Source organism: Streptomyces sp. NPDC012474 (genome assembly GCF_042955185.1).
Taxonomy (GTDB): Bacteria; Actinomycetota; Actinomycetes; order Streptomycetales; family Streptomycetaceae; genus Streptomyces; species Streptomyces cahuitamycinicus.
The window spans coordinates 52,586-109,383 of the sequence record NZ_JBIBEP010000011.1 but is presented as its reverse complement, the minus strand read 5'-3'; the positions used below and the strand labels follow the sequence as shown (position 1 = coordinate 109,383).

50 protein-coding genes and 5 tRNA genes (1 of these 55 cut by a window edge) are annotated in these 56,798 nt (G+C 71.1%); 20 read left to right on the top strand and 35 right to left on the bottom strand.

The annotated features are described in order from the left end of the window. From mutM to ACFY9S_RS23885, 8 genes are all read right to left on the bottom strand, one after another. A protein-coding gene (gene mutM, locus ACFY9S_RS23920; RefSeq protein WP_391131768.1) for a bifunctional DNA-formamidopyrimidine glycosylase/DNA-(apurinic or apyrimidinic site) lyase crosses the window boundary here: on the bottom strand, positions 1–131 show its start. Its footprint begins 730 nt before the window's first position; the window shows 131 of its 861 coding nt (coding positions 1–131); the start codon lies at positions 129–131; its stop codon lies beyond the left edge, outside the window. Positions 132–235: 104 nt separating this feature from the next. Beyond that, a complete protein-coding gene (gene rnc / locus ACFY9S_RS23915; RefSeq protein ID WP_391131766.1) occupies positions 236–1,087 on the bottom strand; it encodes a ribonuclease III in 852 nt (283 codons plus the stop codon). 7 nt (positions 1,088–1,094) lie between these two features. Continuing rightward, positions 1,095–1,268 carry a 50S ribosomal protein L32 gene (gene rpmF, locus ACFY9S_RS23910; protein WP_003951102.1) on the bottom strand — a complete coding sequence of 58 codons (174 nt, stop codon included), beginning with the start codon at positions 1,266–1,268 and terminating at the stop codon, positions 1,095–1,097. Positions 1,269–1,270: 2 nt separating this feature from the next. Next, positions 1,271–1,924 (bottom strand): YceD family protein, encoded by a 654-nt coding sequence (locus ACFY9S_RS23905; protein ID WP_391131764.1) that lies wholly within the window; start codon positions 1,922–1,924, stop codon positions 1,271–1,273. 125 nt (positions 1,925–2,049) lie between these two features. Beyond that, the gene (locus tag ACFY9S_RS23900; RefSeq protein ID WP_391131762.1) at positions 2,050–3,156 is read right to left on the bottom strand and encodes a cell division initiation protein; all 1,107 of its coding nucleotides are present in this window, start codon (positions 3,154–3,156) and stop codon (positions 2,050–2,052) included. Between the two features lie 121 nt (positions 3,157–3,277). Then, entirely contained in the window at positions 3,278–3,757 is a 480-nt protein-coding gene (gene coaD / locus ACFY9S_RS23895) for a pantetheine-phosphate adenylyltransferase (RefSeq protein ID WP_033313182.1), read from the bottom strand. 26 nt (positions 3,758–3,783) lie between these two features. Further along, entirely contained in the window at positions 3,784–4,371 is a 588-nt protein-coding gene (rsmD, locus tag ACFY9S_RS23890; RefSeq protein WP_391131760.1) for a 16S rRNA (guanine(966)-N(2))-methyltransferase RsmD, read from the bottom strand. 108 nt (positions 4,372–4,479) lie between these two features. Continuing rightward, a complete protein-coding gene (locus tag ACFY9S_RS23885) occupies positions 4,480–7,722 on the bottom strand; it encodes a helicase-related protein (protein ID WP_391131758.1) in 3,243 nt (1,080 codons plus the stop codon). Positions 7,723–7,909: 187 nt separating this feature from the next. Here ACFY9S_RS23885 and ACFY9S_RS23880 point away from each other — a divergent pair, with 187 nt between their 5' ends. Together ACFY9S_RS23880 and ACFY9S_RS23875 are read left to right on the top strand one after the other, a co-directional pair. Next, positions 7,910–9,748 (top strand): HSP90 family protein, encoded by a 1,839-nt coding sequence (locus ACFY9S_RS23880; RefSeq protein WP_391131757.1) that lies wholly within the window; start codon positions 7,910–7,912, stop codon positions 9,746–9,748. Beyond that, positions 9,745–12,675, top strand: a complete 2,931-nt coding sequence (locus ACFY9S_RS23875; protein ID WP_391131755.1) for a tetratricopeptide repeat protein — start codon at positions 9,745–9,747, stop codon at positions 12,673–12,675. The genes ACFY9S_RS23880 and ACFY9S_RS23875 overlap by 4 nt, the downstream gene beginning before the upstream one ends. Before the next feature lie 712 nt (positions 12,676–13,387). Here the strand turns inward: ACFY9S_RS23875 and ACFY9S_RS23870 are convergent. After that, positions 13,388–15,115 carry a DAK2 domain-containing protein gene (locus ACFY9S_RS23870; protein ID WP_391131753.1) on the bottom strand — a complete coding sequence of 576 codons (1,728 nt, stop codon included), beginning with the start codon at positions 15,113–15,115 and terminating at the stop codon, positions 13,388–13,390. A gap of 268 nt (positions 15,116–15,383) precedes the next feature. Here ACFY9S_RS23870 and rpmB point away from each other — a divergent pair, with 268 nt between their 5' ends. Next, complete coding sequence (rpmB, locus tag ACFY9S_RS23865; RefSeq protein ID WP_102913572.1) at positions 15,384–15,569, top strand: 50S ribosomal protein L28; 186 nt, start codon at positions 15,384–15,386, stop codon at positions 15,567–15,569. A gap of 166 nt (positions 15,570–15,735) precedes the next feature. Here the strand turns inward: rpmB and thiD are convergent, their stop codons facing one another. After that, entirely contained in the window at positions 15,736–16,533 is a 798-nt protein-coding gene (thiD, locus tag ACFY9S_RS23860) for a bifunctional hydroxymethylpyrimidine kinase/phosphomethylpyrimidine kinase (protein WP_391131751.1), read from the bottom strand. Beyond that, complete coding sequence (locus ACFY9S_RS23855; protein WP_033313188.1) at positions 16,530–17,495, bottom strand: thiamine-phosphate kinase; 966 nt, start codon at positions 17,493–17,495, stop codon at positions 16,530–16,532. Before ACFY9S_RS23855 ends, thiD begins: the two co-directional genes overlap by 4 nt. A gap of 206 nt (positions 17,496–17,701) precedes the next feature. Here ACFY9S_RS23855 and ACFY9S_RS23850 point away from each other — a divergent pair, with 206 nt between their 5' ends. Both ACFY9S_RS23850 and ACFY9S_RS23845 read left to right on the top strand, forming a co-directional pair. Continuing rightward, positions 17,702–17,935, top strand: coding sequence for an Lrp/AsnC family transcriptional regulator (locus ACFY9S_RS23850; protein ID WP_037677600.1), 234 nt, complete (start codon positions 17,702–17,704; stop codon positions 17,933–17,935). A gap of 20 nt (positions 17,936–17,955) precedes the next feature. Next, positions 17,956–18,474, top strand: coding sequence for a DUF3515 family protein (locus ACFY9S_RS23845; RefSeq protein ID WP_391131749.1), 519 nt, complete (start codon positions 17,956–17,958; stop codon positions 18,472–18,474). A gap of 83 nt (positions 18,475–18,557) precedes the next feature. Here the strand turns inward: ACFY9S_RS23845 and ACFY9S_RS23840 are convergent, their stop codons facing one another. The 3 genes from ACFY9S_RS23840 to ACFY9S_RS23830 are packed head-to-tail and all read right to left on the bottom strand — an operon-like array spanning position 18,558 to position 21,591. After that, entirely contained in the window at positions 18,558–19,715 is a 1,158-nt protein-coding gene (locus tag ACFY9S_RS23840; protein ID WP_355831928.1) for a D-alanine--D-alanine ligase family protein, read from the bottom strand. A 59-nt stretch (positions 19,716–19,774) separates the two neighbouring features. Further along, complete coding sequence (locus ACFY9S_RS23835; protein ID WP_102910821.1) at positions 19,775–20,785, bottom strand: NAD(P)H-dependent glycerol-3-phosphate dehydrogenase; 1,011 nt, start codon at positions 20,783–20,785, stop codon at positions 19,775–19,777. Continuing rightward, entirely contained in the window at positions 20,782–21,591 is an 810-nt protein-coding gene (locus ACFY9S_RS23830; RefSeq protein WP_391131746.1) for a 1-acyl-sn-glycerol-3-phosphate acyltransferase, read from the bottom strand. The genes ACFY9S_RS23835 and ACFY9S_RS23830 overlap by 4 nt, the downstream gene beginning before the upstream one ends. A gap of 157 nt (positions 21,592–21,748) precedes the next feature. Here ACFY9S_RS23830 and cofC point away from each other — a divergent pair, with 157 nt between their 5' ends. Together cofC and ACFY9S_RS23820 are read left to right on the top strand one after the other, a co-directional pair. Further along, positions 21,749–22,387 (top strand): 2-phospho-L-lactate guanylyltransferase, encoded by a 639-nt coding sequence (gene cofC / locus ACFY9S_RS23825; RefSeq protein ID WP_391131744.1) that lies wholly within the window; start codon positions 21,749–21,751, stop codon positions 22,385–22,387. A gap of 9 nt (positions 22,388–22,396) precedes the next feature. Then, entirely contained in the window at positions 22,397–22,600 is a 204-nt protein-coding gene (locus ACFY9S_RS23820) for a hypothetical protein (RefSeq protein WP_102910824.1), read from the top strand. 71 nt (positions 22,601–22,671) lie between these two features. On the opposite strand, the gene ACFY9S_RS23815 is transcribed toward ACFY9S_RS23820, so the two are convergent. From ACFY9S_RS23815 to leuC, 4 genes are all read right to left on the bottom strand, one after another. Next, positions 22,672–23,313, bottom strand: coding sequence for an HU family DNA-binding protein (locus tag ACFY9S_RS23815; protein WP_030851950.1), 642 nt, complete (start codon positions 23,311–23,313; stop codon positions 22,672–22,674). A 136-nt stretch (positions 23,314–23,449) separates the two neighbouring features. After that, positions 23,450–23,680 carry a hypothetical protein gene (locus ACFY9S_RS23810; RefSeq protein WP_391131742.1) on the bottom strand — a complete coding sequence of 77 codons (231 nt, stop codon included), beginning with the start codon at positions 23,678–23,680 and terminating at the stop codon, positions 23,450–23,452. A gap of 277 nt (positions 23,681–23,957) precedes the next feature. Further along, complete coding sequence (leuD, locus tag ACFY9S_RS23805; protein WP_391131740.1) at positions 23,958–24,551, bottom strand: 3-isopropylmalate dehydratase small subunit; 594 nt, start codon at positions 24,549–24,551, stop codon at positions 23,958–23,960. A 6-nt stretch (positions 24,552–24,557) separates the two neighbouring features. Next, complete coding sequence (gene leuC / locus ACFY9S_RS23800) at positions 24,558–25,985, bottom strand: 3-isopropylmalate dehydratase large subunit (RefSeq protein ID WP_391131738.1); 1,428 nt, start codon at positions 25,983–25,985, stop codon at positions 24,558–24,560. 195 nt (positions 25,986–26,180) lie between these two features. On the opposite strand from leuC, the gene ndgR reads away from it, so the two are divergent. Continuing rightward, the gene (gene ndgR, locus ACFY9S_RS23795) at positions 26,181–26,897 is read left to right on the top strand and encodes an IclR family transcriptional regulator NdgR (protein WP_102910828.1); all 717 of its coding nucleotides are present in this window, start codon (positions 26,181–26,183) and stop codon (positions 26,895–26,897) included. 185 nt (positions 26,898–27,082) lie between these two features. Here the strand turns inward: ndgR and ACFY9S_RS23790 are convergent. The 9 genes from ACFY9S_RS23790 to ACFY9S_RS23750 form a co-directional block, all read right to left on the bottom strand. Beyond that, positions 27,083–27,155 (bottom strand) — tRNA-Glu (locus ACFY9S_RS23790). Positions 27,156–27,183: 28 nt separating this feature from the next. Continuing rightward, positions 27,184–27,255: transfer RNA gene (locus tag ACFY9S_RS23785), tRNA-Gln, on the bottom strand. Between the two features lie 20 nt (positions 27,256–27,275). Then, positions 27,276–27,348, bottom strand: a tRNA-Glu gene (locus tag ACFY9S_RS23780). 40 nt (positions 27,349–27,388) lie between these two features. Continuing rightward, positions 27,389–27,461, bottom strand: a tRNA-Glu gene (locus tag ACFY9S_RS23775). A 21-nt stretch (positions 27,462–27,482) separates the two neighbouring features. After that, a tRNA-Gln gene (locus ACFY9S_RS23770) sits at positions 27,483–27,554 on the bottom strand. Positions 27,555–27,643: 89 nt separating this feature from the next. After that, complete coding sequence (locus ACFY9S_RS23765) at positions 27,644–28,366, bottom strand: HAD-IA family hydrolase (RefSeq protein WP_391131736.1); 723 nt, start codon at positions 28,364–28,366, stop codon at positions 27,644–27,646. Positions 28,367–28,444: 78 nt separating this feature from the next. Further along, positions 28,445–29,929, bottom strand: coding sequence for a glutamate--tRNA ligase (gene gltX, locus ACFY9S_RS23760; protein ID WP_391131734.1), 1,485 nt, complete (start codon positions 29,927–29,929; stop codon positions 28,445–28,447). Beyond that, positions 29,922–30,698, bottom strand: coding sequence for a fumarylacetoacetate hydrolase family protein (locus ACFY9S_RS23755; protein ID WP_391131732.1), 777 nt, complete (start codon positions 30,696–30,698; stop codon positions 29,922–29,924). Before ACFY9S_RS23755 ends, gltX begins: the two co-directional genes overlap by 8 nt. Before the next feature lie 173 nt (positions 30,699–30,871). After that, on the bottom strand, positions 30,872–31,045 hold the full coding sequence (locus ACFY9S_RS23750; RefSeq protein WP_102910832.1) for a hypothetical protein: 174 nt from the start codon (positions 31,043–31,045) through the stop codon (positions 30,872–30,874). Positions 31,046–31,660: 615 nt separating this feature from the next. Here ACFY9S_RS23750 and ACFY9S_RS23745 point away from each other — a divergent pair. From ACFY9S_RS23745 to ACFY9S_RS23710, 8 genes are all read left to right on the top strand, one after another. Then, positions 31,661–35,506: a nitrate- and nitrite sensing domain-containing protein gene (locus ACFY9S_RS23745; RefSeq protein ID WP_391131730.1), complete on the top strand. Its 3,846-nt coding sequence runs from the start codon at positions 31,661–31,663 to the stop codon at positions 35,504–35,506. A 9-nt stretch (positions 35,507–35,515) separates the two neighbouring features. Continuing rightward, entirely contained in the window at positions 35,516–35,929 is a 414-nt protein-coding gene (locus ACFY9S_RS23740; RefSeq protein ID WP_031138073.1) for a roadblock/LC7 domain-containing protein, read from the top strand. Positions 35,930–36,038: 109 nt separating this feature from the next. Beyond that, on the top strand, positions 36,039–36,434 hold the full coding sequence (locus ACFY9S_RS23735) for a DUF742 domain-containing protein (RefSeq protein ID WP_030851927.1): 396 nt from the start codon (positions 36,039–36,041) through the stop codon (positions 36,432–36,434). Next, complete coding sequence (locus ACFY9S_RS23730; RefSeq protein WP_102911445.1) at positions 36,415–36,990, top strand: ATP/GTP-binding protein; 576 nt, start codon at positions 36,415–36,417, stop codon at positions 36,988–36,990. Before ACFY9S_RS23735 ends, ACFY9S_RS23730 begins: the two co-directional genes overlap by 20 nt. A 375-nt stretch (positions 36,991–37,365) precedes the next feature. Continuing rightward, positions 37,366–40,686 carry a nitrate- and nitrite sensing domain-containing protein gene (locus tag ACFY9S_RS23725; protein WP_391131728.1) on the top strand — a complete coding sequence of 1,107 codons (3,321 nt, stop codon included), beginning with the start codon at positions 37,366–37,368 and terminating at the stop codon, positions 40,684–40,686. Between the two features lie 10 nt (positions 40,687–40,696). Then, a complete protein-coding gene (locus ACFY9S_RS23720) occupies positions 40,697–41,110 on the top strand; it encodes a roadblock/LC7 domain-containing protein (protein ID WP_003993185.1) in 414 nt (137 codons plus the stop codon). 94 nt (positions 41,111–41,204) lie between these two features. Beyond that, a complete protein-coding gene (locus tag ACFY9S_RS23715; RefSeq protein WP_102911447.1) occupies positions 41,205–41,789 on the top strand; it encodes a DUF742 domain-containing protein in 585 nt (194 codons plus the stop codon). Next, positions 41,770–42,351 (top strand): ATP/GTP-binding protein, encoded by a 582-nt coding sequence (locus ACFY9S_RS23710; RefSeq protein ID WP_014675207.1) that lies wholly within the window; start codon positions 41,770–41,772, stop codon positions 42,349–42,351. The genes ACFY9S_RS23715 and ACFY9S_RS23710 overlap by 20 nt, the downstream gene beginning before the upstream one ends. A gap of 161 nt (positions 42,352–42,512) precedes the next feature. Here ACFY9S_RS23710 and ACFY9S_RS23705 read toward each other — a convergent pair whose 3' ends face one another. The 4 genes from ACFY9S_RS23705 to ACFY9S_RS23690 all read right to left on the bottom strand — a co-directional run bounded on the left by ACFY9S_RS23705 (position 42,513) and on the right by ACFY9S_RS23690 (position 47,991). Then, complete coding sequence (locus ACFY9S_RS23705) at positions 42,513–42,707, bottom strand: acyl-CoA carboxylase subunit epsilon (protein WP_030851540.1); 195 nt, start codon at positions 42,705–42,707, stop codon at positions 42,513–42,515. A gap of 34 nt (positions 42,708–42,741) precedes the next feature. Next, the gene (locus ACFY9S_RS23700) at positions 42,742–44,325 is read right to left on the bottom strand and encodes a carboxyl transferase domain-containing protein (protein ID WP_391131725.1); all 1,584 of its coding nucleotides are present in this window, start codon (positions 44,323–44,325) and stop codon (positions 42,742–42,744) included. A gap of 154 nt (positions 44,326–44,479) precedes the next feature. Then, positions 44,480–46,849 (bottom strand): polysaccharide lyase family 8 super-sandwich domain-containing protein, encoded by a 2,370-nt coding sequence (locus ACFY9S_RS23695; protein ID WP_391131723.1) that lies wholly within the window; start codon positions 46,847–46,849, stop codon positions 44,480–44,482. A 284-nt stretch (positions 46,850–47,133) separates the two neighbouring features. Next, the gene (locus ACFY9S_RS23690; protein WP_391131979.1) at positions 47,134–47,991 is read right to left on the bottom strand and encodes an SDR family NAD(P)-dependent oxidoreductase; all 858 of its coding nucleotides are present in this window, start codon (positions 47,989–47,991) and stop codon (positions 47,134–47,136) included. A 357-nt stretch (positions 47,992–48,348) separates the two neighbouring features. On the opposite strand from ACFY9S_RS23690, the gene ACFY9S_RS23685 reads away from it, so the two are divergent. After that, positions 48,349–48,954: a YceI family protein gene (locus ACFY9S_RS23685; protein ID WP_391131721.1), complete on the top strand. Its 606-nt coding sequence runs from the start codon at positions 48,349–48,351 to the stop codon at positions 48,952–48,954. Positions 48,955–49,171: 217 nt separating this feature from the next. Further along, positions 49,172–49,957 (top strand): trypsin-like serine protease, encoded by a 786-nt coding sequence (locus ACFY9S_RS23680; protein ID WP_391131719.1) that lies wholly within the window; start codon positions 49,172–49,174, stop codon positions 49,955–49,957. Between the two features lie 284 nt (positions 49,958–50,241). Here ACFY9S_RS23680 and ACFY9S_RS23675 read toward each other — a convergent pair whose 3' ends face one another. Together ACFY9S_RS23675 and ACFY9S_RS23670 are read right to left on the bottom strand one after the other, a co-directional pair. Beyond that, the gene (locus ACFY9S_RS23675; protein WP_391131717.1) at positions 50,242–50,820 is read right to left on the bottom strand and encodes a YdeI/OmpD-associated family protein; all 579 of its coding nucleotides are present in this window, start codon (positions 50,818–50,820) and stop codon (positions 50,242–50,244) included. Positions 50,821–50,859: 39 nt separating this feature from the next. Further along, the gene (locus tag ACFY9S_RS23670; RefSeq protein WP_391131716.1) at positions 50,860–51,444 is read right to left on the bottom strand and encodes a TetR family transcriptional regulator; all 585 of its coding nucleotides are present in this window, start codon (positions 51,442–51,444) and stop codon (positions 50,860–50,862) included. 72 nt (positions 51,445–51,516) lie between these two features. On the opposite strand from ACFY9S_RS23670, the gene ACFY9S_RS23665 reads away from it, so the two are divergent. After that, a complete protein-coding gene (locus ACFY9S_RS23665; protein ID WP_391131714.1) occupies positions 51,517–52,458 on the top strand; it encodes an EamA family transporter in 942 nt (313 codons plus the stop codon). A 5-nt stretch (positions 52,459–52,463) separates the two neighbouring features. Here ACFY9S_RS23665 and ACFY9S_RS23660 read toward each other — a convergent pair whose 3' ends face one another. Next, on the bottom strand, positions 52,464–53,819 hold the full coding sequence (locus tag ACFY9S_RS23660) for a hypothetical protein (protein ID WP_391131712.1): 1,356 nt from the start codon (positions 53,817–53,819) through the stop codon (positions 52,464–52,466). 149 nt (positions 53,820–53,968) lie between these two features. On the opposite strand from ACFY9S_RS23660, the gene ACFY9S_RS23655 reads away from it, so the two are divergent. Then, positions 53,969–54,628, top strand: coding sequence for an SLATT domain-containing protein (locus ACFY9S_RS23655; RefSeq protein WP_391131710.1), 660 nt, complete (start codon positions 53,969–53,971; stop codon positions 54,626–54,628). 31 nt (positions 54,629–54,659) lie between these two features. On the opposite strand, the gene cimA is transcribed toward ACFY9S_RS23655, so the two are convergent. Continuing rightward, positions 54,660–56,264 carry a citramalate synthase gene (cimA, locus tag ACFY9S_RS23650; RefSeq protein ID WP_391131709.1) on the bottom strand — a complete coding sequence of 535 codons (1,605 nt, stop codon included), beginning with the start codon at positions 56,262–56,264 and terminating at the stop codon, positions 54,660–54,662. Positions 56,265–56,798: the final 534 nt, after the last annotated feature.

Below are 56,798 nucleotides of genomic sequence, written 5' to 3'. Positions count from 1 at the left end.
AAGTCGTCGCCGCCCGCGAGGTGGCGGCGAACGGCGCGCGGGTGCCGTACCTCGGTCTCGGCGACGGTCCGGTGGGCGATCCACCGCTCGAGACCGCGCCGTACGACCTCGACCTCGGGCAGCTCGGGCATGGGGTCCCCCGTCACAAACCTGTGGATGACGCGAGCGCCCGCCCCGGGCAGGGGCGGGCGCTCGGGTGCGCTGTGCTTGCCGCCCTTGGAGAGGGCGGCGGCGGTCAGACGTCGGCGGAGCCGTCGGTGACCGTCTGGGCGGCGGCGTGAGCAGCTGCCGTCTGCGTCGCCTCGGCGGCCTTCGCCGCCTTGGCGCGCTCGTCCGCCGCGGCCCGGATGGACCGCCATGCGGACTCGGCGGCCTGCTGCTCCGCCTCCTTCTTGCTGCGGCCGGTGCCGGTGCCGTACGAGACGCCTCCGACGCGGGCGGCAGCAGTGAAGGTCTTCTCATGATCGGGGCCGGTCTCCGTGACCAGGTACTCGGGGACACCGAGCCCCTCGGTCGCGGTGAGCTCCTGGAGACTGGTCTTCCAGTCCAGGCCGGCTCCGAGGTTCGAAGACTTTTCGATCAAGGGGTCGAACAGGCGGTGCACCAGCTCCGCCGCCGAGTCCAGTCCCTGGTCGAGATAGACGGCGCCGATCACCGCTTCCAGGGTGTCGGCGAGGATGGATGCCTTGTCCCGGCCGCCCGTGCCCTCTTCACCGCGGCCGAGCCGGATGAAGGAGCCCAGGTCGAGCCCGCGGCCCACCTCGGCCAGCGCACGCGAGTTCACCACCGCGGCCCGCAGCTTGGCCAGCTGGCCTTCTGGGAGATCGGGGTGGGTGCGGTACAGCGTGTCCGTGACCACGAGGCCGAGTACGGAGTCCCCGAGGAACTCCAGACGCTCGTTGGTCGGCAGACCGCCGTTCTCGTATGCGTACGACCGGTGGGTCAGTGCGCGTACCAGAAGGGCGGACTCGAGCTTGTAGCCGAGCCGCCCTTCCAGAAGCGTGGGGGACGAGGCCTGGTTGTCCGCCGGAGCACTCCCGCTCACACGGGAAGACTTGTTCTTAGGCGTGGACACAGTGCCTCTCACCAGCCGCTCAGACCTCGAGGACCTGGCGCTTGTTGTAGGTGCCGCACGACGGGCACGCGATGTGCTGCTGCTTGGGCTCGTGGCAGCGCTCGCACGCAACCAGGGTGGGGACCGCAGCCTTCCACTGCGACCGGCGGTGGCGCGTGTTGCTGCGCGACATCTTCCGCTTCGGAACAGCCACGGCTACTTCTCCTGCTTCTCGTCGGCGCGTGCTGACTGAGGCGCGCCGCCGCTCATCTCGTCCTTCTCGCCGTCCTTCATGGTGCCGGCGAGTCCCTGCAATGCCGCCCAACGGATGTCGACGGCGTCGTGGTGGTGGTCCGGGTCGTCCGCCAGCCGTGCGCCGCACTCGGCACACAGACCGGGGCAGTCTTCCCGGCACACCGGCTGCAGCGGCAGTGCGAGCACCACCGCATCACGCAGCACGGGCTCGAGGTCGAACAAGCCGTCCTCGAGGAAGAGCCTGTCCTCGTCGTCCTCGGCGTCGTCGCCCGGTTCCGCGATCACGCGGCCCCGGTCGTCGGCGTCAGGGTACGAGAACATCTCCTGGAACTCCGCTTCGAGCGCCTGCTCGAGCGGCTCCAGACACCTTACGCACTCCCCCTCGGCCGTGGCACGGGCGGTGCCCGTGACGAGCACCCCTTCCATGACCGACTCCAGGCGGAGTTCGAGCTCCACCGGGGCGCCTTCCGGCACTCCGATGACTCCCTTGATACCGAGGTCCGTGGGAGCGTCGACCGTGCGGGTCAAGCGCTGCTGCGCACCAGGCCGCCGACCCAGCTCGTGTGTGTCGAACACGAGGGGGTTGCGGTGGTCGAGGCGGGCGTTCAGGGCCATTCCTGCTTTCGGTGAGAGCTCGGGTGACGCCGCCCTTCGGTGTTCCCGGGCAGCGTGGATCGCGGACGTACACGCGACCGAAGAGCCAGGATACTGGACCTTTCGCTCACGGCCCAATCCGGTCCTCAGCCCTGGCCGCGACCCTGCTCGTAGGCCCGCAACTGCTCGGCGCTGATCATGCCGGTGTCGAAGAGGCTGGTCTCGTCGAGGGCGTAGTCCTGGTGGCCCTGTTGCGCCTGGGAGGCCTGCTGCGGTTGCTGCTGGACCTGGTTCGGGTCGTAGGCGGCCTGCTGGGGGTCGTAGCCCTGGAAGGGGGTGCCTCCCGCCGGAGCGTAGCCGGAGGTGGTGGAGTAGGGATCGGCCTGCTGGTAGCCGTAGGGGTCCTGCTGAGCGGCGTAGGCCTGCTGCGGGTAGCCGTAGGGGTCGGGCTGCTGTTGGTAGCCGTACGCGGGCTCCGGCTGCGGCGGCGCGTAGTCCTGCTGCTGGGCGGGCCGCTCGGCCGGGGGCTTCTGGTCGGTGAGGGCGGCCAGGTCGGCGAGGTAGTCGGCGTCGCTGGAGTGCTGGACGGTGCTCGCGTCGTCGGCGAGGGCTCCGAGGTCGTCGCTGGCGATCCGGCCGTGCAGCTTCTGCCGGCCGCGGCCGACGGCCTCCAGGGTCTTGGCGAGGACCGCCTCGAAGGCGCCCAGCTTGACGTCGACGTACTCGTCGGCGCTGCGACGCTGGGTCTCGGGGTCGTGGCTGCGCTCCGGGGCGTCCTCGTCCTCGTAGCCCCGCTCGTCGGTGCCGGGGCCGGTGCCCAGGAGTTTCTCGCGGCCGCGCCCGACGGAGCCCAGGGTCTTGGTGAGGACGACCTCGAAGTTGGCGAGCTTGGAGTCGACGTACTCGTCGGCCTCGGCGCGGATCTCCTCGGCCTCCTGGCGGGCCTCGGCGAGGATCCGGTCGGCCTCCGCCTGGGAGCGGCGGGCGACCTCGGTGCCGGAGATCAGCGAACCGCGCTCGGCGTGCGCGCCCTCGATGATCCGCTGGGCCTCCTGACGGGCCTGCTCGACCATCTGCTCGCGGCCGCCGATCAGCTCCTGGGCCTGGGCCAGGGAGTCGGGCAGCGCCGCGCGCACCTCTTCCAGCATCGCGAGCAGGTCGGCGCGGTTGACCACGCACGAGGCCGACATGGGCATGGACCGGGCGCCGGAGACCGCGGAGACGATCTCGTCGAGCTTCTTCTGCACGTCCACCGTGTGCTCGCCACTCTCTACAGATGCGTTGGAGACGGACGGGACGACTGTACGGCCACGGGGTCGCCCCGGAACACCGGGTGACGGGCAGTCAGGCCCAGGGGGGACGTCCGGGGCCGGTTCAGTCCTTCCTCAGGCGCTCGGTGAGGACGCCGAGGACCTCCGCCGGCACCAGGTGGGAGACGTCGCCGCCCCAGGTCGCGACCTCCTTGACCAGGGAGGACGACAGGAAGCTGTAGGTGGGGTTGGTGGGGATGAAGAGGGTCTCCACGCCAGAGAGGCCGTTGTTCATCTGGGCCATCTGCAGCTCGTAGTCGAAGTCGCTGACCGCGCGCAGGCCCTTGACGATGGCGGGGATCTCGCGCTGCTTGCAGAAGTCGACGAGCAGGCCGTGGAAGGCCTCGACGCGGACGTTGCCGTATTCGGCGGTGACGCGGCGGATCAGGTCGATCCGCTCCTCGATCTCGAACAGGCCCTTCTTGGCCTGGTTGATCATCACCGCGACATAGACCTCGTCGTACAGCCTGGAGGCGCGGGAGATGATGTCGAGGTGTCCGTTGGTGATCGGGTCGAACGACCCGGGACAGACGGCGCGGCGCACTTGTGTTCCCTCGCTCTCCGGTCCGGTCATCGTGCGTCTTCGCACGTAGAGGCGGCGCGACCGTACCAAAACGTTCCCTCGCCGTAGCGACGGGCCCGGAGGGGTTCGAAACCCTCGGGCCACCGGAATTCACCGCCTCTGGTGCTGCGCTCCACGGTGACGAGGGCTTCCTCGGCGAGCCAGCCTTCTGTACGGAGTGTGAGGAGGATCTCCCGAAGATCGTCGTCCGTGACGGCGTACGGGGGGTCGAGGAAGACGAGGTCGTACGGGGCGCCGGGGGGTGGCGTACGGATGATCTGTTCCGCTTTGCCGGATCTGGCCTCGGCGCCGGGGAGGCCGAGGTTCTTCACGTTCTCGCGGACCGTGCGGGCCGCTCGTGCGTCGGCCTCGACGAGGAGGGCGTGGCCCGCGCCTCGGGAGAGGGCCTCCAGGCCAACGGCTCCTGACCCCGCGTAGAGGTCGAGGACGCGTTCGCCTTCCAGGGGGCCGCCGAGGAGGCTTTGCCAGGTGGAGAAGAGGCCCTCCCGGGCGCGGTCCGACGTGGGGCGGGTTCCTGTACCTGGCGGGACGGCCAGGCGGCGTCCGCCGGCTGTGCCGGCGATCACGCGGGTCATCTGTGGTCCTTGCGTGTGGGCGGCTTCAGGTTCATTGTGGCTGGTCGCGCCCCCGCGGCGGTAGCCGCATATGGATTACGCCCCGCGCCTCTTGGGGGGCAACACCTGTCACCCCTTTTCCAGGTACTGCTCCCTTTCCTCGTCCAAGAGGGCGTCCAGTGCTGTCCGCAGCCCGGGAAGATGGGCCAGTTCCGGGTCGGCGGCCACTACCGCTGCTGCCTCTTCCCTGGCCTGCGCGATGATCTCCTCGTCCTCGATGACCGCGAGCATCCTGAGGCTGGTCCGGGCGCCCGACTGGGCCTGGCCGAGGACGTCGCCCTCGCGGCGTTGTTCCAGGTCGATGCGGGAGAGTTCGAAACCGTCGAGCGTGGAGGCGACCGCACCCAGGCGCTGGCGGGCCGGGCTCGCCTCGGGCATCTCGGTGACCAGGAGGCAGAGGCCGGGGGCGGAACCACGGCCCACACGGCCGCGCAGCTGGTGGAGCTGGGAGACGCCGAAGCGGTCGGCGTCCATGATCACCATGGCGGTCGCGTTCGGGACGTTGACGCCGACCTCGATGACCGTCGTGGCGACCAGGACATGGGTCTCACCGGCGGCGAAGCGGCGCATCACGGCGTCCTTGTCGTCGGGGTGCATCCTGCCGTGCAGGACTTCGACCCGCAGGCCCCGGAGGGGACCCTTGACCAGCTGATCGGCCACGTCGAGGACGGCGAGGGGCGGGCGCTTCTCCGCGGCGTCCTCCGGGGACTCCGGCGGCTTCTTGCCGCCGGACTTCTTCGGGGCGTCCTCCTCGTCGCCGATGCGGGGGCAGACGACGTACGCCTGGTGGCCGTTCTCCACCTCCTCGCGGACCCTTTCCCACGCGCGGGACAGGAAGTGGGGCTTGTCCGCGGCCGGGACCACATGGCTGGCGATCGGCGAGCGGCCCGCCGGGAGCTGGTCCAGGACGGACGTCTCCAGGTCGCCGAAGACGGTCATCGCGACCGTGCGCGGGATGGGCGTGGCCGTCATGACCAGCAGATGCGGGGGCTGCTTGCCCTTGCCGCGCAGGGCGTCGCGCTGCTCCACGCCGAAGCGGTGCTGTTCGTCGACCACGACCAGGCCCAGGTCGTGGAACTGCACCTTGTCCTCGATCAGCGCGTGCGTGCCGATGACGATGCCGGCTTCGCCGGTGGTGAGGTCGAGCAGGGCATGCCGCCGGGCCGCCGCACCCATGGAGCCGGTGAGCAGCACCACCTTGGTGGCCTGCTCGGCCCCGCCCAGCATGCCGCCCTCGGCCAGCTCGCCCATCATCTCGACGATGGACCGGTGGTGCTGCTGCGCGAGAACTTCGGTGGGCGCGAGCATGGCGGCCTGCCCGCCCGCGTCGACCACGGCGAGCATGGCGCGCAGGGCGACCATGGTGTTGTGGGTGACAGTGAAGTTGTCCGTGACGTAGGCACGGCTGGGGTGGGCGACGCTGATGCACTGGACGGGCTTCCGCCCCACGTACTCGACCGCCCGGATGCCGCGCCGGAACGTGTTGCACTTCGGCCTTGGACGTACACGTTCGGCTTTGCGAGTGAGCCGGAACGGGGCGTACGCGTCCGGCAGGGACACCTGCACGTTGTACGCGGCCTTCTTCGGCAGCACGCGTGCCCGGCCGCCCAAAGAGCGCACGAGCCATGCGACGTCCTCCGCGAGCCGGCGTGAAGCCGAGCAGAGGGAGATGCTCATGCCATCGGCCTGGACGGTGCCGTCCGTGTCCAGAAGCCCTTGCAGGACGGCGAGACGGTCCTTGATCGAAGCGTTCTTGAAGGCCGGAGGGACGAACTTGTCGTGGGACGTCCTTCCCCAGAGGCCCAACTCGCACAGGACCTGGATCACCGGGTTGCGCACGCCTCCGGCACGTTGCTTGAGCTGGATCGTGTAGTCACCGTGTGAGCCCTTCACCGGTACCAGCAGGCAGTCGGGTGCCACTGCCGCCGCCACCGCCTCACGGATCTCGTCGTCGATGATGGAAAAACGGAGATTGTGCCGGAATGAACCATCTCCCAGCAGCAGCCCGATCAGATAAGGGTCGAGGGGCAGCCCGGCGTCGCGACCGAGGTCGACCGGCTTCGCAGGCGGGATGTACCACTTCGAGGACCCGTTGGCCTTGAACGTGTCGAGACGGATCTCCCGGGTCGTCATGACCTTGGGAGTCTGGCCACGGTGCCGACCACAGCTCGTGCCGACGATCCAGAGATGCTCGTCGTCGCACTCGACGGAACTCCCGTCGGACAGGACCAAGCGCCACACGTCGCGCTCACCCTGCGGGAAGACGCCATCGATCAGCCCGATGCCTCCGTCCGGCACCACCACCTCGTCCCCCTCCCGCAGATCTCCCATGCGGCGGAAGCCCAAAGGCGTGAGCACCTGCGCGTCGAGGGGCTGGGCCTTGCCCGAACCGACCTCCCCCTGCAGCAGCCGGTGCATCGGATGGCTCGTGGCCAGGTCGTCGAAGATCTCCCGGGAGACGCGCTGCTGGCCGTCGGTGAGGGTGAACGGGAGGCGGGCGTCGAAGGCCGTGAGGAGGCCGTCGGGGGCGGGTCTGCGGGGGACGGCGGGGAGTTGGGCGTCCGCGTGGCGGCGGCGGGCCAGGGCGACCTGGAGGACGAAGGCCTCGTCCCACTTGAGGCGGGAGCGGGCGTCCTCGATGTCCGCCTTGGTGTGCGGGCGGTGGATCTTGAGGAGGGCTTCGGGGAGGGGCACCAGGCCGCGGCCTTCACGCAGGGTGTCCGGGAGCGGGTCGACGGCCTCCTGGGCCGTGGGCAGGACCGTCTGGATCGCCTTGCCGATCTTCCAGGACTCCAGCTTGGCGGTGGCGGGGTAGATCGGGATCAGCGCGCCCGCCCAGGTCTCGACGGACTCCTCCGGGTCGCCGCGCAGCAACTCGTAGGCCGGGTGCGCGAGTTGAAGGCGGCGGTTGAAGACGGAGACCTTGCCCGCGAACATCGCACGCGTGCCCGGCAGCAGTTCCTTGTGGGGTTTGTGGACGCCCGCGCCGAAGAAGACCAGTTGGAGCCGGCCGCTGCCGTCCGTGATCGTGACCTCCAGGCGCTGGCCCTTGCCGCGCGGGGCCTTGGCGGAGGCGAACGTGTGCAGGCGGGCGTCTGCGACCTGCGCGACCACCGTGACGTGCTCGTCCATGGGGAGGTCGGCGAGGTGGGTGAGCTGGCCGCGCTCCTCGTATCTGCGCGGGTAGTGGTGGAGGAGGTCGCCGACGGTGAGCAGGCCGAGGTGCTCGGCCATCACCTTCGCGGTGGCGGGGCCGAGCACCGACTTCAGCGGCTGTCGCAGGGGTTCTTCCAGTGCGGGCACGAGATCCATTGCACACCACGCCACTGACAATGGCTCCCAGGCCGCGGCCGGACCGCCGTAAAGGTCCCGGAAACCCCTGGTCAGGCGGTTGGTTCGGGCCTTAGGATGACGCGCTCCCGGCCCTCTTTCGCGGTCACCGCCCCACCGGGACCGCCCGACCCCGCGCCGTCGCGAGTCCCCCACCGGCGCCGTGAAGATGGACTCCCAGACCTCACAGGCATCCCAGGCACCCCGTCCGCCCTCGTCACCTCATACGTTCCAGGTCGACCTGCGTGGTCTGGTGGACCTGCTCTCCCACCACCTCTACTCCAGTCCGAAGGTCTATCTGCGGGAGCTGCTGCAGAACGCCGTGGACGCCATCACGGCCAGACGCGCGACGGAACCCGACGCTCCGGCCCGGGTCCGGCTGTACGCCGAGGGCGGTGCGCTGCGGGTCGAGGACACCGGCGTGGGCCTCACCGAGGCGGACGTGCACAGCCTGCTCGCCACCATCGGGCGCAGCTCCAAGCGGGCGGAGGGGCTTCAGGAGGCCCGGTCCGACTTCCTCGGGCAGTTCGGCATCGGGCTGCTGGCCTGTTTCGTCGTCGCCGAGCGGATCCGGGTCGTCAGCCGCAGCGCCCGTACGCCCGGGGCGCCGCCGGTGGAGTGGACGGCGGCCGACGACGGTTCGTACACCGTGCGGACGCTGCCGGACGCCGAGCGGCCCGAACCGGGCACGACCGTCCACCTGGTGGCCCGGGCGGGTGCCGCGGAGTGGCTCTCGCCCGGGCGGGTCGAGGCGCTGGCCCGGGACTTCGGGTCGCTGCTGCCGTACGACGTCCGGGTCGGCGACGAGGCGGTCACCGACCTTCCGGCGCCCTGGGACCGTCCGTATCCGGGCCCGGCCGCCCGGCGCGTCGCCCTCGCCCGGCACTGCCACGGGCTGTTCGGCTTCACACCGCTGGACACGATCGACCTGTCGGTGCCGCTGGCCGGCATCCGCGGGGTGGCGTACGTGCTGCCGTCGGCGGTCAGCCCGGCCCAGCGCGCCGGTCACCGCGTGCACCTCAAGGGCATGCTGCTGACCGAGCGGGCCGAACAGCTGATGCCGGACTGGGCGTTCTTCGTGCGCTGCGTGCTCGACACGGACAGTCTGCGGCCCACGGCGTCGCGCGAGGCGCTGTACGAGGACGAGACGCTGGCGGCCGTGCGGGAGGCGCTGGGCGAGCGGATCCGGGCCTGGCTGACGGGGCTCGCGGCCGGTGATCCGGAGCGGCTGGCCGCGTTCCTCGCGGTGCACCACCTGGGCGTGAAGTCGCTGGCCCGGCACGACCGGGAGATGCTGCGCACGATGCTGCCGTGGCTGCCGTTCGAGACGACCGACGGGCGGCTGTCCCTGGAGGAGTTCGCGCAGCGACACCCGGTGGTGCACTTCACGCGGACCGTCGAGGAGTACCGGCAGGTCGCGCCGATCGCGTCCGCGCAGGGCATCGGCGTGATCAACGGCGGCTACACCTACGACAGCGAGCTCGTGGAGGCGCTGCCGTCGGTGCGGCCGGGGACCGTGGTCGCCGAGCTGGACGCGGAGACGGTGACCGCGCACCTGGACGCGGTCGACCCGGCCGAGGAGCTGGCCCTGTCCGGCTTCCTGGCGGCGGCCCGGGCCCGGCTCGACCCGCTGGGCTGTGACGTCGTCCTGCGGGCCTTCCACCCGCTCTCCGTGCCCGCGCTGCACCTCGACGACCGGGACGCCCGGCACGAACAGACCCGTGCGGATGCCGAGGCACAGGCCGACGACCTGTGGGCGGGGATCCTGGGCTCCCTGCGGGGCAGCGCCCCACGCGCGCGTCTGGTGCTCAACCACCTCAATCCGCTGGTCCGCAGGATCGGCGCGCTGCCCGACCCGGAGTTGATCGGCACCGCCACGGAGTCGCTCTACGGGCAGGCGCTGCTGATGGCGCAGCGACCGCTCAGGCCGGCCGACTCGGCGCTGCTCAACCGCGCGTTCATCGGCCTCCTGGAGTGGGCCACGCACAGCGAGGACGGTCAGGCATGACGGAGATCACCGACTTCGACGCCCTGCGCGAGGCGATGGCGGAGAACTCCGGGCAGCCGGAGGGGCCGGCCCGCAACGCGCGCGCGGAGGCGCTGCTGACGGCGGCCGAGAAGCTGAACGTCCCGCTCGCCGTCATCGAGGCGCTCGGCCACCAGCTGAAGGTCTACAACTACAGCTCCGAGAAGGGGAAGATGTTCGTCCCCTTCGCGCGCCTGCTGCGCATGTGGGACGAACGGCCCGAGGACTTCGACGCGTACGAGACCCACTCACTGCACTGGGTCTTCAAGTGGGTCTCGGCCGGCATGCTCGACCAGCCGCACGTCCCGCTCGCGTCGATCGAGAAGTGGCTCGGCGAGATGGAGCACCGCTACCGGCTCGCCGGGCACTCCGAACGGGCCGTGCGCAGCGCCGAGCACAGTGTGGCCGCGCATGTCGGGGACGTGGCGCGGGCCGAGCGGGCGTACGCCGCGTGGCTGGCCGCCGACCGGGACAGCATGGCCGACTGCCACGCCTGTGAGCTGCACGTACAGGGCTGGTGGCAGGCGGAGCAGGGGCGGGACGCGCAGGCGCTGGAGCTGTGGGGGCCGGTGCTGGAGGGCGAGTACAGCTGCGCCCACGAGCCGCACACGGCCCTCGCGTCGTCCCTGCTGCCGCTGCTGCGGCTGGGGCGTGAGGAGGAGGCCCGGTCCCACCATCTGCGGGGCTTCCGGCTCGTCCGGGCGATGGAGAGCATGCGTGGCGCCTACGCGGAGCACGTGGAGTTCTGCGCGCTCACCGGCAACGAGGCACGGGGTCTGGAACTGCTCGCGGAGCGGCCCGCGTACTTCACGGACGACGGGCAGCCGCAGAGCAAGCTGGACTTCATGAGCGTGGTGGCTCTGCTCATGGACCGGCTGACCGTCCTCGGGCTGGGCGAGGGGCAGGTGCCGGGCCCGGCCGGCCGGGAGTGGACCGCCCGTGAACTCGCCGCGCACGCGCGTGAGGTGGCCCTCGCCCTGGCGGCGCGCTTCGACGAGCGCAACGGCACGGCGCACGTGAGTGAGCGGGCACGCGCGCGTATGGCGCGGCAACCGCTCGCGGAGCGCCTGCCGCTGGGGGTGCGGTCGGTGCGGCCGGCCCCGCCGACCGCTCGCCCCGCGGTGCCGGTCCCCGGCACCGCGCAGCCGGATCTGCCCGCCCTGCTGGCCGAGGCACGGCGGCTGTCGGACACCCTGCGGCCGGGAGCCGTGGAGGCCTGGGCGGCTGCCGCCGAGGCCGCGGAGGGCGCCGGGCTGGACCCGCGCGACCGTGCCGAGATGGCCGACCACGAGGCGATGTCCCTCGGTTCCGAGGGTGCCGAGCTCTTCGAACGGGCCGCCGGCCTCTACCTGGAGGCGGGCGACCCGGGCGAGGCCCTCGCCGCACGCGCGCGTGGAGCGTACGTCCGCGCTCTCGCGGGGGATGTGGAGGGCGCCGTCGCGGCGGTGACCGGCCCGTACGACGAGGTCCTCGCGCTGTACGCCGCCGACGGCACGGGCATCCGGCAGACGGCGTCCGTCGTGATGAGCCGGGCGCGGATCATGACCCGCCGGGCGCACGGCGGCGAGAGCGACCCGGTGCCTCTCGCCGAGGCCGAGGCCGCCGTCCGGGAAGTGCTCGCGCTCGTCGAGGGCCGGGCCGGGGAGGACGTACGACTGGCCGCGCGGGTCGCCGAGGCCCGGGCGATGCTCGGGGAGCTGGCGGGGCTGGCCGGGGACCTGGAGAGGGCAGCGGAGCTGTTCGCGCGGGGCGCCGCGGCGTTCGTGGCGGCGGGGCTGCCGTGGTTCGCGGTGGAGTACGAGGCCCGGCTCGCCTCTCTGGCTCACCACCTCGGCGACATGGCGGAGGCGGAACGGGCGCTGCGGGCGGCCCTGGAGCACGGCGGGGCGCACCTGGAGGCGCCCGGACGGGCCCAGCTGCACCTTCAGCTCGCCGAGGTCGTCGGCGGCCGGGGCGAGGCCGTGGAGGCCGCCCGGCACGCCCTGGAGGCCGCCCACTGGGCCGACGAGGCGGGCGAGTCGGCGACGCTGGGGGCGTGGGCGCGGCAGCAGCTCGGCGGGTTCCTGCTGCGGCAGGGGCGGTGGGCCGAGGCCGCGGAGGTGCTGGAGTCGGCGCTGCCCGAACTGACCGCCGAGACGCACGGCGACGGAGCGGTCGTGCAGACGCAGTGGTGGCTCGGCGACTGCCTGAGCGAGCTCGGCGAGCACCGGGCGGCCGCCGAACGGCGCCTGCAGGCCGCCGAGATCGCCAGGCAGTGGCCCGAGCAGCACGACCACGCGACCCTCGCCCACCTGGCCGGAGAGTCCCTCGGACAGGCCGGACTGCCCGCCGAGGCGGACCGGGCCTACGCGCGCGCGGGCGACCTGTGGCGCGAGCTCGGCAACATCCACGGCCTGGTCCGCTCCCTGCGCGCCCGCGCCTGGCTGGAGCTCCGCGCGGAGGACGGGCTGGGAGGGGCACGCGGCCTGATGGCGGAAGCGGTCCGGGAGTGCGAGGCGGCACGGAAGGCAGCCACCGACGAGGAGGCCCGTCAGCAGCTCGTCGCCGAACTCGGCCACACCCACCGGCAGTTCGGCGACCTGCTGGCCCGCTCCGCCGAGGACGCCGAAGGCGCGCCGGTCCTCGAGGGGTTCGAGGAGGCGCTGGCCCAAGTGGTGCGTTCGGCCGAGGTGTTCGCCTCACTCGGGGACGGCGCCCTGCACAGCCGCACCGGCGCGGAACTCGCCGCGGGCCGGCTGGAGGCAGACCTGGGCCGCCCCGCCGACGCGACCGCACGCGCGCGTGCGGTGCTGGCGGCGTACGAGGGTCACGACGACGCGGAGGCGACCGACGGGGACGGCGACGCGGTGCGGGCCCGCCGGGCGGAGGCGGAGCAACTGCTCCGCCTCGTGGCGGAGCGGCCGGACTGATCCCGACGGCGACCTGGACGCGCACGGAGCCCCGCTCGGGCAGTTGCCCCTGACGGAGCCCCCTGCTCGGGCCGTTGACCCTGGCGGAGCCAGCCCTGCTCGGGCAGTTTGCCCAGACGGAGCCGCCGCTCGGGCAGTAGTCGCGCATGCAGCCCCCGGCCGAACAGTAGACACACACGGAGCCCTGCTCGGGCAGTTTGACTCGCACGCAGCCCCGCCCGGCAGTAGTCGCGCATGCAGCTCCCCGCTCGGGCAGTAGACAGCACGGAGCCCGGCTCGGGCAGTTTGACCCGCACGGGAGCCGCCGCTCGGGCAGTAGTCGCGCATGCCCCCCGCCCAAGCAGTAGACACGCACGGAGCCCCGCCCGGGCAGTTTGACCCGCACGCAGCCCCCGCCCGGGCAGCAGCCCCAGACGGAGCCCCCGCCCGGGCAGTTCCGGAGAGGCTTCCAGGGTCGGTTCGCCGAGCTGGTCGACGCCATAGCGCCCGCCCGGGCCGACGCCATAGCCGCCCGCCCGGATCGGTTCGCCGACCTGGTCGACGCCGTAGCGGCCCGCCGCGGTCAGGGCGATGTCCGGAACGCGGTGGCGGGCACGAGGGCGGTGCGCCCGCAATGGCCTGGTCGGCGAGCCTGGCTGGTCGGCGACGGCGAGACGGCCGCTGAGCACCGGCCCGTCGCATCCCGCGGGTTCCCGTCGAGGCGGCCTCGGCCCTACTCCACGCCGATGAGGAGCAGGGCCCCCTGTCGTCCGCCCCGGTACACGACTGTGTCGACGGCGAGGTACCCCTCGCGGACCCGGCCCTCCAGACGCTCGGCGACGGCGTCGGCATCGGGGACGTCGTCGCCCAGGACCAGGGTGACCATCTCTCCCCCGGCCGAGAGCATGCGGTCGAGAACGGTCTCGGCGGTCTCGGCGACGTCCGAACCGATCACGGCCACGTCCCCGTCGATGAGACCCAGGACGTCGCCGGCCTGGCAGATGCCGGCCATCGTCCAGGACTGGCGTTCGGCGACGGTGACCTCGGCATAGCGGGTGGCCCCGGCGGCGGAGGTCATGGACACGACGTCCTCGTCGAAGCGGCGGTCCGGCTCGTGCACGGCCAGTGCCGCGATGCCCTGGACCGCCGAGCGGGTCGGGATCAGGGCCACCCGGATGCCCTCCGTGCGGACCTGCTCGGCGGCCGCCGCGGCGGTGTGGCGCAGGCCGGAGTCGTTGGGCAGCAGCACGACCTCGCGCGCGTGGGCCCGCCGCACGGCCTGGACGAGCTCGCCGCTCGCCGGCGGCTCCCCCGGGCGTGCGAGCACGGTCATCGCGCCGGCCTCGGTGTACAGCCCGGCCAGCCCCTCGCCGGGCACGACGGCCACGACGGCCCGCTGGGCACGTTCCCGGGGCGGCCGCTCGGCGCCGGTCGTGTGGACGTCGCCCGCGCCGAAGTGCGTGATGCGGATCCGGTGGGGCCGCCCGGCCTCGATGCCGGCCTCGACGGCGGCGCCCGCGTCGTCCACATGGACGTGGACGTTCCACAGCCCGTCGCCGCCGACCACGACGAGGGAGTCCCCGAGGGCGTCGAGCCGCTCCCGCAGCCGTTCCACGGCCCGGTCCCCGGCCTCCAGGAGGTAGATCACCTCGAAGGCCGGCCCTTCCTGGCCCGGCACGACGGCGGCGCTGTCGGCGCACTCGTCCAGGGCCCCGTCGACCGGTACGGAACCCGCGGCGTGGTCCACCCGTGCGTGGGCGGCCCCTGAGGGGCCGGTGCACGCACTCCCAGCCACCCCCCGCGCCCTCTCCCCCGTGAACGTCTCCACCAGGGCTCCGAGCACCGCCACCAGCCCCCGGCCCCCGGCGTCGACCACTCCGGCCCGTTCCAGGACGGGCAACTGGCCCGGGGTCGCGGCGAGGGCAGCGCTGGCTCCCTCGTAGGCCGCCCGGGCCACGGTCCCGCAGTCGCCCCGCGCACCGTCCGCGGCGTCGGCGGCGGCCGAGGCCACCGTGAGGACGGTGCCCTCCACGGGATGGGCGACGGCCCGGCGCGCGGAGTCGGCCGCCTGCCGCAGGGCGAGGCGCAGGCCCTGGCCGTCCGCGTGGGCGGGGTCGTCGTCGGCCAGCACCTGGGCCATGCCGCGCAGCAGCTGGGCGAGGATCGTCCCGGAGTTCCCGCGGGCTCCGATGAGCGCCCCGTGCGCCATCGCCCGGGCGGCGTCGGCGAGCGTCGGCCCACCGGGGCCGGACCCCGCCGCATGCCCGGCGAACACCGCCTCGACCGCAGCGACCGCCGACTCCACGGTCAGATACAGGTTGGTGCCGGTGTCGCCGTCCGCCACCGGGTAGACGTTGATCGCGTCGATCTCCTCGCGCGCCCGCCCCAGGGTCTCCAGCGCGAGACCGCACCAGGTGCGCACCGCGAGAGCATCGAAGAGTGTCTGCGGCACCTGCGCCACTAGGCCTCCCTGAGCTGCTGGGCGTGGCTCGCAGCGTAGACCCAGGGGCGGTGTTCACCGGAAGAGGGAGGGGACCGGGCCCCTGAGCTGGCATGGTAGTTTCGTTCTACGGGTGCAGCCGTTGTATGCTGCTCCGGTTGCCCGATCTGATCGGGCCTTCCCCCTGGCAACGCCACTCAGATTTCGACCGGCTTCGCAAAGCCCGAGAATCTTGATCCCGGCCTGCCGGGATCAACCGTAAGTGCATCTGAAGTCTTTGGAGTGACCCGTGGCTGCCAACTGCGACGTCTGCGGCAAGGGGCCGGGCTTCGGCAACAACATCTCGCACTCGCACCGCCGTACGCCCCGTCGCTGGAACCCGAACATCCAGCGTGTGCGTACCGTGGTGGGCGGGACGCCGAAGCGCCTGAACGCTTGCACCTCGTGCATCAAGGCCGGCAAGGTCTCGCGCTGACGCTCAGCTAGCGCGCGGCCACTGCTGGTTCGCTGCAGAGCCGGTCCACCTCTGGTGGACCGGCTCTTTGCCATGCCGGACATCAGCGGTCGATCCCCGCGCGTCAGCGCTCAGATGCCGCACCTCAGCGCTCAGGTCCCGCACCTCAGTGCTCAGCTCTCGCACATCAGCGCTCGGACCCCGCCCGGAAGCGCCAGCCGTGATCCACCGGGCCGATCCCCCCGCCGAGCGCGAAGCCGGCCGCGACGGCCCCGGTGACGTACTCCTTCGCCGCCGCCACCGCCTCCGGAACGGACTGCCCCTTGGCGAGCTGGGAGGCGATCGCCGAGGCGAGGGTGCAGCCGGTGCCGTGGGTGTGGCGGTTGTCGTGCCTGGGCGCCCGCAACCAGTGCTCCTCGGATCCGTCCGTGAGCAGATCGACGGCGTCGCCGGGCAGGTGCCCGCCCTTGATCAGCGCCCAGCGCGGTCCGTACGCGAGGACGGCCGCAGCGGCCTGCCGCATCTCCCCTTCCGACTCGACCCGTACGCCCGTGATCTGGGCCACCTCGTCGAGGTTCGGTGTGGCGACCGTGGCCACCGGCAGCAGCTTCGTACGGACGGAGTCCAGCGCGGAGGCGGCGAGCAGGGCGTCTCCGTGCTTGGAGACCCCCACCGGGTCGACCACGGCAGGGGCGTCCGTCTCCGCGATCAACTCGGCGACGGCCTCCACGAGTTCCGCGGAGGCCAGCATCCCGGTCTTGACCGCCCGGACACCGATGTCGTCGACGACGCTGCGGTACTGGGCCCGCACGGCCTCCACAGGCAGTTCCCAAGCCCCCTGCACGCCGAGGGAGTTCTGCGCGGTCACCGCCGTGACGACGCTCATGCCGTGCACGCCGAGCGCGAGCATCGTCTTGAGGTCGGCCTGGATGCCCGCGCCTCCGCCGGAGTCGGAGCCCGCCACCGTCAGGACGCCCGGGATCATGACTCTATGTCCCCGAAGTGGTCCCAGCCGCCCTTGCTGGTCCACGGTGCCCCGTCGACCGTCACCTGGGGCAGCGCCGAGGGGTTGAGGACCTCGCCGATGACCTTCCAGCGGGCGGGCAGCTTCACGTCCGGCGGGAAGGTCGCCACGATCGCGTGGTCCTCTCCCCCGGTCAGCACCCACTGCATGGGGTCGACCCCGACGGCCTGGCCGATGTCGTTCATCTGGGACGGGATGTCGATCGCCCCGGAGCGGATGTCGATCCGCACCTTGCTCGCCTCGGCGATGTGCCCGAGGTCGGCGATCAGCCCGTCGCTCACGTCGCACATCGCGGTCGCCCCGAGCCCGGCGGCGGCCGGACCCGCGTGGTACGGCGGCTCGGGCCTCCGGTGCGCCTCCACGAACGCCCGCGGCGAGCGGAACCCCCGCGACAGCACCGCGTACCCGGCGGCCGACCAGCCCAGCCAGCCGGTCACCGCGACGCGATCGCCGGGCCGGGCGCCCGCCCGCGTCACCGGCTCCTGGTTGCGCAGATCGCCGAGCGCGGTGATCGACACCATGATCGAGTCGCCGCGTACGACATCACCGCCGACCACGGCGGCGCCCGCCACCTGGCATTCGTCACGCAGGCCGTCCATCAGCTCGCTCGGCCACGTGACCGGCAGTTCGGCCGGGACGACCAGGCCGAGCAGCAGCGCGGTCGGTACGGCTCCCATGGCGGCGATGTCGGCGAGGTTCTGCGCGGCCGCCTTGCGGCCCACGTCGTAGGCCGTCGACCAGTCACGCCGGAAGTGCCGGCCCTCCACCAGGATGTCCGTGCTCGCCACGACCCTGCGGTCGGGTGCGGCCACCACGGCGGCGTCGTCGCCGGGGCCTACCCGGACCGCCGGGGTGGTGGTCAGACGGGAGGTGAGCTCCCTGATGAGCCCGAACTCACCGAGCTCACCAACAGTGCCCTTCATTGCCCTTTCTCCCCTTCTGTCCCTGTCCGTGCCCGGTCGCGAGGCATCTCAGTCCTCGCTACGGTCGAAGTGACCGGCACGTTCTGCCGGACCTGCACCTCGGCGCGCAAGACCCGGTCCCCGCAGGTCTCCCCGCGGCGAGCGGCGACGCGATACCGTGGCGTTCCTTTTCCCCACATGATCCTCGTGGCCGCCCTGGAGGTTCCGTGGTACAGGCGTACATCCTGATCCAGACGGAGGTCGGCAAGGCGTCGACCGTCGCCGAGACGATCAGCAAGATCCCTGGGGTCGTCCAGGCCGAAGACGTGACGGGACCGTACGACGTGATCGTGCGGGCGCAGGCCGACACCGTCGACGACCTCGGCCGCATGGTGGTCGCCAAGGTCCAGCAGGTGGACGGCATCACCCGCACCCTGACCTGTCCGGTCGTCCATCTGTAGCCCCCGTCTACCCTGTGCCGGTGAGCTCTTTCCGTCACCGGCACCCTTGTGTCCTCCGCGTGTACCGCCTGCCCGCTGTCGCGCTGTTGATCACTGTTGCGGGCTGCTCCTCAGCAGACGACAGCGCGTCGGCGGCGGTTCCCAGTCCGGACGCGAAGGTCGCGGAACTGTGCCGGAACCTGGACAAGGTACTGCCGGCGAAGGTGAACGGTGAGCGCCGTGAGGATCCCGAGCCCGCGTCGGCGCTGACGGCGAGCTGGGGCAGCCCGGCGATCATACTGCGCTGCGGTGTGCCGCAGCCGCCCGAGATGATCGACCCGAAGGTGGCGGAGGGGCGGGATCCGGATGCGGTCGCCGGGGGCGTGAACGGGGTCGACTGGCTGATGGAGAAGCAGGACGACGACGGGTACGTGTTCACCACCGCCAACCGTGAGGCCTACGTCGAGGTCCGGGCGCCGGAGGGCGTGGACAGTTCGAGTGTGCTGATCGATCTGGCCTCGGCCGTGAAGGAGGCGATCCCCGAGGGGATCGCCTCCTGAGCGCCGTGATGGCAACCTCGTCTTGAGTCTGCGGGCCGTGCGTGGCTGGTCGCGCAGTTCCCCGGCGCCCCTTGAGAGTCGGGTCAGCGCAGGCCCGTCGACCGCCGCAGTGCCGCCCGCACCAGCAGGTCGATCAGCTCCGGGTAGCTCACCCCGCTCGCCTGCCACATCTGCGGATACATCGAGATGGGCGTGAAGCCGGGCATCGTGTTGATCTCGTTGATCACGAACTCGCCGTCCTCGGTGAGGAAGAAGTCCGCGCGGACCAGGCCCTCGCAGGACGCCGCCTCGAACGCGTCGACCGCCAGGCGCTGGACCTCGGCCGTCTCCTCGGGAGTGAGGGGGGCCGGGACGAGACCCGGGGTGGAGTCGATGTACTTGGCCTCGAAGTCGTAGTACGCCTGCGCCTCGGGCGGGGGGATCTCCGCGGGGAGGGAGGCCCGGGGGCCGTCCTCGAACTCCAGGACACCGCACTCGATCTCACGGCCGCGCAGCGCGGCCTCCACGAGGATCTTGGGATCGTGCCGCCGGGCCTCGGCGATCGCCTCGTCGAGGCCGGAGAGGTCGTCGACCTTGGTGATGCCGATCGAGGAACCGGCCCGTGAGGGCTTCACGAACAGCGGCCAGCCGTGCTCGCCGGCGAAGTCGACGATCTTCTTGCGGGCGGCGGCCTCGTCGCGCTCCCACTCGCGCGGGCGGATCACCACGTACGGGCCCACCTTCAGCCCGAAGGAGGTGAACACCCGCTTCATGTACTCCTTGTCCTGGCCCACGGCCGAGGCGAGCACGCCCGAACCCACGTACGGGACGCCGGAGAGCTCCAGAAGACCCTGCAGAGTGCCGTCCTCGCCGTAGGGGCCGTGCAGCACCGGGAAGACCACGTCGACCTCGCCGAGGGCCTTGGGCACCGATCCCGGCTCGCTGTAGACGACTTCGCGGCTGGCGGGGTCGACGGGGAGGATCACCGCGCCCTCGGCGGACTCGGCGAGCAGGTCGACGCTCGGCGGGCGCCGGTCGACGATCGCCATCCGCTCCGGTTCGTCCGCAGTGAGCGCCCAACGCCCGTCCTGCGTGATGCCGATCGGCAGGACGTCGTACTTCGTCCGGTCGATGGCCTTGAGGACGGCGCCGGCCGTGACCACGGAGATCCCGTGTTCGGAGCTGCGCCCGCCGAACACGACGGCCACACGCGGCTTGCGAGGCGGCTGCTCGGGGCTCTGGGGGAGGTTCTCGGTGCTCATATCGCGTTGAGGGTACCCGTTGGTAGGGCCCGCAGTAAGCGCCGTCGGTCTCGCGTCGCTCAGCGTCGTTCCGGCTTCGCGCTGCGCGACATCAGCTCCTTGAGGGCCACCACCGGGGGCTTGCCCTCGTGCACGATGTCGACGACGGTCTCCGTGATCGGCATGTCGACGCCGTGCCTGCGGGCCAGATCGAGCACCGACTCACAGGACTTGACGCCCTCGGCGGTCTGCTTGGTGACGGCGATGGTCTCCTGCAGGGTCATGCCCTTGCCGAGGTTGGTGCCGAAGGTGTGGTTGCGCGACAGCGGCGAGGAGCAGGTGGCCACCAGGTCGCCCAGGCCCGCGAGTCCGGAGAAGGTCAGCGGGTCGGCGCCGAGTGCCATACCGAGCCGGGTGGTCTCGGCGAGGCCGCGGGTGATGAGCGAGCCCTTGGCGTTGTCGCCGAGTCCCATGCCGTCCGCGATGCCCACGGCGAGGCCGATGACGTTCTTCACGGCTCCGCCCAGTTCGCAGCCCACCACGTCCGTATTGGTGTACGGACGGAAGTACGGCGTGTGGCAGGCGGTCTGGAGCCGCTGCGCCACGGCCTCGTCGGTGCAGGCGACCACGGCCGCGGCCGGCATCCGCGCGGCGATCTCCCGGGCCAGGTTGGGCCCCGTCACCACGGCGATCCGGTCCGGGCCGACCTTGGCGACGTCGTCGATGACCTCGCTCATCCGCATCGCGGAGCCGAGCTCGACGCCCTTCATCAGCGACACGAGGACCGTGTCGGGGGCCAGCAGGGGGCTCCAGTCGGCGAGGTTGCCGCGCAGGGTCTGCGAGGGCACCGACAGGACCGTGAAGTCGGCGTCCGCCGCGGCCTGCGCGGGATCGGCGGTGGCCCGCACGTTCTCCGGGAGCTCGACGCCCGGGAAGTAGTCGGGATTGGTCCGCGAGGAGTTGATCGCCTCCACGACCTCCGGGCGGCGCGCCCACAGGGTGACCTCGCACCCCGCGTCGGCGAGCACCATGCCGAAGGCCGTACCCCACGAACCGGCGCTCAGGACCGCCGCCTTGACCGGCTTGCTCACTTGCCCAGCCCCTCTTCCTGCACGGTCTGCCCGGACTTCTGGTGCGTCTGCGTCTGCGTCTGTGTTTGCGTCTGTGTCTGCGTGCGGCGCCGCTGCTCGACCCGCTCCCGGCGCGGGTCGTACGGCGTCTCGGGCGCCTTCTCGCCGCGGATCAGCTCCAGCTGACCGGTGACGGCGGCCATGATGACCTCCGTGGCCTCCTTCAGCAGATCCGCGGTCATCTCCCGGTCGTAGAACCGCGCGAGGTCCACGGGCGGCCCGGCGAGCACGCGGTGCGTCTTGCGCGGCAGAAGGTGCGGCTTCTTCGCGTACGGCGGCAGCAGCTCGTTGCAGCCCCACTGGGCCACGGGGATCACCGGGCACTTGGTCTGCAGCGCGACCCGCGCGGCCCCGGTCTTGCCGGTCATGGGCCAGCCGTCCGGGTCGCGGGTGAGGGTGCCCTCGGGATAGAAGGCGACGCATTCCCCGCGGTCCACGGCCTCGATCGCGGCCCGGAAAGCGCTCAGCGCGTCCGTGCTCTCGCGGTAGACGGGGATCTGCCCGGTGCCCCGCATCGCGGCCCCGACGAATCCCTTCCTGAAAAGCCCGCTCTTCGCGAGGAATCGCGGGACGCGCCCGGTGTTGTACTGAAAGTGCGCGTAACCGAAGGGGTCGATGTGCGAATTGTGGTTCACCGCAGTGATAAATCCACCCTCGGTCGGAATGTTCTCCATTCCACGCCAGTCCCGCTTGAGCAGAACCACCAGCGGCGGTTTGCAGATCACCGCGGCGAAGCGGTACCAGAAGCCGATTCTGCGGCGGGGCACGCGGACACCTTCCTCTAGGGCGTGAAGCCGGGGCCACGGGGCCCGCACAAGTGTCGCCCCAGGCCGCCGGTCTGTCGAGAACACCGTACGCCCCGGCACGCCGCCCACCCGATGCCCCGGGTGACAATGACCGTGACAAGAGGAGGACGGAACACCCGTGCAGTGGACCCTGGTCGTACCCCTGAAGCCCCTGGCCCAGGCCAAGAGCAGGCTTGCGGACACCGCGGACGACGGGCTGCGGCCGGACCTGGCGCTGGCCTTCGCCCAGGACACGGTGGCGGCCGCGCTGGCCTGCCCGGCGGTGGGGGATGTGGCAGTCGTCACGGACGACGCCCGTGCGGGCCGCGAGCTGGCGGCACTGGGCGCCGCGATCGTTCCCGACGAGCCGGGCGGCGGCCTCAACGCCGCCCTCGCACACGCGACGCGGGTCGTACGGTCGGCCCGTCCGGCCCGTGCCGTGGCCGCGCTCAACGCCGATCTGCCGGCCCTGCGCCCCACGGAATTGTCCCGGGTACTCGATGCGGCCGCTGAATTCCCGCGCGCGTTTCTCCCGGACGCGGCCGCAATCGGCACAACTCTGCTGACCGCCGCTCCGGGCCGTGAATTGCGCCCGGCCTTCGGCACGGATTCCAGGGCCCGGCACCGTGCCACCGGCGCCGTGGAACTACCGCTCACCGCGGTGGATTCCGTACGCCAGGACGTGGACACCGGCGAGGACCTGCGCAGCGCACTGGCCCTGGGAGTCGGCCCTCATACGGCCGCGGCCGCCGCGCGATTGCTGATACCCGGGCAGTAGGCTGCGGCCATGCAGGCGACCGCGTACACGTACGACCCCGAAAGCCGCAGCGGGCAGGTGCTTCTGGACGACGGCACCCCACTGCCCTTCGACGCGGCCGCGTTCGACGCGGGGGGCCTCAGACTGCTGCGCGCGGGCCAGCGGGTGCGCATCGAGGTGGAGGGCGCGAAGGACGCGCCCCGGATCACTCTGGTGACCCTGCAGACCCTCTGACCACTCCTTGAACACGCCGCGGGCCGGACTCCGTGCGGAGTCCGGCCCGGCGCGTGAGTACTCCAGCGCCCTTACTTCTTGCGGGCGGTGGTCTTCTTGGCGGTGGTCTTGCGCGCCGTCGACTTCTTGGCGGGCGCCTTCTTGGCCGTGGCCTTCTTCGCCGGGGCCTTCTTCGCGGTGGTCTTCTTCGCGGCGGTGGTCTTGGACGTCGCCGTGGTCTTCTTGGCGGGCGCCTTCTTCGCCGTGGTCTTCTTGGCGGCCGCGGTCTTCGTGGTGGCCTTCTTCGCCGTCGTCTTCTTGGCGGTGGTCTTCTTGGCGGCGGCCGACTTCGTGGTCGCCTTCTTCGCGGCGGCCTTCTTGACCGTCGCGCCGGCACCGCCGGTCAGGCTGCCCTTCGGCGCCTTCTTGACGGAGACCTCGCCGCCGCGGGGGAGCTTCTTCGAGCCGCTGACCAGGTCCTTGAAGCCCTGACCGGCACGGAAGCGCGGAACGGAGGTCTTCTTGACCCGAACACGCTCGCCCGTCTGCGGGTTACGGGCGTACCGGGCCGGACGGTCGACCTTCTCGAACGAACCGAAGCCGGTGACCGAGACCCGCTCACCCGAGACGACCGCGCGGACGATGGCGTCCAGTACATGGTCGACGGCATCGGCGGCCTGCTGGCGGCCGCCCATCTTGTCGGCAATCGCTTCTACGAGCTGCGCCTTGTTCACGTCTTCCCCTTCGGAGACATCGCCAGAACGAAAGTGTTCAAGCTTTTTCGCACGTTAGGCAGATATATACCGCAAATCAAACACGAAACGGGCTTATCACCCTTGTGCCGCAACGAACTCGATGGTGTCGCGGGGTTCAGCGTTCCTCGTCGGGGATTCGTCCCTCGTCGAGGTCCACGGAGAACCGCTCCAGCCGCCTTGCCGCGTCGGCGAGATCGTGCTTGGCCGCGGCCGTAATGACCAGCAGCTTCCGGGTCAGCGCCATCCGTACGCCCTCCGGGACTTGCAGTGCGCGCACCTTTGTGTGCGCTTCCTTGAGTTGGTCCGCGACTGCCGCATAGAGCTCGAGTTGGCCGTCGTGTTCCATGCACAGATTGTGCCATCTGGGGCGAGTTGTCGCCTGCGCAGGGGACAACTGACGCCTCAAACGGCCTCCCGGGCACACGTGGAAGTCACGGCTGTACCCCTCGCGTACCCCAGCAACCACCGGTATAACGCGGGAAGTTGGCAGCCGAACAGGGGGTGGGCAGGGCCGTTCGGGTGCAGACACAGCTGTACCCCCGATCGGGCTGATCGGGGGTACAGAGGGGGTGTTGCGGTGGCCGAAAGTCGCCTTGTCCAGAGGCGGCGGGCCGTGCCTGGGGTCAGACCGGGAGGGTCTGCGGCTTGAACGCCGGGCGCTTCGCCTCGTACGCGGAGATGTCCGCCTCGTTCCGCAGGGTGATCGAGATGTCGTCGAGGCCGTTCAACAGCCGCCAGCGGGAGTTCTCGTCCAGCTCGAAGGGGGCGGTGATGCCCTCGGCGCGCACCTCGCGGCTCTCCAGATCGACGGTGATCTCGGCCTGCGGGTCCTTCTCGGTGAGCTCCCACAGCGCGTCCACGGTCTTCTGCTCCAGAACGACCGTGAGCAGGCCGTTCTTGAGCGAGTTGCCGCGGAAGATGTCGGCGAAGCGGGAGGAGATCACGGCCTTGAAGCCGTAGTTCTGCAGCGCCCAGACGGCGTGCTCACGCGAGGAGCCGGTGCCGAAGTCGGGGCCGGCGACAAGCACGGTCGCGCCCTTGCGCTCGCTCTGGTTGAGCACGAAGGTCTCGTCCTTGCGCCAGGCCTCGAACAGCCCGTCCTCGAACCCGTCGCGCGTGACCTTCTTGAGCCAGTGGGCGGGGATGATCTGGTCGGTGTCGACGTTGGAGCGGCGCAGCGGGACCGCCCGGCCGGTGTGGGTGGTGAAGGCTTCCATGAGTGATCAGACTCCAGCGGGCGTGGGGGCGTCGGCGGACAGGTCGGCCGGGGAGGCCAGGTGGCCCAGGACGGCGGTGGCGGCCGCGACCTGCGGGGACACCAGGTGGGTGCGGCCACCCTTGCCCTGCCGGCCCTCGAAGTTGCGGTTGGAGGTGGACGCGGAGCGCTCACCGGGGGCCAGCTGGTCGGGGTTCATGCCCAGGCACATCGAGCAGCCCGCGTGCCGCCATTCGGCGCCGGCCTCCTTGAACACCACGTCCAGGCCCTCGGAGACGGCCTGCAGACCGACCCGCGCGGAGCCCGGGACGACCAGCATCCGTACACCGTCGGCGACTTTGCGGTCCTTGAGCAGTTCGGCCGCGGCGCGCAGGTCCTCGATGCGGCCGTTGGTGCACGAGCCTACGAAGACGGTGTCCACCTTGATGGAACGCAGCGGCTGTCCGGCCTCCAACCCCATGTACTCCAGGGCCTTTTCGGCGGCGAAGCGCTCCGATGCGTCTTCGTACGAAGCGGGATCGGGGACGGACGCCGAAAGCGGTGCGCCCTGCCCGGGGTTGGTACCCCAGGTGACGAACGGCGACAGCGCGGCGGCGTCGATGACGACCTCGGCGTCGAACACCGCGTCCTCATCCGTACGCAGCGTCTTCCAGTACTCCACCGCCGCGTCCCAGTCGGCGCCCTCAGGGGCGTGCGGACGGCCCTTGAGGTAGGCGAAGGTCGTCTCGTCCGGGGCGATCATGCCCGCGCGGGCCCCGGCCTCGATCGACATGTTGCAGATGGTCATCCGCGCTTCCATCGACAGCTTCTCGATGGCCTCGCCGCGGTACTCCAGGACATAGCCCTGCCCGCCGCCCGTGCCGATCTTCGCGATGATCGCCAGGATCAGGTCCTTGGCGGTGACGCCGTCGGGCAGTTCACCCTCGACCGTGATCGCCATGGTCTTCGGGCGGGACATCGGCAGGGTCTGGGTGGCCAGCACGTGCTCCACCTGGGAGGTGCCGATGCCGAACGCCAGCGCGCCGAAAGCGCCGTGCGTGGAGGTGTGGGAGTCACCGCACACCACGGTGGTGCCGGGCTGGGTCAGACCCAGCTGCGGGCCCACCACGTGCACGACTCCCTGCTCGACGTCGCCCAGCGGGTGCAGGCGCACCCCGAAGTCGGCGGCGTTCTTGCGCAGCGTCTCCAGCTGGACCCGGGAGACCGGGTCCGCGATCGGCTTGTCGATGTCCAGGGTCGGGGTGTTGTGGTCCTCGGTCGCGATGGTGAGGTCCAGCCGGCGCACGGTACGGCCGCTCTTGCGCAGACCGTCGAACGCCTGCGGGCTGGTCACCTCGTGCAGCAGGTGCAGATCGATGAAGAGAAGGTCGGGCTCGCCCTCCGCGCGCCGGACGACATGGTCGTCCCAGACTTTCTCCGCGAGTGTCCTACCCATCGCTGTTCCCTCCGGTCGGCTACGGTCCGCCGACCCAACTAGAGATCTTGAGGAGGCGGTGCCCGTACCCCTGATCCCGGGCACGCACCACCAGGCCCTTACGTCACGGGCCGTTGTGACTTCGTGATTCCAGGGTGGCGCGTTCCACGGAAATTTGAACTTGCGTTTCACAGAGTGAGACGCAAGTATCGTTTCATGGACAACAGTAGCGGCGTCGGCGTTCTGGACAAGGCGGCCCTCGTCCTGAGCGCTCTGGAGTCCGGTCCGGCCACCCTCGCGGGTCTGGTCGGTGCCACCGGACTGGCACGACCCACGGCCCACCGCCTGGCCGTGGCCCTTGAACACCACCGCATGGTGGCGCGCGACATGCAGGGCCGTTTCATTCTCGGCCCTCGCCTGGCAGAGCTTGCGGCGGCCGCGGGTGAGGACCGTCTCCTCGCCACCGCCGGTCCGGTGCTCACGCACCTTCGGGACATCACGGGCGAGAGCGCGCAGCTCTATCGCCGCCAGGGCGACATGCGCATCTGCGTCGCCGCTGCGGAGCGCCTGTCCGGCCTGCGGGACACGGTCCCGGTCGGTTCGACGCTCACGATGAAGGCCGGCTCCTCGGCTCAGATCCTGATGGCCTGGGAGGAACCGGAGCGGCTGCACCGCGGCCTGCAGGGGGCGCGCTTCACGGCGACGGCCCTGTCGGGTGTGCGGCGGCGGGGCTGGGCGCAGTCGATCGGTGAGCGGGAGCCGGGCGTCGCGTCGGTGTCCGCGCCGGTGCGGGGGCCGTCGAACCGTGTGGTGGCGGCGGTGTCGGTGTCCGGGCCGATCGAGCGGCTGAGCCGCCACCCTGGCCGTATGCACGCCCAGGCCGTGATCGATGCCGCGGGGCGCCTCTCCGAGGCGTTGCGGCGTACCGGCTGAAGCGACCAGACGTTTCGGGGAGGGCTCGCCTCAACGCCGCGGCAGGCTGTCCCCGACTCAGCGCCAGGGCAGGGACCGTTTCGTCGTCGAGTGCGGGCCGTCAGGTGGTTGTTCGCGCAGTTCCCCGCGGCCCTGTGGCATACGCAGAAGGCCCCTCACCGAAGTGAGGGGCCTTCTGCGATGTGTACCCCCGACCGGATTCGAACCGGCGCTACCGCCTTGAGAGGGCGGCGTGCTAGGCCGCTACACAACGGGGGCCTGGACACTGCGTTTCCGCAGGTCCGAGCTGGTCTACCTGGACTCGAACCAAGACTAACTGAACCAGAATCAGCCGTGCTGCCAATTACACCATAGACCAATGTGGTTTAGACCAGTCAGTACCCCCGACCGGATTCGAACCGGCGCTACCGCCTTGAGAGGGCGGCGTGCTAGGCCGCTACACAACGGGGGCCCTAGCAGTTCCGAGATGATCGTCGATCGCTCGGAACCAGTACCCCCGACCGGATTCGAACCGGCGCTACTGCCTTGAGAGGGCAGCGTGCTAGGCCGCTACACAACGGGGGCGATGCAGATGAGCTCTGCGAGCTGGCCTACCTGGACTCGAACCAAGACTAACTGAACCAGAATCAGTCGTGCTGCCAATTACACCATAGGCCACTGGAACGCAAGCCCCCGCAGGGGTTTTGTTCTAGTTGTGCGCCTGGGGTTCCGGCCTTCCGGCCCGCTCCCGCGGCGCAGGAAGAACATTACCCGAAGGTGGACGGGGCTCCAAAACGAGTATCCGGGCCGAGCAGGGACGGCAGTTCGGCGAGGGAGGCGATGCGGTGGGGCCCGACGGGCGGGTCGACCGTCGCGTACAGACCACCGCGGTCGATCCACACCGACAGCAGTCCGGCGTCGGCGGCACCCCGGCCGTCGATCTCCGGGTGGTCGCCGACGTAGGCGACCTGGTGCGGCGGCAACCCGAGGAATTCGCAGGCGGCGAGGAACGCCCCGGCCTCGGGCTTGGAGATGCCGAGCTCGGCCGCGCACAGGATGGTCTCGAAGCGGTCGTGGACGCCGAGGGCGCGCAGCTTGCGGTCCTGGACGTGAAGGCTGGAGTTGGAGAGCACGGCGTGCCGGTGGCTGGCGTCGAGGACGGGCAGGACGTCCGGGAAGAGGGACCAGACCGCCTCGTAGTGGGTGATGTACCGCTGGAACCACGCGTCGGCCTCGGCGTCGGTGAACTCCCGGCCCAGGAAGATCCGCACCCGGTCGCGCCGCTGGTCCTCGAAGGTGGCCTCGCCGGCCGCGAAGCGTGCCCACTGCAGGTGGGTGACCTCCCGCCAGTGCTCGATGGCCTGCTCGACGCCGTCGTAACGGTCGAGCAGGCCCTCGGCCGTGAGGTGGGCGCGCATACCGAGGCGGTCGGCGGTGGTGTAGTCGAAGAGGGTGTCGTCGACGTCCCAGACCACGGCTTGGATGCTCATGCTCCGACCGTACCCACCGCGTTCCGCCCTCAGCCCGCCCTTCAGGTCCCGGAGATGCCCTCGCCGTACCGGGTGGTGCTACGCGGCCAGCTTCGCCAGCGCCGCGTCGATCCTGGCCAGGGTGGTCTCCTTGCCGAGGACCTCAAGGGACTCGAACAGCGGCAGCCCGACCGTGCGGCCGGTGACGGCCACGCGCACGGGGGCCTGGGCCTTGCCGAGCTTCAGGCCGTGGGCCTCACCGGCGGAAAGGACGGCCTCCTTGAGCGACTCGGCGGAGGTCCAGTCGGCGGCCTCCAGCTTCTCGCGGGCCGTGCGCAGCAAAGCGTCCGAGCCCTCCTTCATCGCCTTCGTCCAGCTGGCCTCGTCCTCCACCGGCTCCGGCAGGAAGAGGAAGTCGACGTTGTCGGTGATCTCGGAGAGCACCTTGAGGCGGGTCTGGGCGTGCGGCGCGATGGCCTGCCACTTGGCCTCGTCGAAGGCCTCCGGGGCCCAGGGGGCGAACGGCGCCTGGAGCCATGGGCGGCAGCGCTCCGTGAAGTCCTTCACGTCCAGCAGGCGGATGTGGTCGCCGTTGATCGCTTCGCACTTCTTGAGGTCGAAGCGGGCCGGGTTCGGGTTCACGTCGGAGATCTCGAAGGCGGCGATCATCTCGTCGACCGAGAAGACGTCCTGGTCGGCCGAGAGGGACCAGCCGAGCAGGGAGAGGTAGTTGAGCAGGCCCTCGGGGAGGAAGCCGCGCTCCCGGTAGAGGTTGAGGGCGGACTGCGGGTCGCGCTTGGAGAGCTTCTTGTTGCCCTCGCCCATCACGTACGGCAGGTGGCCGAAGGACGGGATCTCCTTGGCGACGCCCAGCTCGATCAGCGCCTTGTACAGGGCGATCTGGCGCGGGGTGGAGGAGAGCAGGTCCTCGCCGCGCAGGACGTGGGTGATCTCCATCAGGGCGTCGTCGACCGGGTTGACCAGGGTGTACAGCGGGGCCCCGTTGGCACGGACGATCCCGAAGTCCGGGACGTTCTCCGGGGTGAAGGTCAGCTCGCCGCGGACCAGGTCGGTGAAGGTGATCGTCTCGTCGGGCATCCGGAAACGGACGATCGGCTCCCGGCCCTGGGCCTGGTACTCCTCGACCTGGGCGGCGGTCAGCTCGCGGCAGTGGCCGTCGTAGCCGGAGGGCTTGCCGGCGGCGCGGGCGGCCTCGCGGCGGGTGTCCAGCTCGTCCTGGGAGCAGTAGCAGCGGTAGGCGTGGCCGGCGTCGAGCAGCTTCTGCGCGACGTCCTTGTACAGGTCCATGCGCTGCGACTGGCGGTACGGCTCGTGCGGGCCGCCGACCTCGGGGCCCTCGTCCCAGTCGAAGCCCAGCCAGCGCATCGAGTCGAGCAGCTGGGTGTACGACTCCTCGGAGTCGCGGGCGGCGTCGGTGTCCTCGATGCGGAAGACCAGGGTGCCCTGGTGGTGCTTGGCGAACGCCCAGTTGAACAGGGCGGTGCGCACCAGGCCCACGTGCGGGTTACCGGTGGGCGACGGACAGAAACGGACGCGTACAGGAGAGCCGGGTGCGCTAGCCACGCTTGACAACCTTGTTGGTGAGAGTGCCGATGCCTTCGATGGTGACGGCGACCTCGTCGCCGACGTTCAGGGGGCCGACCCCAGCCGGGGTGCCCGTGAGGATCACGTCGCCGGGGAGCAGCGTCATGGCCTCGGAGATGTTGACGATCAGATCCTCGACGGAGTGGATCATCTCGCTGGTCCGGCCCAGCTGGCGCTGCCGGCCGTTGACCGTGAGCTGGATGGTGAGGTCGCTCGCGTCCAGGTCCGTCTCCACCCAGGGGCCGAGCGGGCAGGAGCTGTCGAAGCCCTTGGCCCGGGCCCACTGCTTCTCGCGCCTCTGCACGTCGCGGGCGGTGATGTCGTTGGCGCAGGTGTAGCCGAAGATGACGTCCTTGACGCGCTCACGCGGGACCTCGCGGCACATCCGGCCGATCACGACGGCCAGCTCGGCCTCGTGGTGCACCTCCTCGGAGAAGGAGGGGTACTGGATCTCGTCGCCCGGTCCGATCACCGAGGTGGACGGCTTGAAGAAGGCGAAGGGGGCGTCGGGCACCTCGTTGCCCAGCTCGCGGGCGTGCTCCGCGTAGTTGCGGCCGAAGGCCACGACCTTGTTGGGCAGCACCGGCGGCAGCAGCCTGACCTTGCCGACCGGCACCTTGGTACCGGAGAGCTCGAAGTCCGCGAACGGGATGCCCTTGATGATGTCCAGGACGAGTTCGTCCTGCTTGTCGCCCTCGATGGCGCCGAAGGCGACGTTCCCGTCGATGGAGAACCTGGCGATGCGCACGGGATGCTTGGCCCCTTGACTGAAGCGGCTGGAGTCTGACGGTCCAGGCTAACGCGGGGAGGCCTTCCCGCCCCGCGCATTGTGAAGGGGCGCCCCGTCGCTCGGGGCGCCCCTCGGAAATCCGTGCCCTGCCGTCATGAGCATCCGGCGGCCGGCACGCGTACTACCAGGTGTCATTCCGCGGCGGCGGCCGCGACGGGGATCTCCATGAGGATGGTGCGCTTGGGGTTTGCGGTCTGGGCCGGGAGGTCGACGGGGTGCTCCGGCTGTTCCGGCGTCTGCAGTTCGTCGGCGTCGTCCAAGTGAGCCAGCGTCGTGCGTCGCGGGTTGGCGATCTTGTGGAACATCGTCGTCTTCACTGTTTACTTGACCCTGTCCTGTGACGGGCGCCGGGAGGGTGTGGGAAACCTCCGTACGGGCGCGGGTTGTCGGTTGTGCCATCGCTGTAAAGCGTCAGGCTAAACATGCGATTCCCCGGCCCGTTCGTGCGAAGGCCATGATCGGCATGTGAGTTTCCTCACGAACCAGAGGGCGAATCGGTCAATCCGGACTCGCACCTCAGGGTGACGAAATGGACATTGGCTCACTGAAGCCCTCATTCCGCTCCTGATCATGGCGACTGGGACACCCGGCACCGCTCGGCGACTCGCGGACTTACGCCCGAAATGGGCGAACTCGCCTTCCACGACCGGTGATCCGGCACTCACGTGGTGTCACCTACATCACGGCTCGGCCTACGGGCCTTGTTGGAGATCCTGTGCTGTGCTGGAATCTCACGGACCGCCGCAGGATCGAGCCGGCGCACAGGGGGCGCACAGTCGCGCCGAGTGGCGGCGAGAAGGGGGAGCCAGCGCCGGTCACTCAAGACCACCACGGGGGCGTTTTCAGGGCGTCCCCAGAACGCCGACACCGTGTCCCGCCGTTCAGACGACGGGGTGCCTGGTCCAGAGGTTGCGACGCTAGTGCAGGGACGTTTCAAGAGGGATGGCAACGCTTCGGCGGAGCCGGAGCCGCGCGGCGGGACTGGCCCCATGACTGGCGGCCCCTCGCCCCAGCACGCCCAGAACCAGGGCCCGGCCGGTGACGGCGGTGAGCGCTCGGGGCGCCCCGGCACGTCGACCCCCTCGGGGTCCGCGGGCCCTTCCCCGGCGCTGAAGCCGCCGACGGGTCCGACCGGCCCCGGGCCGCGAATAGCCCTGCGCAACTGGCGCATCTCGACGCGACTGGTGTCGCTGCTCGCCCTCCCGGTGGTCGCGGCCACCTCGCTGGGCGCACTGCGTATCAACCAGTCCATGGACGACATCCAGCAGCTCGACAACATGAAGCTGCTGACGGACATGACCAAGCAGGCCACCGAGCTGTCGGCCGCGCTCCAGGAAGAGCGCGACCAGTCGGCCGGCCCGCTCGCGCACGGCGGCAAGGCGACCGACTTCGCGGTCAAGGGGCTTCGCGAGAAGACCGACCGGGCGAGGAAGAACTTCCTCGACAGTTCCGAGGAGATCGACGGCGCCAGCAAGGACGGCAACCTCAAGGGCGTCCGCGAGTACCTCGTCCAGCTCGCCGGCGAGCTGGGTGACCTGGAGCAGATCCGCAAGGGTGCCTACGCCTCCGAGGGCAACTCCACGCAGACGGTCGAGGCGTACCACCGCCTGATCGAGAACCTGATCGACCTCTCCCAGGACATGGCCGAGGCGACCAGCAACCCGGACATGATCCAGCGCACGCGTGCGCTCGCGGCGTTCTCCTCCGCCAAGGAGTACTCCTCGATCCAGCGCGCGGCCCTGGCCGCGGCACTGCCCGCGAGCAACACCACGACCGGCAAGCTCTCGCCGAACGACCGGCTCTACGCCGAGTCGGCCCTGGAGAGCCAGAACTCCGAGATCCGCAGCTTCAAGAGCATCTACGGCGAGGACGCCGCCGCCGAGCTGCTGAAGCCGATCGAGGACGGCGGCAACTCCACGATCAAGGCGACCGACACCTACGCGGGCCGCGCCCTGGTCTCCGCGAGCGGTCTCGCCCAGCAGGACAAGCGGTCCTACCGCGACTGGCTGGACGACAGCTCCACCAAGATCCAGCAGATGAAGAACATCGAGCACACACTGCTCGAGGAGATGGAGCAGAAGGCCCGCGAGCTGCGCAGCGCCACCGAGCGCGACGCGATCATCTCCGGTGCCCTGATCCTGATCGTGCTGGGTGTGTCGCTGGTCGGCGCCTTCGTCGTGGCGCGGTCCATGATCCGCTCGCTGCGCCGGCTGGAGGACACCGCGACCAAGGTCGCCTCCGACCGCCTGCCCGAGCTGGTCAAGCAGCTGTCCGAGTCCGACCCGCAGGACGTCGACACGTCCGTGGAGTCGGTCGGTGTGCACTCCCGGGACGAGATCGGCCGAGTGGCCGCGGCCTTCGACGACGTGCACCGCGAGGCGGTCCGCCTCGCCGCCGAGCAGGCCCTGCTCCGGGGCAACGTCAACGCGATGTTCACCAACCTCTCGCGCCGCTCCCAGGGCCTGATCCAGCGCCAGCTGTCGCTCATCTCCGAACTGGAGTCCCGCGAGGCCGACCCGGACCAGCTGTCCTCGCTGTTCAAGCTCGACCACCTCGCGACCCGCATGCGCCGTAACGGTGAGAACCTCCTCGTCCTCGCGGGCGAGGAGCCCGGCCGCCGCTGGACCCGTCCGGTGCCGCTGGTCGACGTGCTCCGCGCCGCCGCGTCCGAGGTGGAGCAGTACGAGCGCATCGAACTGGCCTCGGTGCCGACCACCGAAGTCGCCGGCCGGGTCGTCAACGACCTCGTGCACCTCCTCGCCGAGCTGCTGGAGAACGCGACCTCGTTCTCCTCGCCGCAGACCAAGGTCAAGGTCACCGGTCACGCGCTGCCCGACGGCCGGGTGCTGATCGAGATCCACGACACCGGTATCGGTCTGTCGCCGGAGGACCTCGCGGCGATCAACGAGCGGCTCGCCTCTCCCCCGACGGTGGACGTCTCCGTCTCCCGCCGCATGGGTCTGTTCGTGGTCGGCCGCCTGTCCCAGCGGCACGGCATCCGCATCCAGCTGCGCCCGTCCGACTCCGGTGGTACGACCGCGCTGGTCATGCTGCCCGTCGACGTCGCCCAGGGCGGCAGGAAGCCCCAGCCCAAGCAGCCCGGTCAGCCGCCGGTCGGTGGTGGTCCCGCCGCCGCGCAGGCCGCCGCCGGTGCGGCCGCGGCCCGGCGTGCCGCCGGTTCCGGACAGGGCGGCGGTGCCCTCGGGGCCGGTGCGTCCGGCGGTGCCTTCGGTGGCGCCGGCGGTGGCCGGCTCGCTCCCGGTCAGAGCCCGCGGGCCGCGCTGCCCGGGCGCGACGGGGACGGTGGCCGTCCCGGAGGCCAGGGCGGTGCGCGTGGACCGCAGGGTCCCGGCCCGTCGTCGTTCGAGCAGAGTGGCCCCCCGCAGGGCCGTCCCGCTCCGACCGGTGCCGGGTTCGGTCAGCAGGCGCCGGGCGCCCCGCAGGGTCTGCAGGCCGCGGGCACCAACGGGCCGCAGCAGGGCCAGGACGCCTTCGGCGGTGGCCGGAGCCGGAAGAAGCAGGGCGGCAACGGCGAGCAGGGCAAGGGCCGCAGGCCCCAGCTGCCGCCGCGCGGTGGTCCGCGTGCCGAGCTGCCCGGTGGTGATGCGCAGCAGCGCGTGCCGAGCTGGAGCGACGAGAACGCCCAGCCGCCGGTGCCGCGTGCTTCGCTGGACGCCCCCCGTGGCCACGAGGAGCAGCCGGACGTCTCCCGTGCGTCCTCGCTGCCGCGCGTCGACGACCGCCAGGGTCCCGGCGCGACGGCGGAGATGCCGGCCGTGCCGCGTGACGACGACCGGCAGGGTCTCGGCTCACCGGCCGACTTCGGCGCCGCCCAGCACGCGGACCCGTTCGGTCCCGGTGCGAACACACAGCAGGGCCAGGGGCAGGGTTCGTTCGTCCGCCCGGACGTCTTCGGCACGCCGGGCGGCCGACGCGACTCGTCCACATCGGGCCAGTACCCGGCGCCGCAGTCCTACGACAACGGCTCGACCGGCCAGTACCCGGCGCCCCGCCAGGACAACGGCTCCACCGGTCAGTACCCGGCCCCGCGTCAGGACAACGGCTCGACCGGCCAGTACCAGACGCCCCGCCAGGACAACGGCTCCACCGGCCAGTACCCCGCACCGCGCCAGGACAACGGCTCCGGGCGGCCCACCCTCCCGGGTCCGGCCACGTCGGCCGACCCCGCGGGCACGGGCCGGTTCGAGCAGCCGCAGGTCAACGGCGGCCGGGGTCCTGCCGACTTCGGCGCCCCGCGTCCGCCCGCCCCCCAGGCCCGGCCCGTCCGGCAGGAGCCCGAGGCCCTGCCGCCGGCGTCCGGTCCGGGCGACGGTCGCACGCCGCTGTACGACACGCTGGAAACCAACTGGTTCCACGGCCAGCAGGAGCAGCAGCCGCAGAACAACGGCTCCGCTCCGGCCGCCCCGCAGCAACCGCAGGGACCCACCGGTCCGCAGCGGTCCACCGCCCCCGCCGGGTGGCGTACCTCGCCGAACGACGACCTCGTCCGCCAGGCCGAGCGAGTCCGCCAGCCCGCCGCGGGTGGTGTCACCACCTCCGGCCTGCCGCGCCGGGTGCCCCGGGCGAACCTCGTCCCGGGCACGGCACAGCAGCAAACCCAGCAGAGCGGTCCTCAGATCTCGCGTGCGCCCGATGACGTGCGCGGCCGGCTGACCAATCTCCGTCGGGGAATCGCACAGGGTCGTCAGGCCGGGTCCACCCAGACCGGCAGCCACCCACGGCCCACTCACCAGCAGGAGCGTTAGTTGAGTCCGATGAGCCAGGCGGCACAGAATCTCAACTGGTTGATCACCAACTTCGTGGACAACACCCCCGGGGTGTCCCACACCGTCGTCGTGTCCGCCGACGGTCTCCTCCTGGCGCTGTCGGAGGGTTTCCCGCGCGACCGCGCCGACCAGCTCGCGGCCGTCGCCTCGGGTCTGACGTCGCTGACGGCAGGCGCCTCAAGGATCTTCGAGGGCGGTGAGGTGGCGCAGACGGTCGTGGAGATGGAGCGAGGGTTCCTGTTCCTCATGTCCGTCTCGGACGGCTCGTCCCTGGCCGTACTCGCCCACCCCGAGTGCGACATCGGCCTCGTCGGCTACGAGATGGCGCTCCTGGTCGACCGCGCGGGCGCGGTCCTCACCCCCGACCTGCGAGCCGAACTCCAAGGCAGTCTGCTCCACTGATCGGCCCGGCACCACCCGTCTCACCCCATCACCGTCCGGCTGCCACACACCCCACACAGGCCCCGTCAGACGGCTTGCTGACCGAGTTGCTGTCCCGCCCGGAGGACCCATGACCCCGCCCACCGCCTCTCATGATCCGTACGCGGAGCCGTACGAGGACGAGGGCGACCAGCCGCTGGTACGGCCGTATGCCATGACCGGCGGCCGGACCCGGCCGCGCTACCAGCTGGCCATCGAGGCACTGATCAGCACGACCGCCGACCCCGCCGCGCTCATGGGGCTGCTCCCGGAGCACCAGCGGATCTGCCACCTCTGCCGTGAGGTGAAGTCGGTGGCCGAGGTCTCGGCGCTGCTGAACATGCCGCTGGGTGTGGCCCGGATCCTGGTCGCGGACCTCGCCGAGGCCGGTCTCGTCGCGATCCACCAGCCGGGCGGCGACGACGCCACCGGTGCACCGGACGTGACACTGCTCGAAAGGGTGCTCAGTGGACTTCGCAAGCTCTGACCAGGGTCGATCCACCACCTCCGCGAAGATAGTGGTGGCGGGTGGCTTCGGCGTGGGCAAGACCACGTTCGTGGGCGCCGTCTCGGAGATCAACCCGCTGCGGACCGAGGCCGTGATGACCTCGGCCAGCGCGGGCATCGACGACCTGACCCACACCGGGGACAAGACCACCACCACGGTGGCCATGGACTTCGGCCGTATCACCCTGGACCAGGACCTGATCCTGTACCTCTTCGGTACGCCGGGCCAGGACCGCTTCTGGTTCATGTGGGACGACCTGGTGCGCGGCGCCATCGGCGCGGTGGTGCTCGTGGACACCCGGCGCCTGGCCGACTGCTTCCCGGCCGTCGACTACTTCGAGAACTCGGGTCTGCCGTTCGTCGTGGCCCTCAACGGCTTCGACGGCCAGCAGCCCTACCAGCCCGAAGAGGTCCGGGAGGCGCTTCAGATCGGACCGGACACGCCGATCATCACGACGGACGCCCGGCACCGGGCCGATGCGAAGAGTGCCCTGATCACGCTGGTCGAGCACGCTCTGATGGCACGGCTGAGGTAGCACTCAATTCTGGAGCGCCATACGGCAGTTGTCGTAGATACACCGGAGCCGACTGTGTCCTTTGACACGGTCGGCCAAGGTGTTCATAACGTTTCGGCAGAGGAATCTGGTGGTACGGCCACGCGTCGCGCACATCCGGTCTCGCTGCGCTCACAACGGCCCCGCCTTTTGGCGGGGCTCGTTCTTTATGACCGTTTTATCTGGGGCTTACATCACGTCGATTCCCCGCCCCGGACTGTTTGGAAGAGCGCAGGTCGTCGTGCTGGAATGCCTGAACTGCCCAATAGTCAATGACGTACGCGTCCGTCGTGGCGTCTTGGGCTCTGAACACTGCGGCACAACGTTGGTGCCGACCGCCGAGAGGTTGTTGGTCGAGTGAGGCGAAGCAAGAACAGTCCCGAGCCGTCGGCCCGGGGCAACTTCACCCCGCCGCCGCGCACAGCGGCGCCCGCCCCCGTGCCCGGTTCAGAACCGACGGCCGCGCCCGCCGAGAGCGGCGGCCGTCTCTCTCCGCGCAACTGGCGCGTGGCGACCAGGCTGAACGCGATCCTGCTCATACCCGTGCTGGTCGGCCTCGTCATGGGCGGCTTCCAGGTGAAGAGCTCGATCGACACCTGGCAGGAGGCCGAGGACGCGGAGAACACCGCGCGCCTGGTCCGCGCCGCCCTGGCCTACGGCAACGAGCTGCTCGTCGAACGCGACGTGACCGCCGCACCCCTGCTCCAGGGCAAGGGCGCGAAGGACCCGACGGTCGTGAAGGCCCGCGCGAACACCGACAGGGCGGCCGACGCCTTCGACGAGGCCGTCAAGAACATGCCCGACCGGCCCGGCCTGGAGCGGCGCCTGGAGCGCTTCCGCGAGGTGGAGCCGAAGCTCACGCAGCTGCGTGCGGCCGCCTACACCAGCCAGCTCAAGGGCGTGCAGACCGAAGAGGGCTACGTCGAGACCGAGCACAGGCTGCTGGAGTTCGCCAACGAGCTCGGCCTGGGCACCGGCAACATCACCAGCTACGGCCGCACCGTCTACGCCATCTCGCTGACCAAGGGCGCACTCTCCCTCCAGCGCTCCATCGGCATGCACATGCTGATCAAGCCCGGACCGGACGGCGGCAATCTGGCCAGCCAGCGCATCGCGCTGTCCTCGTACGCCTACCTGGAGCGCATCGCCATCCAGGAGTACGAGAGCGGCGGCACCGAAGCGGACTTCGCCAAGCTGACGGCGGCCGAGAAGCAGATCAAGGCCGATGGCGCGAAGATGGCCGCGGACGCCAAGGCCAAGGATCCGGACTACGTACCGCCGCCCGCCAACCCCACCACGATGCTGGCGAGGATCGCCGCGCTGTCGTCCACGGACCCGAGCGAGCGCGCCGACCTCGCCCAGGCAGGCATCACGGCTCAGAACTGGTGGGCCGTCACCACGCTGAAGTTCGACGCGTACAACAAGATCGAGACCGAGCTGGCCGACAAGGCCGTGAGCGAAGCGTCCGACATCGCCGACGACGCCCAGCGTGACGCCTACATCACCGGTGCCGCCGTCGTGGTCGCCCTGCTCCTCGCCTTCATCCTGGCCGGTGCGGTCGCCCGCCAGATGAGCCGTTCGATGCGCCAGCTGCGCAACGCCGCCTTCGGTATCGCCGAGCAGCGCCTGCCGATGCTGGTCGACCAGCTCTCGCGCACCGACCCCGGCCGCGTCGACACCCGCGTCCAGGCCATCCCGATCACCACCACGGACGAGATCGGCGAGGTCGCGCGCGCCTTCGACCAGGTCCACCGTGAGGCCGTCCGGCTCGCGGCCGAGCAGGCCCTGCTGCGGGGCAACATCAACGCGATCTTCACCAACCTGTCGCGCCGCAACCAGTCGCTGATCGAGGGCCAGCTGACCCTGATCACCGACCTGGAGAACAACGAGGCCGACCCGGACCAGCTGGAGAACCTCTTCAAGCTGGACCACCTGGCGACCCGTATGCGCCGCAACGGCGAGAACCTCCTGGTCCTCGCCGGCGAGGAGCCCGGCCGCCGCTGGGACCAGCCGGTCCCGCTGGTGGACGTGCTGCGCGCCGCCTCCTCCGAGGTGGAGCAGTACGAGCGCATCGAGCTGTCCGGTGTTCCGGAGGCCGAGATCCACGGCCGTGCCGTGACCGACCTCGTGCACCTGCTCGCCGAGCTCCTGGAGAACGCCACCACGTTCTCCTCCCCGCAGACCAAGGTCCGCGTCACCGCGACCCGTCTGCCCGACGGCCGCGTGATGATCGAGATCCACGACAAGGGCATCGGCCTCACCGCCGAGGACTTCGCGGACATCAACCACAAGCTGGCCAACCCGCCGACCGTGGACGCCGCGATCTCGCAGCGCATGGGCCTGTTCGTGGTCGGCCGGCTGTCCGACCGGCACGGCATCCGGGTCCAGCTGCGCCCCTCGGGCGAGCAGGCCGGCACGACGTCGCTGGTCATGCTGCCGGACGCGATCACCCACGGCGGCGGCGGCGAGCAGCACGTGGACCGCGACGAGTTCACCGTCTCGCAGATCATCCCGGAGCAGAACTTCGGCGGCGAGAGCTTCAACCAGCCGGGCATGCGCACGGCGGCGGAGCTCGGCTTCGACGACAGCCGCTACTCCGACGTCCCCGACGACATACGCGAGCTGGACCCCGTCGGCCGCTCCCTGATGCGCGAGGAGCGCCGGGCGGCCCTGGAGTCCCAGTCGCACGAGCAGCCCGCGCTGCCCGGGCAGAGCGGCCAGGAGCCGAACCACGCGAGCGGGTACCCCGACGAGTACAACGGCGCGCAGGGCTACGACGCCGGGCAGGGCTACGACACCGGCCAGTCGGGTTACCCGGAGCAGCAGCCGTCCGCGTACGACCGCCAGGCTCCCTACGAGGAGCAGCAGGGGCAGTACCAGGAGCAGCAGGCGCCGTACCAGGAGCAGCAGCAGGCGTCGTACGAGGAGCCGCAGCGGTCTGCGTACGACGAGCAGTACTACGCGCCGAACGGTGGTCTGCCGCAGAACGACACCTTCTCGCCGAACGGCGGCTACCCGGAGCCCTCCTATGCGGAGCCGGTCCAGGAGGAGCCCTCGGCTCCGGGCGCGGGCGGGCAGGGCGGTTTCGCCGCGTTCGAGCAGCGGCGCCACCAGGACGACTGGCCGCAGCAGGACGGTTACCAGAACGGCTACCCGAGCCAGTACCCTTCTCAGGCCCCGGAAACGGAATCTACGCAGGCCGCTGACGCGAGTGAGCAGGACCGCGTAGGCTTCGACCGTCCGGGATCGAGCCCCTCCGCCGCTCACACGATGACCGACGCCGGGCTTCCCCGCCGTGGATCCACCGCGAGCGGTGCGAACGGCACGGGTGGCGCACGGCATGGGAGCCAGGAGCCGCCGGCCTCCGCTCCGGAGAGCAACGGCGACAACTGGCGCTCGGCCAACGACGAGCGGTGGCAGCAGGCTTCGCAGCTCCGGAAGCCCAAGGCGGGCGGGGTCACCTCATCCGGCCTGCCGAGGCGGGTGCCCAAGGCCAACCTGATCGAGGGAGCCGCCGAGAGCACCCCCCAGGGAGGCCCACAGGTCTCCCGCGCCCCGGAGGACGTCCGGGGCAGGCTGAGCAACCTGCGTCGGGGCGTCCAGCGCGGGCGCAGCGCAGGCAGTGAAACGAACGGCCAGGGCTTCGGTCCTGACAGCACCTACAACCAGGAGCGTTAGTGTGAGCCCGATGAGCCAGGCGGCACAGAACCTGAACTGGTTGATCACCAACTTCGTGGACAACACCCCGGGGGTGTCCCACACGGTGGTGGTCTCCGCCGACGGACTCCTTCTGGCGATGTCCGAAGGCTTCCCCCGCGACCGCGCCGACCAGCTCGCGGCCGTCGCTTCCGGTCTGACGTCGCTGACGGCGGGTGCTTCCCGGATCTTCGAGGGTGGCGCCGTGAACCAGACCGTTGTGGAGATGGAGCGGGGATTCCTGTTCATCATGTCCGTTTCGGACGGTTCGTCGCTCGCCGTTCTCGCACATCCGGAGGCGGACATCGGCCTGATCGGGTACGAGATGGCCCTGCTGGTCGACCGAGCCGGTACGGTCCTGACACCGGACCTTCGTGCAGAGCTCCAGGGGAGCCTGCTCAACTAACAGACGGACGGTGCGTTTTGGCGTCCCGTGGCCGTAAGGTTTCGGGACGCGGCTCCACAGCGATGGGTGCCAGGCACAGTCGGAGGAGGAGAAAGTGGCAACACCCCCAAGCGGTTCGTCTTCGGGCAACTGGTCGTACGGCCCTGCCCAGGGCCAGGGCGACGGTGGTCAGAACCCGAACCGTTACAACTTCCCCTCCGCACCGAGCCACCGGCAGCCGTACGCGCCGCAGGGCCCCGGCCCGTCGCCGTACGACCAGCCGCCGGCCCCGCGTATCCAGCCTGTGCAGCCGCAGCGCCGCAACCCCGAGCCGGCTCCCGGCGGAGGGTCGAACAATCACAATCCGCTGGTGCGTCCGTACGCCATGACCGGCGGCCGGACCCGCCCCCGCTACCAGCTCGCCATCGAGGCGCTGGTGCACACCACTGCGCAGCCGCACCAGATGCAGGGCCAGTTGCCCGAGCATCAGCGGATCTGCAACCTCTGCCGGGAAATCAAGTCGGTCGCCGAGATCTCGGCGCTCCTCACGATCCCTCTCGGCGTGGCCAGGATCCTCGTCGCCGACTTGGCGGAGGCGGGACTGGTCGCCATCCATCAGCCCGGCGGCGACGAGAACGCCGGCGGCCAGCCAGACGTGACACTGCTCGAAAGGGTGCTCAGTGGACTTCGCAAGCTCTAGCGGAGGGCCTTCCCGCTCCACCACGTCCGCGAAGATCGTGGTGGCTGGCGGCTTCGGCGTGGGCAAGACCACGTTCGTGGGTGCCGTCTCGGAGATCAATCCGCTGCGCACAGAGGCCGTCATGACGTCCGCTTCGGCCGGCATCGACGACCTGACCCACACCGGGGACAAGACGACCACGACGGTCGCCATGGACTTCGGCCGTATCACCCTGGACCAGGACCTGATCCTGTACCTCTTCGGTACGCCGGGCCAGGACCGCTTCTGGTTCATGTGGGACGACCTGGTGCGCGGCGCCATCGGCGCGATCGTGCTGGTCGACACGAGGAGGCTCGCCGACTGCTTCCCCGCCGTCGACTACTTCGAGAACTCCGGTCTGCCGTTCGTCATCGCGCTGAACGGCTTCGACGGCCAGCAGCCGTACACGCCGGACGAGGTCCGCGAGGCGCTCCAGATCGGCCCCGACACCCCGATCATCACGACGGACGCGCGGCATCGGGCCGATGCGAAGTCTGCGTTGATCACACTGGTGGAGCATGCGCTGATGGCTCGTCTGCGGTAGTTCTCCGTTGCTGTAGGACAGCCCCTGGCGGCTTCTGGGTTGCCCGGGGCTGTTTGCGTGCCGGGTACGGGTTCGTGGGGGCTTGTCGCGCAGTTCCCGCGCCCCTGAAAGCAAAAGGCAAAGGCCCCTCCGTGTGGAGGGGCCTTTCTTCGTGCTGTTGGTCAGCGCCAGCTGTGCGGGGCCCTGAAGCCCGGCTCGCGTTCCAGGCGGCGCCAGCCGGCCTTGATGCGGCCGCGGTGGGCCGGGGTCGGGTCCGTGGGGCGGGCGGCGGCGCGGGCCAGGAGGATGGCCGTGATGGCGGCGACTTCCTCGGGCTCGGCGTGGCCCTTCTCGACGCGGATGTCAGGCGATTCCATGGGTTCAGTCTCCGTGAGGAAGATGTCCGCAGTGTTACTGCGGCGGGTTGCCGTGCTTGCGGGACGGCAGGTCCGCGTGCTTGGTCTGGAGCATGGCGAGGGACTTGATCAGCACCTCGCGGGTCTCGGCGGGGTCGATGACGTCGTCGACCAGGCCGCGCTCGGCCGCGTAGTAGGGGTGCATCAGCTCGGACTTGTACTCCTTGACCATGCGGGCCCGCATGGCCTCGGGGTCCTCGGCGTCGGCGATCTGACGGCGGAAGATGACGTTGGCGGCACCCTCGGCGCCCATGACGGCGATCTCGTTCGTCGGCCAGGCGTAGGTGAGGTCCGCACCGATGGACTGGCTGTCCATGACGATGTACGCACCTCCGTAGGCCTTGCGCAGGATCAGGGAGATCCTCGGCACGGTCGCGTTGCAGTAGGCGTAGAGGAGCTTCGCGCCGTGGCGGATGATGCCACCGTGCTCCTGGTCGACGCCCGGGAGGAAGCCGGGGACGTCCAGAAGAGTGATGATCGGAATGTTGAACGCATCGCACATCTGGACGAAGCGGGCCGCCTTCTCGGAGGCCTCGATGTCCAGCACACCGGCCAGCGCCTGGGGCTGGTTGGCGACGATGCCGACGACCTGGCCGTCCATCCGGCCCAGCGCGCAGATGATGTTGCGGGCCCAGCGCTCGTGGACTTCCAGGCAGTCGCCGTCGTCGACGATCTCCTCGATGACCTTGGCCATGTCGTAGGGCCGGTTGCCGTCCGCGGGGACGAGGTCCAGCAGGACGTCCGAGCGGCGGTCGGCCGCGTCCGAGGGCTCGGTGCGGGGCGGGTTCTCGCGGTTGTTCTGCGGGAGCAGGGACAGCAGGTAGCGGACCTCGGCGATGCAGGTCTCTTCGTCGTCGTAGGCGAAGTGGCAGACACCGGACGTCTCGGCGTGGACGTCCGCGCCGCCCAGGCCGTTCTGCGTGATCTCCTCGCCGGTGACCGCCTTGACTACGTCGGGGCCGGTGATGAACATCTGCGAGGTCTCGCGGACCATGAAGACGAAGTCGGTGAGGGCGGGGCTGTAGGCCGCGCCGCCGGCGCACGGGCCGAGCATCACCGAGATCTGCGGGATCACACCCGAGGCCTTGGTGTTGCGCTGGAAGATGCCGCCGTAGCCGGCGAGCGCCGAGACGCCCTCCTGGATGCGGGCGCCGGCGCCGTCGTTCAGCGACACCAGCGGGGCACCGGCCGCGATGGCCATGTCCATGATCTTGTGGATCTTCGTGGCGTGGGCCTCGCCCAGCGCGCCGCCGAAGATGCGGAAGTCGTGCGCGTAGACGAAGACCGTGCGGCCTTCGACCGTGCCCCAACCGGTGATCACACCGTCGGTGTAGGGCTTCTTGGCCTCCAGGCCGAAGCCGGTGGCCCGGTGCCGGCGCAGCTGCTCGACCTCCCGGAAGGAGTCCGGGTCGAGGAGGAGTTCGATGCGCTCCCGCGCGGTCAGCTTGCCCTTGGCGTGCTGCGCGCTGGTCGCCTTCTCGCTCGGTCCGGCCACCGCCTGCGCACGGATCTCGTGCAGTTCGGCCACGCGTCCGCGCGCGTCGGTCGGCTCACCCGGCGCCTCATCCAAAACGGTCATGTAGCGACCATACGAAGCCGAGCGAGGAATGCGGGGCGTCGACTCCTCACAGTCTCCGGCGTGTTTTCCTGGTACCCCTGAACAGAACCGTGGCGAGGTTGAGCCTTTCCGACTGCTCAGGGGGCGTGTCGCTTGTAGGGGTCACACAAAGCGGTCAGGCGAGAGTCACGTCACAGACATGCGTGGCGCATGCCTCCCCCGGGGTGACGCGCACGTGCAGCCGGCGGCCCGTGGAGAGCACCTCGACCGTCTCGTCCACGCGGACGACCCGGCGGACCGGGTGGTCCCAGACGACCTCCAGCGGTTCGCCCGTACGGGGCGGTTCGCTCACGCAGAGGGTAGCGGTACGGCCCCGCCGGACGACCAGCACGGCGGCGCCGGCGGAGGCGGAGAGCGGGCCCGCCGTCCCCGCCCGCCAGAAGTTGGCGGCCGTGCAGCCGAGGGACGGCACGGTGACCGCCTGGCGGCCGGCGTCGTTGGCGAGGACCGACAGCCAGCGGCGGTCGTCGGCACGGCGCGCGACCGCGCGGCGGGAGGCCCCGGGCATGAGGACGTAGGCGTACGTGGCGTCCTCGGGGTCGGTGCCGTGGTCGAGCCAGAGGGTCTGCCAGCGGCGGGTGCGCCGCTCCCGCGTGCTGCCGGTGTTGATGTCGGACCAGGCGCCGGTGCGGTCCTCGCGCAGCGCCTTCGGCTCGCGGCCTAGCAGGATCCAGCCGCCGTGGTCCCCCAGATGGGCCCAGCCGGGGCCCTTGACGAAGCGCTGGGTGCCGGACGCGCCGAGGTTGCGGTTGTCGACGATCGTCTCGACCGGGACGCCGTCCGCGCAGGTGATCCCGGCGCCCAGGCAGATCACCGCGTCCTCGACGCAGAACCAGGATTTGCGGGCTTCGAGGGTGGAGCCGAGGCCCTTGAGGTGCTGGCCGAGAGCCGCGAACGTGCCGTCGGTGGTGCCGCCGACCCAGCGCGCGTCCGGGCGGGCCGTGCCCCACTCGCCGCCTTCGCGGTCGGCGAGCCGCTTGGTGGAGACGGTGGTGCCGGGCAGCCGGTACCAGTCGACGGTCGGCCAGAACCAGTCCGTGTACTGGTCGCTCGCGCCGGCCCACCAGCTGACCATGCCCGCGCCGGTGTGCCAGCCGCGGGGGTTCTCGCCGTTGCCGCACTCGTAGTGGGCGATGCGGTCGCTGGCCATGGCGATGTTCACGGTGAATCCGGGGCCGCGGTGGACGGCACGGTCCATGGCGGCGAAGAGGTGGTGCCCGGGGGTTTCGGGCACGGCTGGGACGGGTGAGCCGGCGATGGCGTGCAGCCGGGCCAGGTCGGCGACGCCGAACTGGGGTGCCGTCAGGATCGGGGTCACGGTGTCCCGTTCGATCCAGCCCTTGACGCGGGCGTGCCAGCGGTCGCGCTCCGCGGGGCTCGCCCCGGCCGCGAGCAGAGCGATGGCGGCGATGAGCTGGTGGCCGTGGTAGTGGTCGCCGCGCAGGATCTTGCGGTCGTCGGAGACGAGGTGACCGCGGCTGATGGCCCGGCCGTTGACGCTGTCCATGACGAGCCCGTCGTGGATGAGCGGGGCGTAGGCGCGCTCGACGCTGTCGAGGACGATCTGCCGGTTCGGGTCGGTGACCTCCCAGTCGGATCCGGCGAGCAGGGCGAAGAGCCGGCCGAGTCCGTCGAGCATGACCTGACCGTACGTGCCCGAGTAGGCGACCCAGGTGTGCTGGACGAACGAGCCGTCGGCGTAGAGGCCGTCGCCCCGGGTGACGTGGGGGAAGGCCGGGGAGAGGGCGTCCCGGGCGAGGGCGATCCTGGCGGGGTCGCGGCCGAGGACGCCGCGCAGGGCGACGGAGCGGCACAGGTCGACGCGGTTGGCGCCGGTGGAGGTGCCGCTGTAGTCGGCGAGGGCCGAGTCGGGGACGAAGTGGCCGACGGCGGCGCAGGCGGCGCCGACCCGGGGCTGCCCCAGCTCCTCGTACAGGGCGGCCGTGATGTCCATGAGCAGGCGGGGGCTGCCGATCTGCCATTCCCACCAGTTGCCGTAGCGGGTGGTGGCGGGGTTGTAGACGGTGGCGGAGAGGTGGTCGAGGCCGCGCAGGATGCCGTCGAGGAGAGCGGGGTCGGCGGTCGAGCCGGTGCCCTGCTGAAGGTAGGCCTGGGTCATGGTCCACAGGCGGCCGTAGCTGAGGGTGATGCCGGCCGGCGGGTCGAAGGGGTGGCCCGGCCAGAGGGAGTCCGCCGCAGGGGCCATGCTCGCGCGCAGGTCTCGAGCGAGGGCGCCGGTCTCGGCGAGCCGGGCGGCGTAGGGCCCGGCCGTCGGGTCGTAGCCGGTGCCGAGCGCGATGCCGAGCCAGCGGCGGCGCAGGGTGTCGTACGGATCGCCCGGCGCGTCGGTGATCCGGCCCGCGGGGGCCGCGCCCCCCGTCGCAGCGAGGGCCGTGGCCGCCAGCAGCAGGGCGCGGCGGCTGGGCCGGAGCAGGGCGGCGGCCCCGGCCGTACGACGGGGGGAGACGCGGCGCTGGGGAGTCATGCCCATGCCCTACCACGGGAGGTGGTCACCTGAACGGGGGATCCGGCCGGAGTGAGCGGAACGGGGGAACGGCCGAAACGGGGGAACGGCCGGAGCAGGAGCGGCCGGAATGGCGGAACGGCCCGAGCGGGAGCGGGAGCGGCCGGAACGGGAGCGGCCGGAACGAGAACGGCCGGAACGAGAACGGCCCGAACGGGAACGGCCCGAACGGGAACGGCCCGAGCGGGAGCGACCGGAGCGGCGGAACAGCCCGGGCGGCAGGAGCGGGAAGCGGTCTCGGCGGGTCAGCCGAAGCGGTTCAGCAGGCGGCGGTACAGGCCCGGCGCGAGGCCGCGGACCCTGCCGGGGACGGTCAGCCAGGCGGGGACGTACGCCTCGTCGCGGTTCTGCCCGACGGCCTCCCAGATCGTGCCGGCGACGCTGCCGGGCGAGAGGAGGCCGGTGCGGGTGCCGTCGTAGGGCCTGCCGCGGCGGGTGTGGAAGGGCGTGTCGACGGCTCCGGGCACGATGAAGGTCACGCCCACGCCCGTGCCGCGCAGTTCCTGGCGCAGCGCCTCGGCGAAGGCGGCCAGGCCGGCCTTGGCGGCGGAGTACACCGCCTCCTCCCGCCGGCCCACGCAGCCGGCGACCGAGCCGAGCAGCACCACGCGACCCCGCCCCGCCGCGATCATGGTCGGCAGCACCTCGCGCACGAGGTGGAGGGTGGCGTTGAGGTCCAGGGTCAGCACCCGGTCGATGTCGGTGTGCGGCATGGTGGCGAAGGGGCCCGCCCAGCCCATGCCCGCCCCGGCGACCAGGACGTCGATCCGGCCGGTGGTGTGCAGCGCGGACTGGGCCAGCAGGCGCGGGCCGTCCGGGGCGGCGAGATCGGCGGGCAGCACGACGGCCGTGGTGCCGGACGCCGTCTGCTCCAGGCGGCGCCGGTCGCGTCCGCTGAGGAGCAGCTGCCAGCCGTCCAGGGCGAACCGCCGGGCCGTGGCCGCTCCGATGCCGGAGGAGGCGCCGGTGACGAGGGCGACGCGCCGGTCGAGACGTCGCGGGGGTCCGTACTGGTTCACCCGGGCGGGGACGGGCGCCGTGGGGCGGCGCGGGGCGGGGTCTGCCGGTGGGTCGTAGGCCGAGCCGGAGCCGGTGAGTGTCACGAGTCGCTCTCCCCTGCGCTGTGCGTCCGCCGTGGTCTCGTCTGTCTCCATACGGTCACTGAAAACGGAACCCCCTCTTGCCGGACGCCGCCACCGCACCGCGGGCCGCCCGGGCCCGGAGCGACGGCACCGGCAGGCCCCCGTTCCATGGGCCGACCGCGTTCCGCGCCGCCACCCACCCATCCGGCAGGACCACCCCTGCGGGCAGGGCGATTGCGCCGACCGGGGGTACGGGAGGGTGCGGCGGACGCGGGGCGACACACACCAAAGATGTTGAACATTGAACGGAATAGGTCTACGGTGGGTCACGTTGGAGTAGTTAAAGATTCAACATCACACGCAGGAGGCGTACACACCATGAGCATCTTCAGCCGCAACGACGCCCAGACCGCCACCGCCACCGGTGCCGCCGTGAACCCCGAGCCGGCCGCCCTGACCGGCGACTACACGATCGACCCCGCGCACTCGACGATCGGCTTCGTCGCCCGGCACGCCATGGTCACCAACGTCAAGGGCGGCTTCCAGGACTTCACCGGCGCCCTCCACCTCGACGGCGGCGACCCGTCGCGGTCGACGGCCTCCATCGACGTCGTGATGGACAGCATCAGCACGGGCAACGCCGACCGCGACGGCCACCTGAAGAGCGCGGACTTCTTCAAGGCGGACGAGTTCCCGGCCATGACGTTCCGCTCCACCAAGGCGGAGGCGCTCGGCGGTGACGACTACCGGATCACCGGGGACCTGACGATCCTCGGCACGACCCGCCCCCTCGCCATCGACCTCGAGTTCAACGGCGCGGCGAAGGACCCCTTCGGCAACGAGCGCGTCGGCTTCGAGGGCAAGGCGGAGATTCTGCGCTCCGAGTGGGGCCTGACCTGGAACGCCGCACTGGAGACCGGCGGCGTCCTGGTCTCCGACAAGATCAAGCTCAACTTCGACATCTCGGCCATCCGGAACGCGTGAACCCCGCGGGGCCGGCCCGGTGACGTCAGCCCGGGCCGGCCTGGCCGGTTCCGCCCCTTGTGCGGAGACTGTCCGCGTTCTCATAATCCAGCAGCGCTACTTTGACCAGTCCATGCCAGCACATGGACGTTCTTTTTTGCCCTGCTGCTGTCATGTGCTCGTCAATCTGATGCTTCGGTTGCACCTCCCCAGTCAACCCCCCTCGGAAGGCATCACGTTGAAGAGACTCCTCACGGCCCTCAAGAGATGCGCGGCCCTCGGCGCCGCCGCCCTCGCGATCGCCAGCCTCCAGCCCGTTTCCGCCGCGCAGGCCGCGCCGTCGCCCGTGGTCGGCGGAACCCGGGCCGCGCAGGGCGAGTTCCCGTTCATGGTCCGGCTCTCCATGGGCTGTGGCGGCGCGCTCTACACCCAGCAGATCGTGCTCACGGCCGCGCACTGCGTGGGCCGTTCCGGCAACAACACGAGCATCACCGCGACCGCGGGAGTCGTCGACCTCCAGTCCACCAGCGGCCGGGTCCAGGTCCGCTCCACCAAGGTGCTGCGCGCCCCCGGCTACAACGGCACCGGCAAGGACTGGGCGCTCATCAAGCTCGCCCGGCCCATCGACCTGCCGACGCTGAAGATCGCCACGACCGCGCAGTACAACACCGGTGACTTCACCGTCGCCGGCTGGGGCGCGAACCGCGAGGGCGGCTCTCAGCAGCGCTACCTCCTGAAGGCGACCGTGCCGTTCGTCAGCGACGCCGCGTGCAAGGCCTACGGCGGTCTGTACAACGGCCTCGTCGCGAACGAGGAGATCTGCGCCGGCTTCGACGCGGGCGGCGTCGACACCTGCCAGGGCGATTCCGGCGGCCCGATGTTCCGCAAGGACAACGCGGGCGGCTGGATCCAGGTCGGCATCGTCAGCTGGGGTGAGGGCTGCGCCCGTCCCGAGGCCCCCGGCGTCTACACGGAGGTCTCCACCTTCGCCTCCGCCATAGCCTCGGCGGCGTCGACCCTCTGACCGACGGCTTTCAGGGCCCGGCGCCGTCTGGGCGCCGGGCCCGTCCGGACTGCGGACCGACGCGGGTGCCGCCTGGGCGCCGGGCCCGTCCGGACTGCGGACCGACGCGGGTGCCGCCTGGGCGCCGGGCCGTCCGGACTGCGGACGGACGCCGGTGCCACTCCGGCCGTTTCGCGGGCCGGCAGGCGCCGGGCCGGCCGGTTTCGACGGCCGGCAGGCGCCAGGCCGGCCCTTGGGCTGCTGCGGCCTGAGGCCGCGGCTGCCCGGCGCAGGTGCGCCCCGGCTCAGCGGGTCGAGGCCCGGGCTTCCAGGTTCCGCACCGTCGCCGTCACCTGCGCGGCGCGGCTTCTCGTCGTCCTGGCGCGGAGTACGCCGAGCATCGCCAGGTAGCGGTCCGTGCGGCCCAGGGTCTCGAAGACCGCGGCGGCGCTGGGGCTGCGGGCCAGGGCCGCCGCCAGGTCGGCCGGAACCTCGGCCTCCTTCTGGGACGCGTACGCCGCCTCCCACCGGCCGTCCGCCCGTGCGGACGCGACCTCCGCGAGTCCGCCGGGCCGCATCCGCCCGGCGGCGGTCAGTTCCTCAACGCGCCGGACATTGACCATGGACCAGAGACTGGCGGGGCGTCGCGGGGTGATCCGCTGGAGGTAGTGCGACTCGTCGAGTCCCTTGCGCTGCCCGGTGATCCACCCGTGGCACAGCGCCACGTCGTTGACGTCGGCGGCGGTGACGGAGGGAACCCCCGCCCCCTTCTTCGCGACCCTGACCCAGAGGCCCGGGTGCGGGGCCGGGTGTGCCGTCAGCCAGGAGTCCAGGTCGGGCACGGTCGCGAAGGAGAGCGGGCCGGCGCCTTCGGAAGTGGTCATGGCATCACCGTAAGGACGAACCAGGCCAGGAGCCGTCCGCTATGCGAGCAGCAGGCGCGCCTGTTCGCGGGCCTGGGCGATGGCGTCCGGGAAGACGCCCAGGCCATGGGCGACCAGGGCGCCCTCGTGCAGGAGCATCAGCGTCCGGGCCGTCGAGTCCGCCGTCTCGGGCGCGATCTCCCCGGTGAAGCGCGTGAACAGGGCGAGCATCCACCGCTTCTGCCCGGTGATGATCGGGTGGGCCGGATGGGCGGGGTCGCTGATCTCCGCGTGGGCGTTGACCATGCTGCACCCCCTCGGGCTGAACTCCTCCGCCCAGGCGCGCGATGCGTCGAACACGGCCAGGACGCCCTCGCGCGGGTCCGGGCCCACCGCGCCGAGTCGCTCGGCGAGGAAGGCCCGCCAGCGCTCGTCGCGATCCGCCAGGTACTCCACGACGATCTGCTCCTTGGAGCCGAACCGGTCGTAGAGCGTCTTCTTCGTGACCCCGGCCTCGGCGGAGATGAGGTCGACGCCCACGGCGTGGATGCCGCGCTCGTAGAACAGCCGGCCGGCGGCAGTCAGGGCACGGCGGGCGGCAGGCGTCATCGTGATCCGGTGGGGATGCGGCGCGGTGGGACTCATGGCACCAGACTATACCGATCTGTATAGTGGGCGGGGAGCGAGTATACCGATCTGTCTACTGGTTGTGATTTTGTGAACGTCGTTCTCTCCCTCGCCTTCGTCCTGTGCTGGAGTTCCGGCTTCATCGGGGCCAAACTCGGCGCCGGCAGCGCGTCCGCGCCGACGATCCTGATGTGGCGGTTCCTGCCGCTGGCCGTCGTCCTGCTCGCCGTCGCCGCCCTCACACGATCGGCCTGGCGGGGCCTCACCACCCGGGACCTCACCCGGCAGGCCGTGGTCGGCGTGCTCTCGCAGAGCGGCTATCTGCTCAGCGTCTACTACGCCATCCAGCTCGGCGTCTCCAGTGGTACGACGGCCCTCATCGACGGGGTCCAGCCCCTGGTCGCCGGCGCCCTGGCGGGGCCGCTGCTGGGACAGTACGTGTCGGGCCGGCAGTGGATCGGCCTGGGCCTGGGGCTGAGCGGCGTCGCCGTGGTCACGCTGGCCGACGCGGCGGCGGGCGGCGACGTGGCGTGGTGGGCGTACGCCGTGCCGCTGCTCGGCATGCTGTCCCTGGTCGCGGCGACGTTCCTGGAGAGCCGGTCCCGCTCGCGGGTCACCCCGCCGGTGTCGCTGACCGTCCACTGCGCGACCAGCGCGGTCCTCTTCTCCGCACTGGCCCTGGGCACCGGCGCCGCCGCACCGCCCGGCCGGTGGGACTTCTGGGTCGCGGTCGCCTGGCTCGTGGGCCTGTCCACGTTCGGCGGGTACGGGCTGTACTGGCTCATCCTGAAGCGCTCCGGCGTCACCAAGGTCAACACGCTGATGTTCCTGATGGCCCCGGTCACCGCGGTCTGGGGCGCGCTGATGTTCGGTGAGCCGTTCGGCGCGCAGACCGCCCTCGGGCTGACCGTCTGTCTCGCGGCGGTCGTCATCGTCCACCGTGGCGGCCGGAGGCGCAGGCCCCTGACCGCCGCCCGGGCGGAGCCGGAGGAGAACCGGCGCACCCGGTCGACCCGGTCGCCCGGGTCCTGACCGAATCAGAATCCGCCCCCGAAGTCCCCTCCACCGCCGAAGTCGCCGCCGCCGCCGAAGTCCCCGCCACCGAAACCGCCGCCGAAATCGCCGGTGTCGAAGTCCGCGCCGGAGACGTCGCCGCCCTCGTAGCCGCCGAAGTCGCCGTAGCCGGAGCCGTAGTCGGCCGCGTAGGCGGGGGCCGCCATCATGCTGCCGAGCATGGTGCCGACGAGGAGGCCGGGCAGCAGGCCACCGCCGAAGTAGCCGCCGGCCCAGGGGCCGTACGCCGGTCCGGCCTCCCAGTAGGGGCGGCGGCCGTCGTCCGTGTCGACCTCGCGGATCGCCGGGTCGCGGCCCTCGGCGAGACGCCGCTCGTCGGCCGCGCAGACCGGGACCTCGCGGGCGGTGCCGACCGGGGGCGTCCAGGTGGCGTCGGTGACCGAGGGACCGTGGCGCGGGTCGAAGAAGCAGGGCGGGCGGCGCTCCGGCAGCGTGCCGCCCTCGCGGCGGGCCTCGAGCCGGGCCAGGGAGAAGCGGCCGTCCTCCACGGCCTGGGTGACGGCCCGGACGTCCTCCGGTTTCCCCGCGGCCGCCATCAGGGACTTGGCCTGCTCGTAGGAGTCCAGGGCACGCTCGTAGTCGGTGCGCATCGCGTCGTCGGCGCCGGGCTCCCCGGGGTGGAAGTCGAGGCGGTCGAGTTCCTCGCCGAACGCGGTGATGTCCTCGTCGACGACCACCCGCAGCCTCTCCAGCGCGGCCCGCTGCTCCTCCTCGTGGCGGCGCCGGTTGCGGCGGACCCGGGCGTAGGCGCCCGCGCCGCCGACCGCGACCAGGGCGCCGACCGTGATCAGGCCACCGACCGGCACGTCGGTGCCCGAGCCGTCGCTCCAGCTGCTCGGCGCCGAGCCGCCCACGTTGCGCAGGGCGTCATCGACGAAGTCGTTCAGCTGGGCCTTGGTGTCGCCCGCGTCCTGCACCGCCGTGACCAGGTTGGACACCGCCTGCCGGCTCATGACCGAGCTGTCGGCACGGGCGTCGAACCGGTCGCCGAGGTGGATGCCGTACAAGCCCGTCACGCCGGTCTCCGTGCGGAGGTTCCGGAAGAGGTCCTGCGTGGGGTATCCGGCCGGGAGGACCGCCACGAAGACGGGCTTGTCCGCGTCCTTGATCTTGTCGGCGAGCGCCTCGGCGTCCGACGCCGCCAGCTGCCCGGAGGCCGCCGGATCGACGTAGACGGGGTTCTCGCGCAGTTCCTGGGCGACCTTCGAGAGGTCGGTGGCCGCGTGCGCACCCGGCGCACCGGCCAGCAGCACCGCCAGTACGGCGGCGACCGGCACGATCAACAGACGTACGACGGTACGCACCAGTGCGGCCTTCATATGTTCGAAGCTACCCGAAACCACCCAGAAAGGGTTATCCGTCGAGGCAGGGATTTGTGGCCGCCGCTGGGCCTAGGATGCCCTGCGGCCATCGGCCATCCAGGAGGGGCGGTAACAGGGGCATGTTCGGAAGACGCAGGGCTGCGGACATGACGGTGTCCGAACTGACCGAGCTGGACCGCTCGCGTACGCGGGCCGACCTGCTGTGGGAGCTGTACCGGCATGCCGAGGCGGAGGTGACGTCGGCGATCGGCTGGTATCTGGCGCGGCGCCGGGGACCGTCGCTGTGGTCGCGTTCGCTGCGGGCGCTGGCCACGCTGCTGGGCATCGTCGGCACGATCACGCCGCTGGTGCACGCGGCCGCGCCCACGGCCGTGCAGCCCGAGTGGGGCTTCGTGTTCCTGGCCGGCGGGGCGGGCTGCGTGCTCTTCGACCGGATCTTCGGGTTCTCGGCGTCCTGGACCCGTTACATCCGTGCCGAGATGGCGTTGCAGCAGATCCTCAAGAAGGCGCAGTCCGACTGGGCGCAGGCGTTCCTGAGGACCACCGACTCCCCCAGCGACAAGGAGCAGGCCGCCCTGCTCGGGGTGATCGAGCGGCTGCGGACCGACGCACAGCGGATCATCGAGGACGAGGGCACGGCGTGGGTCGGCTATCTGGCCGACGGCGTCGAGGAGCTGACCCGCTCCACCGCCACCGCCACCGGCCAGCGCTCCCACACGGCCGGCCTCTTCCGCCTCGACCGGACGCCCGGCCGTGAGCGGGGCGGCGAGGTCCCGGCACCGCGGTCCCGGGACACGGCGATGTGACGCGCGCCCCGGGCACCCGGCCGGGCCGCCGCTACTCCGCCGGGGCGACTCCCGCGCGCAGCAGCCCGTAGGTGTACGCGTCCTCCAGTGCCTGCCAGCTGGCGGCGATGACGTTGTCGGCGACGCCGACCGTCGACCACTCGCCCGTGCCGTCGGACGTGGAGATCAGCACCCGGGTCGTGGAGTTGGTGCCGTGCTTGCCCTCAAGGATGCGGACCTTGTAGTCCACCAGTTCCAGCTTGGCGAGCTGGGGGTAGATCTTCTCCAGGCCCACGCGCAGAGAGCGGTCCAAGGCGTGAACGGGGCCGTTGCCCTCGGCCGTGGCGACGATCCGCTCGCCCTTGGCCCACAGCTTGACCGTGGCCTCGTTGGCGTGGGAGCCGTCGGGCCGGTCCTCGACGATGGCGCGCCAGGACTCGACCTCGAAATAGCTCAGCGGTCCGCCCTGGACCTCGGCGCGCAGCAGGAGTTCGAAGCTCGCGTCGGCCGCCTCGTACGTGTAGCCCAGGAGCTCGCGTTCCTTCACGCGCTCGACCACCCGGCCGACCAGCTCGCGGTCACCGCCGAGGTCGATGCCGAGTTCCTTGCCCTTGAGCTCGATGGACGCGCGCCCGGCCATGTCGGAGACCAGCATCCGCATGGTGTTGCCGACCTGCTCGGGGTCGATGTGCTGGTACAGGTCCGGGTCGACCTTGATCGCCGAGGCGTGCAGTCCGGCCTTGTGGGCGAAGGCGGAGAGGCCGACATAGGGCTGGTGCGTGGAGGGGGTGAGGTTGACGACCTCGGCGATGGCGTGCGAGATGCGCGTCATCTCCTGCAGGTGTCCCTCGGGCAGGACCTGCTTGCCGTACTTCAGCTCCAGGGCCGCCACGACCGGGAAGAGGTTCGCGTTGCCGACGCGCTCGCCGTAGCCGTTGGCCGTGCACTGCACGTGCGTCGCGCCCGCGTCGACGGCGGCCAGGGTGTTGGCGACCGCGCAGCCCGTGTCGTCCTGGGCGTGGATGCCGAGCCGGGCGCCGGTGTCGGCGAGGACCGTGGAGACGACGGCCTGGATCTGCGCCGGGAGCATGCCGCCGTTGGTGTCGCACAGGACGACGACGTCCGCGCCGGCCTCCGACGCCGTACGGACGACCGCCTTGGCGTACTCGGGGTTGGCCCGGTAGCCGTCGAAGAAGTGCTCGCAGTCGATGAAGACCCGGCGGCCCTGCTCCTTGAGGAAGGACACGGTGTCGCCGACCATCGCCAGGTTCTCGTCCAGGGTGGTGCGCAGGGCGAGTTCGACATGGCGGTCGTGCGACTTGGCGACCAGTGTGATCACCGGCGCACCGGACTCCAGGAGCGCCCGTACCTGCGGGTCCTGGTCGGCTGTGGTGCCGGCTCGGCGGGTGGAGCCGAACGCGACGAGCTGGGCGTGCCGGAAGTCGATCTCCTGCCCGGCGCGGGCGAAGAACTCGGTGTCCCGGGGGTTCGCGCCCGGCCAGCCGCCCTCGATGAAGCCCACGCCGAAGTCGTCCAGGTGCCGTGCGATGGCCAGCTTGTCGGCGACGGTGAGGTTGATGCCCTCACGCTGGGCGCCGTCACGCAGGGTGGTGTCGAAGACGTGGAACGAATCGTCGAGGTCGCTGGTAGCGGTCATGGTCTCAAGGCTCCTGAGGATGGGATCTCGGTCGTACCGGAATGACCGGCTCCACCGCCCTCACATACTCCCTCGCGCTCTCGCCTCCGGCTGCGGGTGGGCCAGAAATGCGAAAAACCTCTCGCGGGTGCGAGAGGTCTGCGCGCGGGTCGAGGACGACGGTGTCCACCCGTACCTGGTCGTACGTGGTGGTCACTGCGGACCGGCGCGCCTGCTGCCAATAATCGTGGCGAACGAGAGCACGGAGGCAGTCTGGCACAACCCCCGCGCTTCGCTCACGGTTGTCTCAGGATGCGGTCGGTGACCCCATGTGGCGGACGTAGACGTGCGATGTCGTACGTGTCGCCGGGACGGGCACAGGCCCGGGGGGGGGCGGGGCGGGGCGGGCACAGGCCCGGGAGGCCGGGGCGGGCACAGGCGCCGGGGGCCGGACGCAGGCCGGGGGCCGGACGCAGGCCGGGGGCCGGACGCAGGCCGGGGGCCGGACGCAGGCCGGGGGCCGGACGCAGGCCGGGGGCCGGACGCAGGCCGGGG

Coding starts and splice junctions, on each gene's coding strand:
- cimA (WP_391131709.1), bottom strand. CDS start 56,264: ATGACCGCTACCAGCGACCTCGACGATTCGTTCCACGTCTTCGACACC.
- ACFY9S_RS23700 (WP_391131725.1), bottom strand. CDS start 44,325: ATGACCGTTTTGGATGAGGCGCCGGGTGAGCCGACCGACGCGCGCGGA.
- leuC (WP_391131738.1), bottom strand. CDS start 25,985: ATGGGTAGGACACTCGCGGAGAAAGTCTGGGACGACCATGTCGTCCGG.
- ACFY9S_RS23655 (WP_391131710.1), top strand. CDS start 53,969: ATGACGGTGTCCGAACTGACCGAGCTGGACCGCTCGCGTACGCGGGCC.
- ACFY9S_RS23675 (WP_391131717.1), bottom strand. CDS start 50,820: ATGACCACTTCCGAAGGCGCCGGCCCGCTCTCCTTCGCGACCGTGCCC.
- ACFY9S_RS23660 (WP_391131712.1), bottom strand. CDS start 53,819: ATGAAGGCCGCACTGGTGCGTACCGTCGTACGTCTGTTGATCGTGCCG.
- ACFY9S_RS23740 (WP_031138073.1), top strand. CDS start 35,516: ATGAGCCAGGCGGCACAGAATCTCAACTGGTTGATCACCAACTTCGTG.
- ACFY9S_RS23695 (WP_391131723.1), bottom strand. CDS start 46,849: ATGACTCCCCAGCGCCGCGTCTCCCCCCGTCGTACGGCCGGGGCCGCC.
- ACFY9S_RS23885 (WP_391131758.1), bottom strand. CDS start 7,722: ATGGATCTCGTGCCCGCACTGGAAGAACCCCTGCGACAGCCGCTGAAG.
- ACFY9S_RS23765 (WP_391131736.1), bottom strand. CDS start 28,366: ATGAGCATCCAAGCCGTGGTCTGGGACGTCGACGACACCCTCTTCGAC.
- ACFY9S_RS23855 (WP_033313188.1), bottom strand. CDS start 17,495: ATGAAGGGCACTGTTGGTGAGCTCGGTGAGTTCGGGCTCATCAGGGAG.
- ACFY9S_RS23720 (WP_003993185.1), top strand. CDS start 40,697: ATGAGCCAGGCGGCACAGAACCTGAACTGGTTGATCACCAACTTCGTG.
- ACFY9S_RS23810 (WP_391131742.1), bottom strand. CDS start 23,680: ATGGAACACGACGGCCAACTCGAGCTCTATGCGGCAGTCGCGGACCAA.
- ACFY9S_RS23685 (WP_391131721.1), top strand. CDS start 48,349: ATGAGCATCTTCAGCCGCAACGACGCCCAGACCGCCACCGCCACCGGT.
- ACFY9S_RS23670 (WP_391131716.1), bottom strand. CDS start 51,444: ATGAGTCCCACCGCGCCGCATCCCCACCGGATCACGATGACGCCTGCC.
- ACFY9S_RS23735 (WP_030851927.1), top strand. CDS start 36,039: ATGACCCCGCCCACCGCCTCTCATGATCCGTACGCGGAGCCGTACGAG.
- ACFY9S_RS23705 (WP_030851540.1), bottom strand. CDS start 42,707: ATGGAATCGCCTGACATCCGCGTCGAGAAGGGCCACGCCGAGCCCGAG.
- ACFY9S_RS23875 (WP_391131755.1), top strand. CDS start 9,745: ATGACGGAGATCACCGACTTCGACGCCCTGCGCGAGGCGATGGCGGAG.
- ACFY9S_RS23750 (WP_102910832.1), bottom strand. CDS start 31,045: ATGTTCCACAAGATCGCCAACCCGCGACGCACGACGCTGGCTCACTTG.
- rsmD (WP_391131760.1), bottom strand. CDS start 4,371: ATGACCCGCGTGATCGCCGGCACAGCCGGCGGACGCCGCCTGGCCGTC.
- ndgR (WP_102910828.1), top strand. CDS start 26,181: ATGGACAACAGTAGCGGCGTCGGCGTTCTGGACAAGGCGGCCCTCGTC.
- ACFY9S_RS23840 (WP_355831928.1), bottom strand. CDS start 19,715: ATGAGCACCGAGAACCTCCCCCAGAGCCCCGAGCAGCCGCCTCGCAAG.
- ACFY9S_RS23820 (WP_102910824.1), top strand. CDS start 22,397: ATGCAGGCGACCGCGTACACGTACGACCCCGAAAGCCGCAGCGGGCAG.
- thiD (WP_391131751.1), bottom strand. CDS start 16,533: ATGATCCCGGGCGTCCTGACGGTGGCGGGCTCCGACTCCGGCGGAGGC.
- ACFY9S_RS23905 (WP_391131764.1), bottom strand. CDS start 1,924: ATGGCCCTGAACGCCCGCCTCGACCACCGCAACCCCCTCGTGTTCGAC.
- ACFY9S_RS23880 (WP_391131757.1), top strand. CDS start 7,910: ATGGACTCCCAGACCTCACAGGCATCCCAGGCACCCCGTCCGCCCTCG.
- leuD (WP_391131740.1), bottom strand. CDS start 24,551: ATGGAAGCCTTCACCACCCACACCGGCCGGGCGGTCCCGCTGCGCCGC.